The organism is Krasilnikovia sp. MM14-A1259, assembly GCF_047159535.1.
GTDB lineage: Bacteria > Actinomycetota > Actinomycetes > Mycobacteriales > Micromonosporaceae > Actinoplanes.
Genome location: NZ_BAAGAJ010000002.1, coordinates 2292557 through 2348858, shown reverse-complemented (window position 1 = coordinate 2348858; position 56302 = coordinate 2292557). Strand labels below are relative to the sequence as shown.

The 56302-nt window shown below is 71.2% G+C and carries 54 protein-coding genes and 3 rRNA genes (2 of these 57 cut by a window edge); 38 read left to right on the top strand and 19 right to left on the bottom strand.

All coding sequences use genetic code 11. The annotated features are described in order from the left end of the window. Both ACMCNK_RS10230 and ACMCNK_RS10225 read right to left on the bottom strand, forming a co-directional pair. Window positions 1-471, bottom strand: the 5' portion of a protein-coding gene (locus ACMCNK_RS10230) for an amino acid ABC transporter permease (RefSeq protein WP_412736151.1). The gene continues 375 nt to the left of window position 1, outside the view; the window shows 471 of its 846 coding nt (coding positions 1-471); its start codon is at window positions 469-471; its stop codon lies off the left edge, out of view. Next, complete coding sequence (locus ACMCNK_RS10225) at window positions 468-1343, bottom strand: ABC transporter substrate-binding protein (RefSeq protein ID WP_412736150.1); 876 nt, start codon at window positions 1341-1343, stop codon at window positions 468-470. Before ACMCNK_RS10225 ends, ACMCNK_RS10230 begins: the two co-directional genes overlap by 4 nt. A 77-nt stretch (window positions 1344-1420) precedes the next feature. On the opposite strand from ACMCNK_RS10225, the gene ACMCNK_RS10220 reads away from it, so the two are divergent. The 7 genes from ACMCNK_RS10220 (at window position 1421) to ACMCNK_RS10190 (ending at window position 5506) form a co-directional block, all read left to right on the top strand. Beyond that, complete coding sequence (locus tag ACMCNK_RS10220; protein WP_412736149.1) at window positions 1421-1684, top strand: phosphoribosyl-ATP diphosphatase; 264 nt, start codon at window positions 1421-1423, stop codon at window positions 1682-1684. A gap of 46 nt (window positions 1685-1730) precedes the next feature. Beyond that, the gene (gene hisG / locus ACMCNK_RS10215; protein ID WP_412736148.1) at window positions 1731-2576 is read left to right on the top strand and encodes an ATP phosphoribosyltransferase; all 846 of its coding nucleotides are present in this window, start codon (window positions 1731-1733) and stop codon (window positions 2574-2576) included. A 17-nt stretch (window positions 2577-2593) separates the two neighbouring features. Beyond that, complete coding sequence (locus ACMCNK_RS10210) at window positions 2594-3052, top strand: PH domain-containing protein (RefSeq protein ID WP_412736147.1); 459 nt, start codon at window positions 2594-2596, stop codon at window positions 3050-3052. 334 nt (window positions 3053-3386) lie between these two features. Further along, window positions 3387-3986: a translation initiation factor IF-3 gene (gene infC / locus ACMCNK_RS10205; protein WP_412736146.1), complete on the top strand. Its 600-nt coding sequence runs from the start codon at window positions 3387-3389 to the stop codon at window positions 3984-3986. 61 nt (window positions 3987-4047) lie between these two features. Beyond that, entirely contained in the window at window positions 4048-4242 is a 195-nt protein-coding gene (rpmI, locus tag ACMCNK_RS10200; protein WP_412736145.1) for a 50S ribosomal protein L35, read from the top strand. Window positions 4243-4278: 36 nt separating this feature from the next. Next, on the top strand, window positions 4279-4671 hold the full coding sequence (rplT, locus tag ACMCNK_RS10195) for a 50S ribosomal protein L20 (RefSeq protein WP_412736144.1): 393 nt from the start codon (window positions 4279-4281) through the stop codon (window positions 4669-4671). Window positions 4672-4678: 7 nt separating this feature from the next. Further along, on the top strand, window positions 4679-5506 hold the full coding sequence (locus ACMCNK_RS10190) for a TrmH family RNA methyltransferase (protein ID WP_412736143.1): 828 nt from the start codon (window positions 4679-4681) through the stop codon (window positions 5504-5506). A 9-nt stretch (window positions 5507-5515) separates the two neighbouring features. On the opposite strand, the gene ACMCNK_RS10185 is transcribed toward ACMCNK_RS10190, so the two are convergent. Both ACMCNK_RS10185 and ACMCNK_RS10180 read right to left on the bottom strand, forming a co-directional pair. After that, a complete protein-coding gene (locus tag ACMCNK_RS10185) occupies window positions 5516-5827 on the bottom strand; it encodes a transcriptional regulator (protein WP_412736142.1) in 312 nt (103 codons plus the stop codon). Then, a complete protein-coding gene (locus ACMCNK_RS10180) occupies window positions 5824-6303 on the bottom strand; it encodes a hypothetical protein (protein WP_412736141.1) in 480 nt (159 codons plus the stop codon). Before ACMCNK_RS10180 ends, ACMCNK_RS10185 begins: the two co-directional genes overlap by 4 nt. Before the next feature lie 337 nt (window positions 6304-6640). Between ACMCNK_RS10180 and pheS the strand changes: the two genes are divergently transcribed. From pheS to ACMCNK_RS10165, 3 genes are all read left to right on the top strand, one after another. Continuing rightward, the gene (gene pheS, locus ACMCNK_RS10175) at window positions 6641-7702 is read left to right on the top strand and encodes a phenylalanine--tRNA ligase subunit alpha (protein WP_412736140.1); all 1062 of its coding nucleotides are present in this window, start codon (window positions 6641-6643) and stop codon (window positions 7700-7702) included. 4 nt (window positions 7703-7706) lie between these two features. Beyond that, window positions 7707-10184, top strand: a complete 2478-nt coding sequence (gene pheT, locus ACMCNK_RS10170) for a phenylalanine--tRNA ligase subunit beta (RefSeq protein ID WP_412736139.1) — start codon at window positions 7707-7709, stop codon at window positions 10182-10184. Window positions 10185-10271: 87 nt separating this feature from the next. Beyond that, entirely contained in the window at window positions 10272-10709 is a 438-nt protein-coding gene (locus ACMCNK_RS10165) for an SRPBCC family protein (RefSeq protein ID WP_412736138.1), read from the top strand. Here the strand turns inward: ACMCNK_RS10165 and ACMCNK_RS10160 are convergent. Further along, on the bottom strand, window positions 10687-11070 hold the full coding sequence (locus tag ACMCNK_RS10160; protein ID WP_412736137.1) for a hypothetical protein: 384 nt from the start codon (window positions 11068-11070) through the stop codon (window positions 10687-10689). The two genes, ACMCNK_RS10165 and ACMCNK_RS10160, sit on opposite strands and share 23 nt — an antisense overlap. 114 nt (window positions 11071-11184) lie before the next feature. Between ACMCNK_RS10160 and ACMCNK_RS10155 the strand changes: the two genes are divergently transcribed. Beyond that, complete coding sequence (locus tag ACMCNK_RS10155; protein WP_412736136.1) at window positions 11185-11952, top strand: phosphotransferase family protein; 768 nt, start codon at window positions 11185-11187, stop codon at window positions 11950-11952. A 61-nt stretch (window positions 11953-12013) separates the two neighbouring features. On the opposite strand, the gene ACMCNK_RS10150 is transcribed toward ACMCNK_RS10155, so the two are convergent. Beyond that, a complete protein-coding gene (locus ACMCNK_RS10150; RefSeq protein WP_412736135.1) occupies window positions 12014-12316 on the bottom strand; it encodes a putative quinol monooxygenase in 303 nt (100 codons plus the stop codon). A 663-nt stretch (window positions 12317-12979) separates the two neighbouring features. Between ACMCNK_RS10150 and ACMCNK_RS10145 the strand changes: the two genes are divergently transcribed. Both ACMCNK_RS10145 and ACMCNK_RS10140 read left to right on the top strand, forming a co-directional pair. After that, entirely contained in the window at window positions 12980-13471 is a 492-nt protein-coding gene (locus ACMCNK_RS10145; RefSeq protein WP_412736134.1) for a hypothetical protein, read from the top strand. A 16-nt stretch (window positions 13472-13487) separates the two neighbouring features. After that, window positions 13488-14288 carry a phosphotransferase gene (locus tag ACMCNK_RS10140; RefSeq protein WP_412736133.1) on the top strand — a complete coding sequence of 267 codons (801 nt, stop codon included), beginning with the start codon at window positions 13488-13490 and terminating at the stop codon, window positions 14286-14288. 17 nt (window positions 14289-14305) lie between these two features. On the opposite strand, the gene ACMCNK_RS10135 is transcribed toward ACMCNK_RS10140, so the two are convergent. The 6 genes from ACMCNK_RS10135 to ACMCNK_RS10110 all read right to left on the bottom strand — a co-directional run bounded on the left by ACMCNK_RS10135 (window position 14306) and on the right by ACMCNK_RS10110 (window position 21448). Beyond that, the gene (locus tag ACMCNK_RS10135; protein WP_412736132.1) at window positions 14306-14980 is read right to left on the bottom strand and encodes a vancomycin high temperature exclusion protein; all 675 of its coding nucleotides are present in this window, start codon (window positions 14978-14980) and stop codon (window positions 14306-14308) included. 96 nt (window positions 14981-15076) lie between these two features. Next, on the bottom strand, window positions 15077-15739 hold the full coding sequence (locus ACMCNK_RS10130) for a response regulator transcription factor (protein ID WP_412736131.1): 663 nt from the start codon (window positions 15737-15739) through the stop codon (window positions 15077-15079). Window position 15740: 1 nt separating this feature from the next. Beyond that, the gene (locus tag ACMCNK_RS10125) at window positions 15741-16985 is read right to left on the bottom strand and encodes a sensor histidine kinase (protein WP_412736130.1); all 1245 of its coding nucleotides are present in this window, start codon (window positions 16983-16985) and stop codon (window positions 15741-15743) included. Then, complete coding sequence (locus ACMCNK_RS10120) at window positions 16982-18313, bottom strand: FtsX-like permease family protein (RefSeq protein ID WP_412736129.1); 1332 nt, start codon at window positions 18311-18313, stop codon at window positions 16982-16984. Before ACMCNK_RS10120 ends, ACMCNK_RS10125 begins: the two co-directional genes overlap by 4 nt. After that, window positions 18310-19095 carry an ABC transporter ATP-binding protein gene (locus ACMCNK_RS10115; protein ID WP_412736128.1) on the bottom strand — a complete coding sequence of 262 codons (786 nt, stop codon included), beginning with the start codon at window positions 19093-19095 and terminating at the stop codon, window positions 18310-18312. The genes ACMCNK_RS10120 and ACMCNK_RS10115 overlap by 4 nt, the downstream gene beginning before the upstream one ends. A gap of 109 nt (window positions 19096-19204) precedes the next feature. Then, window positions 19205-21448, bottom strand: a complete 2244-nt coding sequence (locus ACMCNK_RS10110) for a glycoside hydrolase family 3 N-terminal domain-containing protein (protein ID WP_412736127.1) — start codon at window positions 21446-21448, stop codon at window positions 19205-19207. A gap of 213 nt (window positions 21449-21661) precedes the next feature. Between ACMCNK_RS10110 and argC the strand changes: the two genes are divergently transcribed. The 8 genes from argC to argH are packed head-to-tail and all read left to right on the top strand — an operon-like array spanning window position 21662 to window position 29927. Beyond that, window positions 21662-22663 carry an N-acetyl-gamma-glutamyl-phosphate reductase gene (argC, locus tag ACMCNK_RS10105; protein ID WP_412736126.1) on the top strand — a complete coding sequence of 334 codons (1002 nt, stop codon included), beginning with the start codon at window positions 21662-21664 and terminating at the stop codon, window positions 22661-22663. A gap of 22 nt (window positions 22664-22685) precedes the next feature. Then, on the top strand, window positions 22686-23858 hold the full coding sequence (gene argJ, locus ACMCNK_RS10100; protein ID WP_412736125.1) for a bifunctional glutamate N-acetyltransferase/amino-acid acetyltransferase ArgJ: 1173 nt from the start codon (window positions 22686-22688) through the stop codon (window positions 23856-23858). Beyond that, window positions 23855-24721 carry an acetylglutamate kinase gene (gene argB / locus ACMCNK_RS10095; RefSeq protein ID WP_412736124.1) on the top strand — a complete coding sequence of 289 codons (867 nt, stop codon included), beginning with the start codon at window positions 23855-23857 and terminating at the stop codon, window positions 24719-24721. The genes argJ and argB overlap by 4 nt, the downstream gene beginning before the upstream one ends. Beyond that, a complete protein-coding gene (locus ACMCNK_RS10090) occupies window positions 24718-25884 on the top strand; it encodes an acetylornithine transaminase (protein ID WP_412736123.1) in 1167 nt (388 codons plus the stop codon). Before argB ends, ACMCNK_RS10090 begins: the two co-directional genes overlap by 4 nt. Continuing rightward, window positions 25881-26804 carry an ornithine carbamoyltransferase gene (gene argF / locus ACMCNK_RS10085; RefSeq protein WP_412736122.1) on the top strand — a complete coding sequence of 308 codons (924 nt, stop codon included), beginning with the start codon at window positions 25881-25883 and terminating at the stop codon, window positions 26802-26804. The genes ACMCNK_RS10090 and argF overlap by 4 nt, the downstream gene beginning before the upstream one ends. Continuing rightward, complete coding sequence (locus ACMCNK_RS10080; RefSeq protein ID WP_412736121.1) at window positions 26801-27301, top strand: arginine repressor; 501 nt, start codon at window positions 26801-26803, stop codon at window positions 27299-27301. The genes argF and ACMCNK_RS10080 overlap by 4 nt, the downstream gene beginning before the upstream one ends. Continuing rightward, entirely contained in the window at window positions 27298-28500 is a 1203-nt protein-coding gene (locus ACMCNK_RS10075) for an argininosuccinate synthase (RefSeq protein WP_412736120.1), read from the top strand. Before ACMCNK_RS10080 ends, ACMCNK_RS10075 begins: the two co-directional genes overlap by 4 nt. Next, window positions 28497-29927, top strand: coding sequence for an argininosuccinate lyase (argH, locus tag ACMCNK_RS10070; RefSeq protein ID WP_412740807.1), 1431 nt, complete (start codon window positions 28497-28499; stop codon window positions 29925-29927). Before ACMCNK_RS10075 ends, argH begins: the two co-directional genes overlap by 4 nt. A 57-nt stretch (window positions 29928-29984) precedes the next feature. Here the strand turns inward: argH and ACMCNK_RS10065 are convergent, their stop codons facing one another. Continuing rightward, window positions 29985-30914 (bottom strand): sulfite exporter TauE/SafE family protein, encoded by a 930-nt coding sequence (locus tag ACMCNK_RS10065; RefSeq protein ID WP_412736119.1) that lies wholly within the window; start codon window positions 30912-30914, stop codon window positions 29985-29987. A 188-nt stretch (window positions 30915-31102) separates the two neighbouring features. On the opposite strand from ACMCNK_RS10065, the gene ACMCNK_RS10060 reads away from it, so the two are divergent. Then, complete coding sequence (locus ACMCNK_RS10060) at window positions 31103-32776, top strand: alkaline phosphatase D family protein (RefSeq protein ID WP_412736118.1); 1674 nt, start codon at window positions 31103-31105, stop codon at window positions 32774-32776. Window positions 32777-32811: 35 nt separating this feature from the next. Here the strand turns inward: ACMCNK_RS10060 and ACMCNK_RS10055 are convergent, their stop codons facing one another. Further along, on the bottom strand, window positions 32812-33426 hold the full coding sequence (locus ACMCNK_RS10055; RefSeq protein ID WP_412736117.1) for a DNA-3-methyladenine glycosylase: 615 nt from the start codon (window positions 33424-33426) through the stop codon (window positions 32812-32814). 128 nt (window positions 33427-33554) lie between these two features. Between ACMCNK_RS10055 and ACMCNK_RS10050 the strand changes: the two genes are divergently transcribed. From ACMCNK_RS10050 to ACMCNK_RS10040, 3 genes are all read left to right on the top strand, one after another. Continuing rightward, window positions 33555-34637, top strand: coding sequence for a methyl-accepting chemotaxis protein (locus ACMCNK_RS10050; RefSeq protein ID WP_412736116.1), 1083 nt, complete (start codon window positions 33555-33557; stop codon window positions 34635-34637). Between the two features lie 103 nt (window positions 34638-34740). Next, window positions 34741-35679, top strand: a complete 939-nt coding sequence (locus ACMCNK_RS10045) for an acyl-ACP desaturase (RefSeq protein ID WP_412736115.1) — start codon at window positions 34741-34743, stop codon at window positions 35677-35679. A 163-nt stretch (window positions 35680-35842) separates the two neighbouring features. Next, window positions 35843-36649 carry a CAP domain-containing protein gene (locus ACMCNK_RS10040; protein WP_412740806.1) on the top strand — a complete coding sequence of 269 codons (807 nt, stop codon included), beginning with the start codon at window positions 35843-35845 and terminating at the stop codon, window positions 36647-36649. A 109-nt stretch (window positions 36650-36758) separates the two neighbouring features. On the opposite strand, the gene ACMCNK_RS10035 is transcribed toward ACMCNK_RS10040, so the two are convergent. Then, window positions 36759-37358, bottom strand: a complete 600-nt coding sequence (locus ACMCNK_RS10035; protein WP_412736114.1) for a nucleotidyltransferase domain-containing protein — start codon at window positions 37356-37358, stop codon at window positions 36759-36761. After that, window positions 37345-38508, bottom strand: coding sequence for a type III PLP-dependent enzyme (locus tag ACMCNK_RS10030; protein WP_412736113.1), 1164 nt, complete (start codon window positions 38506-38508; stop codon window positions 37345-37347). The genes ACMCNK_RS10035 and ACMCNK_RS10030 overlap by 14 nt, the downstream gene beginning before the upstream one ends. 141 nt (window positions 38509-38649) lie before the next feature. Here ACMCNK_RS10030 and ACMCNK_RS10025 point away from each other — a divergent pair, with 141 nt between their 5' ends. Both ACMCNK_RS10025 and ACMCNK_RS10020 read left to right on the top strand, forming a co-directional pair. After that, window positions 38650-39168 (top strand): type II toxin-antitoxin system PemK/MazF family toxin, encoded by a 519-nt coding sequence (locus ACMCNK_RS10025; RefSeq protein WP_412736112.1) that lies wholly within the window; start codon window positions 38650-38652, stop codon window positions 39166-39168. A gap of 43 nt (window positions 39169-39211) precedes the next feature. After that, window positions 39212-39790 (top strand): hypothetical protein, encoded by a 579-nt coding sequence (locus ACMCNK_RS10020; protein WP_412736111.1) that lies wholly within the window; start codon window positions 39212-39214, stop codon window positions 39788-39790. A 59-nt stretch (window positions 39791-39849) separates the two neighbouring features. Here the strand turns inward: ACMCNK_RS10020 and ACMCNK_RS10015 are convergent, their stop codons facing one another. Next, window positions 39850-40623, bottom strand: coding sequence for a polyphosphate kinase 2 family protein (locus ACMCNK_RS10015; protein WP_412736110.1), 774 nt, complete (start codon window positions 40621-40623; stop codon window positions 39850-39852). An 84-nt stretch (window positions 40624-40707) separates the two neighbouring features. On the opposite strand from ACMCNK_RS10015, the gene tyrS reads away from it, so the two are divergent. From tyrS to rrf, 4 genes are all read left to right on the top strand, one after another. After that, window positions 40708-41991, top strand: coding sequence for a tyrosine--tRNA ligase (gene tyrS / locus ACMCNK_RS10010; RefSeq protein WP_412736109.1), 1284 nt, complete (start codon window positions 40708-40710; stop codon window positions 41989-41991). A 765-nt stretch (window positions 41992-42756) separates the two neighbouring features. Further along, window positions 42757-44275: ribosomal RNA gene (locus ACMCNK_RS10005) — 16S ribosomal RNA — on the top strand. Between the two features lie 444 nt (window positions 44276-44719). Continuing rightward, window positions 44720-47828: ribosomal RNA gene (locus ACMCNK_RS10000) — 23S ribosomal RNA — on the top strand. Between the two features lie 131 nt (window positions 47829-47959). Continuing rightward, a 5S ribosomal RNA gene (gene rrf / locus ACMCNK_RS09995) occupies window positions 47960-48076 on the top strand. The 16S, 23S and 5S rRNA genes sit together here, the layout of an rRNA operon. Before the next feature lie 166 nt (window positions 48077-48242). Here rrf and ACMCNK_RS09990 read toward each other — a convergent pair. Further along, window positions 48243-50150 (bottom strand): hypothetical protein, encoded by a 1908-nt coding sequence (locus ACMCNK_RS09990; protein ID WP_412736108.1) that lies wholly within the window; start codon window positions 50148-50150, stop codon window positions 48243-48245. On the opposite strand from ACMCNK_RS09990, the gene ACMCNK_RS09985 reads away from it, so the two are divergent. Further along, window positions 50085-50915 (top strand): tetratricopeptide repeat protein, encoded by an 831-nt coding sequence (locus ACMCNK_RS09985; protein WP_412736107.1) that lies wholly within the window; start codon window positions 50085-50087, stop codon window positions 50913-50915. The genes ACMCNK_RS09990 and ACMCNK_RS09985 overlap by 66 nt on opposite strands. Further along, on the top strand, window positions 50912-51922 hold the full coding sequence (locus ACMCNK_RS09980; RefSeq protein WP_412736106.1) for an HAD-IIA family hydrolase: 1011 nt from the start codon (window positions 50912-50914) through the stop codon (window positions 51920-51922). Before ACMCNK_RS09985 ends, ACMCNK_RS09980 begins: the two co-directional genes overlap by 4 nt. 86 nt (window positions 51923-52008) lie before the next feature. Here the strand turns inward: ACMCNK_RS09980 and ACMCNK_RS09975 are convergent, their stop codons facing one another. Next, window positions 52009-52344 (bottom strand): alkyl sulfatase C-terminal domain-containing protein, encoded by a 336-nt coding sequence (locus ACMCNK_RS09975; protein ID WP_412736105.1) that lies wholly within the window; start codon window positions 52342-52344, stop codon window positions 52009-52011. 111 nt (window positions 52345-52455) lie between these two features. On the opposite strand from ACMCNK_RS09975, the gene ACMCNK_RS09970 reads away from it, so the two are divergent. From ACMCNK_RS09970 to recN, 5 genes are all read left to right on the top strand, one after another. Further along, entirely contained in the window at window positions 52456-53487 is a 1032-nt protein-coding gene (locus tag ACMCNK_RS09970; RefSeq protein WP_412736104.1) for a histone H1-like repetitive region-containing protein, read from the top strand. Window positions 53488-53684: 197 nt separating this feature from the next. Next, window positions 53685-53927 (top strand): hypothetical protein, encoded by a 243-nt coding sequence (locus ACMCNK_RS09965; RefSeq protein WP_412740805.1) that lies wholly within the window; start codon window positions 53685-53687, stop codon window positions 53925-53927. Window positions 53928-53965: 38 nt separating this feature from the next. After that, the gene (locus ACMCNK_RS09960) at window positions 53966-54814 is read left to right on the top strand and encodes a TlyA family RNA methyltransferase (RefSeq protein WP_412736103.1); all 849 of its coding nucleotides are present in this window, start codon (window positions 53966-53968) and stop codon (window positions 54812-54814) included. 13 nt (window positions 54815-54827) lie between these two features. Continuing rightward, a complete protein-coding gene (locus tag ACMCNK_RS09955) occupies window positions 54828-55715 on the top strand; it encodes an NAD kinase (RefSeq protein WP_412736102.1) in 888 nt (295 codons plus the stop codon). Window positions 55716-55768: 53 nt separating this feature from the next. After that, a protein-coding gene (gene recN / locus ACMCNK_RS09950) for a DNA repair protein RecN (RefSeq protein ID WP_412736101.1) crosses the window boundary here: on the top strand, window positions 55769-56302 show its 5' end (the start). The gene runs 1224 nt beyond the window's last position; the window shows 534 of its 1758 coding nt (coding positions 1-534); it begins with the start codon at window positions 55769-55771; the stop codon falls past the right edge of the window.

The window sequence follows — 56302 nt, the reverse complement described above, 5'->3', positions numbered from 1 at the left end:
GACGACCAGTGCCGCCCCGCCCAGCACCAGCACACTCGGGGTGCCCTGCAGCCGCAACCCGGGCACCCCGAACGTGAACAGGTACAGCACGATGATCAGCGGCAGCCCGCGGAACGCGTACGTGTAGCCGGTGGCCACGGCCCGGACCGGGAAGAAGACCGGCCCGCGCAGCGTGCGCAGCACCGCGACGAGCAGGCCCAGTGCCAGCGACGCGGCCGCGCAGAACACCAGCAGCCGCACGTTGAGCCACAGTCCGGCGAGGATGGCGGGCAACGCCTCGCGGGCCACCTGCGGGTCGAAGAAGGACTGTTTGACCCGTTCCCAGCCGGGCGCCCCGGTCACCGCGACCACGAGCACGGTGCCCACGATCGCGGTGGAGGCCGCGGCCAGCAGTACGGACCGGACGGTCTGCCGCCGCCGGTACGCGATCCGGCCGCGCTGGATCTCGCTGGGCTCGTGGATCGCGGTCACGACAACTCGGGAGCCCCACCCGTACCCGTCAGCCAGGTCTTCTCCAGCACCGCGAGGGTGCCGTCCTGGCGGAGCTGGTCGACCGCCGTACTGACGCAACCGGTCAGCGGCGAGCCCTTGTCGAGCACGATGCCGAACTGTTCCGGCACGCCGACCTGCGGCAGCTGCCCGACGATGACGCCGTTCTCCAACTCCGCGGAGGTCATGTAGAACGCGGTCGGCAGGTCCACCACGAGGCCGTCGATCTGCCCGTTCTGCAGCGCCTTCTTGGCGTCGTCGTTGCTGTTGTAGACCTGGGGCTGGACCGTTGGCTTGATCACCTCGGTGATGGCCTGGTAGCTGGTGGTCCCGACCTGCGCGCCGAGCTTGGCGTCGTGCAGCTCGGCGATGGTCTTCGCCCCGGCGATCTTCGACGACTTCAGTGCGATGACGGTCTGGCGGACCAGATAGTACGGCGACGAGAAGTCGACGGCCTGACGGCGCTGGTCGGTGATGGAGAACTGGTTGATGTCGAGGTCGAAGTCCTTGGGCCCGGGCGCGATCGCATTGTTGAACGTCACCCGGGTCCAGGTGACGCTGTCCCGCGGGTAGCCGAGCCGCTCGGCGACCTGGTAGGCCACCGCGGATTCGAAGCCCTTGCCGTTGTCCGGCTGGTTGTCCGCGAACCACGGCGCGTACGCCGGGTCGTCGGTGGCGACGGTGAGTTTGCCCAGGGTGCGGGTGGCCAGCCCGCCGGGCGGGCAGGGGGTGCCGGAGGCCGAGGCGGAGCCGCCCTGGGCGGGGGTGGTGTCGTCCGCGGGAGCGCATGCCGCGAGCGCGGCCAGGAGCAGAACCGCGCCGCCGAGCGCGGTGCGCGAGTGTCGGCTGGGCATGCGCGCAGCCTAGGCCACGTCTCACCCACTGGGGCCGTCCGACGCGATCCGGTGATGAGCTGCCACAATCGGCACCCGTGAAGACGTTCGAAGAGCTGTTCGCCGAGCTGCAGGCCAAGGCGGAGCAGCGGGACCCGGGTTCGTCCACGGTCGCGGCGCTGGAACGCGGCGTGCACTTCATCGGCAAGAAGGTCGTCGAGGAGGCGGCCGAGTCCTGGATGGCCGCGGAGCACGAGGGCCCGCAGCGGGCCGCGGAGGAGATCTCCCAGCTGCTCTACCAGGCCCAGGTGCTGATGATCGCGACCGGTCTGACGCTCGAGGACGTCTACCGACATCTGTGACGTGCCGCCCCGAGAGGAGTACCCACCCCGCCCGAAGGAGCACGTCATGCTGCGCATCGCCATCCCGAACAAAGGCACCCTGTCCGCCCCGGCCTCGCAGATGCTGCGCGACGCCGGCTACCGCCAGCGCACCGACCCGAAGGATCTCGTCTGCCGGGACGAGGCCAACCAGGTCGAGTTCTTCTACCTGCGGCCTCGTGACATCGCCACGTACGTCGGCTCCGGCGACCTGGACCTCGGCATCACCGGCCGGGACCTGCTGGTCGACTCCGGGGTGCCCGCCGTCGAACTGCTCGACCTGGGCTTCGGCGGGGCCACGTTCCGGTGGGCCGCCCCGGCGGGGTCGCTGGTCTCGGCCGACGACATCGCCGGGCGCCGCATCGCCACCGCGTACCCGGGGGTGGTGGAGCAGCACCTGGCCGAGCACAACCTGAAGGCGGACGTGGTTCGTCTCGACGGCGCGGTGGAGAACGCGGTCCGCCTCGGCGTCGCCGACGTCATCGCGGACGTCGTGGAGACCGGGGCCACGCTGCGCCAGGCCGGCCTCGTCACGATCGGGGAGCCGATCCTGCGGTCCTCGGCGATCCTCATCGGGCGCCACAGCACGGGGGCGCCCGGCGGGGTCGCCCAGCTGATGCGCCGCCTGCAGGGCGTGCTGGTCGCCCGTACGTACGTGATGCTGGCGTACGACGTGCGCGCCGACCTGCTGGAGCAGGCGACCGGGCTGACCCCGGGCATCGAGTCGCCGACGGTCTCCCCGCTGCACCGGGAGGGCTGGGTGGCGGTGCAGGCCATGGTGCTGCGCAAGGAGGTCCACCGGGTGATGGACGAGCTGTACGAGCTGGGCGCCCGGGCCATCCTGGTCACCGACATCCACAACTGCCGGCTGTGAGTGGCACAGTGGTGGGCGTGACGCAGTCCTCCGTACCCGTGGTCTACCGGCCCCGGCGCATCCGCTGGGTCGCGGGCGCCGCCGCGGTGGCCGTGGTGGTCCTGTTCACCGTGCTCAGCTTCGGCCTGCATGGGGCGACCGGGGACGGTTTCGGCCGGTTCGAGCGCGGCGACCAGAGCGCCATGGTCGGCCTGGGGGTGCTCATCGCGCTGGGCATCCTGGCGTTCACCCGGCCCCGGGTGAGCGCGGATGCGGCCGGGGTGAAGGTCCGCAACGTCATCGGCGGCTACGACCTGCCGTGGTCGGTGGTGCGGGCGGTCCGCTTCGACCGCAACTCGCCGTGGGCGACGCTGGAGCTGCACGACGACGAGACGGTCTCGGTGCACGCGCTGCAGGCGGCCGACCGGGAGTACGCGGTGGAGGGGGTGCGGACGCTGCGGGCCCTGCACGAGGCCTCGGCGGACGCGGCGTCCTGAGGGCTGGTAGACTTCGCCAGTCGACCACGCGGAGCCTCTTTTGGGGCTGCGCGCGAAAGAGGAGCCCGCTGGTTCCCACCCGAGTCACCATCACCGGTGTCCGGGTCCGGTCACCCACGTCGGGAGTCATCCCGGCGTCGGGGCGCGTCCTCCTGGGCGCCGATGACCGGTCGAGCGGGCCCCGGCATGTCCGGGGCCTTCTGCTTTCCCGTCGCCTCCGTAGCCGGGGGGTGTGCGAGGCCGACCGACATTGGCGGTGCCCGTTCCGCGAGATCCGCGGCCGGGCAGGCGAGATACATCGTTCTAAGGAGGCCTCATCAGCGTCGAACCACGCGTGAACGAACAGATCCGGGCCCGCGAGGTCCGTCTGGTCGGTCCGGAGGGTGAGCAGGTGGGCATCGTCCCGCTCGAGCGCGCCCTCCAACTGGCCGCGGATGTCGACCTGGACCTGGTCGAGGTTGCGCCCATGGCGCGCCCGCCGGTGTGCAAGCTCATGGACTTCGGCAAGTTCAAGTACGAGAGCGCACTGAAGGCGCGCGAAGCGCGGCGCAACCAGCAGCAGACCGTCATCAAGGAGATGAAGCTCCGGCCGAAGATCGACCCGCACGACTACGAGACCAAGAAGGGTCACGTGGTGCGGTTCCTCAAGGCGGGCGACAAGGTCAAGGTGACGATCATGTTCCGCGGTCGCGAGCAGAGCCGCCCGGAGCTGGGCTTCCGGCTCCTGCGCCGGCTCAGCGAGGAGATCGCGGACCTGGGTTTCGTGGAGGCCAGTCCGAAGCAGGACGGCCGCAACATGATCATGGTCCTGGCCCCGCACCGGGCCACCAAGGCTGCTGCTGCCGCCGCGAGTGGGAAGACCCCCCGTGAGCAGCGCGACGGCGAGGGTGCCGAGGCACCGCCGGCCGCAGCCGCCGACACCACCGCAGAGTGACGCTCCGCCCGGCCCCTTGCCGGGCGGAGCAGAGCAAGATCGAGAAAGAGGCGTTCGACAAGTGCCGAAGATGAAGAGCCACACCGGCATGGGCAAGCGGGTGAAGGTCACCGGCCGCGGCAAGCTCGTCACCGAGCAGGCCGGCAAGCGGCACCTGCTGGAGGGCAAGTCCTCCAAGGTGACCCGCCGGATGACCGGCACCGTCGTGGTGGCGAAGGCCGACACGAAGCGAGTCAAGAAGCTGCTGGGCCGCTGACGCGCGCCACACCCGTTCCCCGATAGGAGTACCGATATGGCACGCGTCAAGCGCGCAGTGAACGCCCAGAAGAAGCGCCGTACGCTGCTGGAAACCGCCAGCGGCTACCGCGGGCAGCGCTCGCGGCTGTACCGCAAGGCCAAGGAGCAGGTGCTGCACTCGATGCAGTACGCGTACCGCGACCGCCGGGACCGCAAGGGCGACTTCCGCCAGCTGTGGATCACCCGGATCAACGCGGGCGCCCGTGCCAACGGCATGACGTACAACCGGCTGATCCAGGGGCTGAAGCTGGCCGGCGTCGAGGTGGACCGCAAGATCCTGGCCGACATGGCCGTCAACGACGCCGCCTCGTTCGCGGCGATCGTCGAGATCGCGCGGGCCGCGGTGGCGGCCGAGGGCACCGGCGGCGCCGCCGCTCAGGCTGCCTGATCCACCCGTGCGTAAGGCGCCCCCCGTTCCCGGCGACAGCCGTGACGAGGGGCGCCTTTTCACGCCCCGTACCCCCCGCATCGTGGCTGCCCGGCGCCTGCAGCGGCGCCGGGACCGCGAGCAGACCGGCCGTTTCCTCGCCGAAGGCCCGCAGGCCGTGCGGGAGGCGATGGCCGCGGGCGCGGTCATCGAACTGTTCGGCACCGAGGCCGCTCTCGACCGGTACGCGGCGCTGGCCGCCGACGCCGAGGCGGTCTCCGCGGTCACCGGCGAGGCCCTGGAAGCGCTCGCCGAGACCGTCCAGCCGCAGGGCCTGGTCGCCGTCTGCCACCAGGTCGACATCGGGCTGGGCGAGGCGCTCGCCAAGCGGCCCCGTCTGATCGCCGTGGCAGCGGACATCCGCGACCCCGGCAATGCCGGGACGGTCCTGCGTACGGCCGACGCTGCGGGCGCGGGCACGGTGGTGTTCGCGGGCGACGCGGTGGACCCGTACAACGGCAAATGTGTACGCGCCTCCGCGGGCAGTCTGTTCCACGTCGACGTGGTCCGCGAGCGTGCGCCCGGCGCGGTCCTCGACGCACTGCGTGCCGCCGGGGTGCAGGTGCTCGCCGCGACCGGTCATGGCGCCGACGACCTGGACGACCTGCTCGACGCGGGGGAGTTGGCCCGGCCGACCGCCTGGCTGTTCGGCTCCGAGGCGCACGGCCTGCCCGCCGAACTGCTCGACGCCGCGGACCGCCGGGTGCGGGTGCCGATCCACGGGGCTGCGGAAAGCCTCAACCTGGCAGCTGCCGCCGCGGTCTGCCTGTACGCCTCCGCCCGCGCCCTGCGGTGAACCCGGTGCTCATTCGCTGACCGGACTGGGGGCCGGGATGTTCGCGGTGGCCACGATGGCCTGCAGCGCGGCGACGTGACCTTCGAACGCGGTACGGCCGTCGCCGGTCAGCCGGGCCCGTACGCGGCGCCGGTCCGTGCGGTCGACGGCGACGTAACCGGCCTGCTCCAGCGTCGACACCTGTTTGGACAGCGCGGAGTCGGACAGTCCGAGCTGGTCGCGCAGGTAGCTGAAGTCGGCCCAGTCCGCGGCGGCGAGCAGGGAGACGATGGACAGGCGGGTGCTGGGATGGATCAGCTCGTCGAAGCGCGGCGTGGTCATGAGGCGGCTCCGGACCGTACGGCCCGGCGGCGTGCGGTCGCCGACAGCAGCGGCCCGCCGAGCACGAGCATGACCGCGGCCAGCACGGCGGCCCACGTGGCCGGGTGACGTGCGCCGTCGGCGTTCAGGGCGAGCGCGGCGACGATGGTGATCCCGACCAGAGCGACCAGGCTGCCCAGCACCCAGGCCGCGAGGTGCGGGCCGGCGACGTCGGCGCGCACGCTCATCTGGTGACTGCGCCGCCGGCCGTTGATCACCCGGGGCGCGATCGACGAGTGCGCGGCCCCGATCAAGACCGTGGCCAGCGTGGTGGCCAGCGGATTGTTGAGGTCGGCGATGACGCCGAGCGTGATCCACGCGACGGCCAGCGCCACCCAGTACCAGAGCGGGACGTCGATCTCGTCGATGACCCTGCGGCGGTTGCGCTCGACGGTGTCGAGGGCGGCCCGCGCCTGCTCGGGTGTCAGTTCGTTCATGACGCCTCACTTTCCCGTTGGGAAACTCAGTGTCGACTTTCCTGGCGGGAAAGTCAACCGTCGAGCGACCGGGGCTCGCGGAACGCCGTGGCGACCGGGAACGCCCCGGCGGTATGCTGGCGCCCGTGACGACCACCAGGATGTTTAGCCGGCCCGCTGGTCGCGGGCTGCGCACGTAAACTCCTGTGCGAACTTCCCTGACCGGCGGGCTGCGGCTCAGCCGCGCCTCCGTACACTGATCCACCTGAGTCGCCCCACTCGCGGCCTCGCTGCGCTCGGTGCACTCGGTCCCGACGAGCCCGCATGGCTCATCCGGTGTGAGGGAGTTCGCCCGATCATGTCCTACCGCAACGATCCGTACGATCCGAAGCAGGCCGCCCTGCTCGACCCCGAGGCGCTCGACGCCGCGGTCGCCGAGGCCGAGAAGGCCTTCGGCGGCGCGTCCGACTTGGACGCCCTCGGCGCGCTGAAGCCGGCCCACCTGGGCGACCGTTCGCCGGTGTCGCTGGCGCGGCGCGAGATCGGCTCGCTGCCCCCGGCCGCCAAGTCCGACGCGGGCAAGCGTGTCAACGTGGCCCGGCAGTCCATTCAGGCCGCCTTCGACGCCCGCCACGCCGAGCTGGAGCGCGAACGCGCCGCGCGCATGCTGGTCGAGGAACGCGTCGACGTCACCCTGCCGTGGGACCGCCGCCCGCGCGGCGCCCGGCATCCGTTGACCACGCTGATGGAGCACATGGCGGACCTGTTCGTCGGCATGGGCTACGAGGTCGCCGAGGGGCCCGAGCTGGAGCTGGAGTGGGCGAACTTCGACGCCCTCAACATCGGCCCGGACAACCCGGTGCGCGGCGCGATGGACACGTTCTACCTGGACCTGCCGGGTCTGGTGATGCGTACGCACACGTCGCCCGCGCAGGTGCGCAGCATGCTGACCCGCAAGCCGCCGATCTACATCGTCTGTCCGGGGCGGGCGTACCGGACCGATGAGCTGGACGCGACGCACAGCCCGGTGTTCCACCAGATCGAGGGGCTGGTGATCGACGAGGGCATCACGATGGCCCACCTGCGGGGCACGCTGGACCACTTCGCCCGGGCGATGTTCGGGCCGGACGCGCGGACCCGCTGGCGGCCGCACTACTTCCCGTTCACCGAGCCGTCCGCCGAGTTCGACGTGTGGTTCGCCCAGCACCGTGACGGGCCGCGCTGGGTCGAGTGGGGCGGCTGCGGCATGGTCAACCCGCGGGTGCTCACCGCCTGCGGCATCGACCCGCAGCGGTACTCGGGCTTCGCGTTCGGCATGGGCGTGGAGCGGACCCTGATGTTCCGCAACGGGGTCAGCGACATGCGCGAGATGGTCGAGGGCGACGTCCGGTTCGCCCGCCAGTACGGGATGGAGGTCTGACGCGATGAAGGTGTCGCTGTCCTGGCTGCGCGAGTACGTCGACCTGCCGGCGTCGCTGAGTGCGGCCGAGCTGGAACAGGCCCTGATCGGTCTCGGCATCGAGGTCGAGTCCGTCGTCGACCAGGCCGCCACGATCAAGGGCGACCTGGTCGTCGGCCGGGTGCTGGAGGTCGAGGAGCTGACCGGCTTCAAGAAGCCGATCCGCTTCAACCTCGTCGACGTCGGCAACCCGCAGCCGCAGGAGATCATCTGCGGGGCGCGTAACTACGCCGTCGGTGACCTCGTCGTGGTGATCCTGCCCGGCGGCGAGCTGCCCGGCGGGTTCACGATCGGCGCCCGCAAGACGTACGGGCGTACCTCCGCGGGCATGATCTGCTCCCAGGCCGAGCTGGGGTTGGGCGCCGACCACTCCGGCATCATCGTGCTGCCGCCGGGTGCCGCCGAGCCGGGGACCGACGCGCGTCCGCTGGTCGGCCTCGACGACGTGCTGGTCGACGTGGAGATCACCCCGGACCGCGGGTACGAGATGAGCATCCGCGGCCTGGCCCGCGAGCTGTCGCACGCGTTCGACTGCACGTGGCGGGATCCGGGCGCATTGCCGTTCGCGGCGGGGACCGCGGAGCCGCCGTACCCGGTGACGGTCGAGGACACCGCCGGGTGTGACCGGTTCGCCGCCCGGGTGGTGCGCGGCATCGACCCGGACGCGAAGTCGCCGGAGTGGATGCAGCGCCGACTGGTCGCCGCGGGCATCCGGACGATCTCGCTGCCGGTCGACATCACCAACTACCTGATGCTGGAGACCGGCCAGCCGATGCATGTGTTCGACCTGGACCGGTTGCGCGGCGGCCTGGTGGTGCGCCGGGCCCAGCACGGCGAGAAGCTGACCACCCTGGACGGTGTGGCGCGCGTACTGGACGCCGAGGACATGGTGATCCTCGACGATACCGGCCCGGTGTCGCTGGCCGCGGTCATGGGCGGCGAGACCAGCGAGTGGCAGCCCGGCACGGTCAACGTGCTGCTGGAGGCCGCCCACTGGGATCCCGTCATGGTCGGGCGTACCGCCCGGCGGCACCGGCTGTTCAGCGAGGCCGCCAAGCGGTGGGAGCGCGGTGTCGACCCGCGGATGCCGCTGGTCGCCCTGGAACGGGCGGTCGCGATCCTCACCGAGCACGCCGGCGGCACCGTCGACGAACGCGTCCTCGACCTCGACCACGTGCAGCCGCCTGCCGCGGTGCGGCTGGACCCGGCGCTGCCGTCGCGCCGCATCGGCGTGCCGTACCCGGTGGAGCGGGTCGTGGAACTGCTCACCCGGGTCGGCTGCACCGTCACCGGGTCCGACCCGCTGGTGGTCACGCCGCCGTCGTGGCGTCCGGACCTGCTGGCCCCGGCCGACCTGGTCGAGGAGGTGGCCCGCCTCGGCGGGTACGACGCGATCCCGAGCATCCTGCCGCTCGCCCCGGGCGGGCGCGGACTCACCGGGGCGCAGAGCCGCCGCCGTTCCGTGGGCCGTGCCCTGGCCGAGGCCGGGTGCGTGGAGGTGCTGTCGTACCCGTTCGTGTCGCCGTCGGTGCACGACGCGTTCGGGCTGGCGGCCGACGACCCGCGGCGCAGCGCCGCCCGGCTGACCAACCCGCTGTCGGAGGAGGAGCCGCAGTTGCGTACGTCGCTGCTGCCCACCCTGCTCGGCGCGTTGAAGCGCAACGTCGGCCGCGGCCACCGCGACCTCGCCCTGTACGAGGTCGGCACGGTGTTCCGGCCGCACCTGTCCGCGGTCGCGCCGCCGGAGATGAGCGTCGAGCACCGCCCGTCCGACGCCGACTGGGCGGCCGCCAACGACATCGTCCCCGAGCAGCCGTGGCACCTGGCCGCGGTGTTCGCGGGCGCGATCGAGCCCGCCGGCTGGTGGGGCCCCGGCCGCCCGGCCGGGTGGGCGGACGCGGTGGAGACCGCCCGGATCGCGGTGTCCGCGGCCGGGCTGCCCGACGGCCGGGTCCGCGTCGAGGCGGCCGAGTACGCCCCGTGGCATCCGGGCCGCTGCGCGGCCGTCCTGGTCGACGACGTGATCGTCGGGTACGCGGGTGAGCTGCACCCGGCCGTGGTGTCGGCGCTGGAACTGCCCCGGCGTACGTGCGCGGTGGAACTCGACCTGGACGCGCTGCCCGCGGCGCCGGTCGTGCAGGCGGTCCGGCTGACCACGTTCCCGCCCGCCCTGATCGACGTGGCGCTGATCGTCGACGCGAGCGTGCCGGCCGCGCAGGTGCGCGACGCCCTGGTCGGCGGGGCGGGCGACCTGCTCGAAACCGTGCACCTGTTCGACGTGTACACCGACGAGCAGCTGGGGGAGGGCAAGCGCAGCCTCGCGTACAAGCTGACCTTCCGGGCCCCGGACCGTACGTTGACGGTCGAGGAGGCCGTGGCGGCGCGGGACGCTGCCGTGGCCGCCGCGGCGGAGAGGTTCGGGGCGGTCCTGCGCGGGGCGTGACCGGCTGAGGCCGTCGCCGGGCGGGCGAGCATGATCCCGATCGTGTTCGCCCACCCGGGCCCGCCGGGCGCGGCTTAGCATCGGCTCATGGGTGTCGACGTGGTGACCGAGATCGTGATCGAGCGCCCGTCCGCCGAGGTCGCCGAGTACGCCGGGGACCCCTCCCACGCCACCGAGTGGTACGCGAACATCGACTCGATCGAATGGCGTACGGCTCCGCCGGTCCAGGTCGGCTCGACGATGGATTTCGTCGCGCGATTCCTCGGCCGCCGGCTCGCGTACACCTACGAGGTCATCGACCTCGTGCCGGGGCAACGGCTGGTGATGCGGACGGCGCAAGGTCCGTTTCCGATGGAGACCAGTTACACGTGGCAGCCGATCGACGCCGGCCGGACCCGGATGACCTTGCGTAACCGAGGCGAGCCGGCCGGCTTCGGCAAGATCACCGCACCGGTGATGGCGGCGGCCATGCGCCGCGCGAACCACAAGGATCTCGTCCGGCTCAAGCAGATCCTGGAGCGCTAGCCGGATCGCGGAGCAGGCGACGGGCGTGCGGGAGTTCCTCGGGCACGAGCCGGACGCAACCGCTCTCCACGCACCGCCACCGGCTGACCGCGCCGTCCGGGCCGGTGAACTGGCCGGCCGCGAGGGCGGCGTCGATACGTTCGCGCACCTCGTCCATCCGGTCCGGGGCGGTCGCGAACAGGATGCGCAGGTGCAGCTCGTCGCCGTCGCGGGTGGTCGCGGTGTGGTGCGCGGCGAGGGGACACGGCGGCCGGTGCGCCCAGTGGCCGCACAGCGCGGTGGTGATCGCGCCCCCGGGTGCCCGATCGTCGGCGTCCGATTCCAGCACGAGGACCGCCCGGTGGGCGTACGCCAGTCGCATGCTGTCGAGTATGGCGGGAATCGAGCAGGCGAACCGGATCGACCGGTGGACCCGAAGGCGGACGGATTTCCCGACCGCCGAATGATCCCGCGGATCGGCTTCTAGCATGGCGCCGTGCAGGGGTTTGTGAAACGTCGCGGGCTGCCGGAACCGGGGACCATCCCCGACGTGCTCGACATGTTCCGCGCCGAGGTGCGCTTCTACCGCGACATCGCCCCCGTCGTGGGCGTCCGGGTACCCGCCTGCCTGCACGCGGAGGTCACCCCGGACGGCACGACGCTGATCCTCGAAGATCTCTCCTCGTGGCGTCCGGGGGCCGACCCGATGGCACACGCCCAGATGCTGTCGCGGCTGCACGAGCGTTGGGCCGGCCAGGCCGCTGGCCGATGGCCGTGGCTACGTCCGGTCGGCGCGGCGGCCGATCTCGTCGGTGAGCTGTACGACGCGACGTGGCCGGCGCTGAGCATCCGCGCTGACCTGCCCGCCGGGCTGTGCACTCTCGGTGCGCGACTCGTCGGCAGGGTGCCGAGCGCCGAACAGGACGTCGCGTCGGCGGGCCCGCTGACCCTCGTGCACGGCGATGCGTCGGCACACAACGTGCGCACCAGCCCCGACGGCGAGCTCGCGCTGGTCGACTGGGAAGACGTCTCGGCGGCGCCGGGTGTCGTGGACGTCGCGTGGCTGCTGCTGTCGTCGGTCGACCCGTCTCAGTGGGCGGCCGTCACCGCCGCATACGGGCCGGTCACAAACTTGAGTGCGGTTCTGCCCGCGGCCCTGGTCCAGGGACTGCTCAGCCTCTCGGACACCGCCGACGGGTCGCCCGAAGCCGCCGAGTGGATCGGCCGGCTCACCGCGGCTGAGCAGTTGTTGACTGCGGTCTAGGGATCGCGCCGATGCCGCCATCGCAAGCCGGCGACTCAGGCAAGGCACGGCCGGCCCTGGCTCACGGCAACCCCACACCTCCCGCGACGGTCAGCGCGCGGGTGCGGAACTTTCCGGTCAGCATCGGCATCGCCGTGGCGATCGCGGCCCGGGTCTCCGGCAGCTGCAAGGACGCGTCGTGATCCGCCCTGCTGCGCCACACCTCCGTAACGAACACCGTGTCGGGCTCGGTGTCCGACACCCCCACCAGGTACAGCTCACATCCGGCGACGAGGAGCCCGTCAACGCCGCCGAGCAGGATGGCGACGACCTCGTCGCGTCGACCGGGCTGGGTGCTGATCTCGTTGAGGTAGCCGTACGTCATGTTTCTCCCGTCAATCGTTGTTCTGATGGCTGCAGGGCATGGGTGGGTCAGCGGTCGCGCCAGGCCGGTGGAGAGACTGTGCGGTACTACATGTCATGTCGGCATTCTCGGACCGGCCGCGTCCCGGGAGGAAGCCGACGTGCTTGCAATCCGCCGACCCTGTGCGACAGGAAGCCGACGACGTTCGACGGGTAGGTCAGCGGTGTTTGGGCGAGCATGTGGGCATTACGCGGTATGGCGCGACTCCCCTCTCGACGGTCGAACTGGCGAAAGCGGGTTGTCGGAGGCACTTCGCTGCCGCTGCATGAGCGAGGCCCGAATCCCAATAGGGGACCGGGCCTCGGCTTGTTGATTCGTTGGATCTACAGATCGAACTCGCCGTCCTTGACGGCGTCGGGCCAATCCTGTGCGAGGTCGACACGGTCATTGAGCCGTGCGACTACGGCGACGGTCTGACCTGGTGGCGCGTGTTCGGGAAATGCGCGAAGGGCACACCGGATCATCACGGCGGCTGGTAAGGCCGCGAACTCTACATACGCGGACCTGCGTTCACGCAAGAAGTTTGATCATTGCGCTGAAAGGCGCGCAGATGGCAAGACTCTACGCACCGTCCGTTCGGGGTGCGTAGCCTCCCATAACCCCTCGGAGCAGGAGGTACAGAGAATGACCATCACCGCGGACAAGCCGGTCGCGACCGTCGCGGACCCCCGAGACCTCGTCTCGGCCGAGGTGTTCGACGAGATCGCCCGTTACTTCGCCGCCAAGCAGGAGGTCACCCAGACCTACGCCGAACGAGCGACTGAACAGTTCCTGATCTTCCTCAAGGCATACGCCGACGCGCATGACAACCCCGGCTACGGCATGACGCTGCCGTCCGGCGAGTCCTACCGGGTCGTCCCGACCCGCCCGGTCGACGCCGTGTGGCACACCGCCCTCCAGATCAGCGAGCCCTACACCGCCGCGTGCCAGGAGATCGCGGGTCACTACGTACACCACCGCCCGATCCTGACCGAGGCCATGCAGGACGGCACCGCCATGACCTACACCCTGTCGGCACTGCACGCGACCGGCTACCCGGTCGACGTGGAATTCTGGAGCGGCGAGGCCGAGTCCTGCTGCCCACCGAACCCGCCGCAGCCCGGCATCACCGCCTGACCGATAAGGATCTCCCTTGCGCCGTGATTGGAACGCGTTGCCGGAGGCAGTCACCACCGAGATCGCCGAACGAATCGGCGGGCCCTTCGAGGTGACCCCGGCCGTGACCGGCGACCACGCGGAGATCGCCTCCGCCGTCACCGGGCCGAACGGAACGGTGTTCATCAAGGCGGCCTCGGCCGAGACGAACGTTCTGACACTGCGCTACGAACTGGCCGTCACGAAGGCCGTCGGCCGTTACCCGGCCGCGGTCCTGTGGGATTTCCAGTCCGATGGATGGTTGGTGGTGGGGACCGAATATCTCGACGGTCCCCACGCCGATCTGTCCCCCGGCAGTCCGGATCTCGATCTGCTCGCTGCGACATTGACCGAACTTCAGGAGACTTCGGCGGCGGGCCGACCGTGGTTCACCCCGGAAGCCCGGCTCGGGTTCGGGCACCCGGCGATGAACGGCGGGACGCTCGTTCACTCTGACCTCAACCCGGCCAACCTCATCGTCACCTCGAAGGGTCTGCGGATCGTCGATTGGGCATGGGCGACCCAGGCCGCTTCGTGGGTCGAACTCGCCCTGCTTGTTCAGTGGCTGATCGGCAGTGGCCACGATCCCGGGCAGGCTGAAGACTGGCTCGCGAGATTCCCCGAGTGGACGGCAACTGATCCCGAGATCTTGGACGAATTCGCATCGCGGAACGCCGCGAAGTGGTCGACCAAGTCCCGGCAGAGCCCTCAAGCGTGGGTACACGACCTTGCGGCCTGGACCGGCAATTGGGCGGCCCACCGGCGCCTTCGTTCCGACCGGCTGAGCGGCGGGAGGTAGGTCTCCGCCCCCGCGGTTCAGCGCAGGGCGGCTTCGACGCCGGTCTCGTGGGGCCCGAGGAACACCGGGTCACGCCCGGACGCGACGTCGAACATCGCCTTGACGACCGCGCCGCGTTCGCGGATCGAGCTGTGCAGCCACGGCTGCTTGTAGATGCGTACGGTGTCGTCGCCGACGCCGCTGGCGTCCACCCCGAGATGCCGGCACAGGGTGACCGCCCGCTCCAGGTGGTACGACTGGGTCACCACGATCGCCTGGCGCACCCCGAAGATCTGCCGCGCCCGGGCGCACGAGTCGTACGTGTCGAACCCGGCGTGGTCGAGCACGATCTGCTGCGACGGCACCCCGTGGCCGACCAGCCATTCGAACATCGCGCCGGGCTCGTTGTACTCCCACCGGCCGTGGTCGCCGGAGACGAGGATCGCGCCGACCTTGCCGTCGGCGTACAGCCGGCGGGCGATCTCCAGGCGCGCGGCGAGGAACGGCGACGGCACCCCGCCGGGGTCGACCTGCGCGCCGAGCACCAGGGCCACGGGCGCCGCCGGTACGGCGTCCTGCGCGTACACGTGCCCGTCGGCCTCGGAATGCACCCACCAGGCGCCCGCGACCATCGTCAGCACCGCCGCGGCCACGGCCAGCGCCCCGGCCTTGACGAGGCGCCGCAGCGTGCGCCGCAGGGTGATCTTCCGCATGCGGCCCACCATGCCAGCCCAGGTCAAGGCGCTGCAATCGACCTCGGCCGAGCGCCGGGCACCCGATATGCGTACACTGCCCTGTTTTGGCCGAGGTCAGGTGGCAAATCCTGGCGGGGCGTTGAGGTAGCGCAGCACCGCCAGGACCCGCCGATGGTCGGTGCGGGCCTGCGGCAGGTCGAGCTTGGTGAAGATCGCCGTGACATGCTTCTCGACGCTGCGTTCCACGAGGTGCAGGCCCTCGGCGATGGCCACATTGGACCGTCCCTCGGCGAGCAGCGCCAGGATCTCCCGTTCGCGGGCGGACAGCCGGGCCAGCCCCGCGTCGACGGCCGGGGCCGCCAGCAACTGCCGGACGACCTCGGGGTCGAGGGCGGTGCCGCCATCCGCCACCCGGTACAGCGCCCCCACGAACTCGTCCGTGCTGACGATCCGGTCCTTGAGCAGGTAGCCGACGCGTTCGCCGTGTTCGGCGAGCAGCCGCCGGGCGTAGCCGGTCTCCACCCACTGGGAGAAGACCAGGACCGCGGTGTGCGGATGCGCCGACCGGATCGCCAGCGCGGCCCGTACGCCTTCGTCGGTGTGCGTGGGTGGCATGCGTACGTCGACGATCGCCGCGTCGGGCCCGTGCTGGGCCACGGCCTCGAGCAGGTCGTCGGGGTTGTCCACGGCGGCGACGACGTCGATGCCGTGTTCGCCGAGCAGCAGCCTGATGCCGTCGCGCAGCAGGGGATTGTCCTCGGCGATGACCGTACGCATGTCAGCCCTCCCCGGGCAGAGTCATGGTGACGACCGTGGGCCCGCCGGCCGGACTGTCCACGGTGAACGTGCCGTCCAGGGCGGTGGCCCGGCGGGCCAGCCCGGCCAGGCCGGTGCCCAGCCCGTCCGGGCGCGCCCCGCCGCGGCCGTCGTCGGTGACGGCCAACCGTATCCGGCCGTCCGCGGCCTGGACCTCGACCCGGACGCGGGTGGCGGACGCGTGCCGGGCGATGTTCGTGAGCAGTTCCGCGACCGCGAAGTACACCGCGGACGCGGTGTTGTCCGAGGGCCGCAGGCCGGTCGGCACCGCCAGTTCCACGGGGACCGCGCTGCGTCCGGCCAGGGTCTGCAACGCCACCGGCAGGCCGTCGTCCAGGGCGGGCGGGTGCAGGCCGCGGACGATGTCGCGCAGCTCTGCCAGGGCTTCGGTGACGGTGCCCCGCGCGTCGTCGACCAGCGTGCGGACCTGCGGGTCGTCGGTGCGGTGGGCGATGCGCCCGAGCGTCATGCCGAGCGCCACCAGCCGGGCCTGGGTGCCGTCGTGCAGGTCCCGCTCCACCCGGCGCAGCGTGGCGGCGGCGTCGGCGCGCAGCTCGGCCCGGCTCGACTCCAGCGCGGCGATCCGGGCGCTGCCCCCCGTCGGTTCCAGCAGCGCCCGGACCAGCAGCCGGTCCGCCGCGACGACCAGCCGCAGCACCCACGGCATGACCAGCAGGAGCGCGGCGCCCTGCCACGCCCACGTCCAGGTGCCCGCCCAGTCGGTGGGGTCCATGCCCCAGCCGTCGGGGACGATGAACCACCACAGCGGGTAGGTCAGGCCGACCGGTCCGAGGACGAGCGCGATCGCTGCCGCGTAGGCACCGGCGACGCGTACCGGGAACGTGGTGAAGCTGTAGAGCAGGGCGCGCCAGGCGGTGCCGTCGCCGAGCAGCGCGACCACGCGGCGCAGTACGCCGCGGGCGTCCAGCGGCGCCGGGCGCGGCCAGTCCCAGCCGAGCAGGCCGCGCGCGGGCACCCGGAAGTACGCCGGGAGGTGCCGGGCCACGGCCAGCACCGCGATCAGTACCGGCAGCCCGACGGTCAGGATGCTCAGCGCGGTGGCGGCGACGCCCACCAGCGCCAGCACGAACGCCGGCGCGCCCACCACGACCCCGGTCAGCACGTACGCGACGTCGCGCCACGTACGCCGGGTGAACAGCGCGGTCAGCACGGAGATGACGGCCGGCCCGCCCGCTCGCGGGGTCACCGGACCGCGTCGACGGGTGGGTGCCGCAGCACGGCGAGCGCGGGCGGCACGGTGCCGGCCAGCACCAGCGCGGTCAGGGCCAGCACCCCGGCGGCCCATTGCCCGGCGGGCAGCCACGGCAGCCAGGTGCCCAGCGCGGTGTGCAGCAGGGGCAGCAGTGCCGTCGCCGCGACGGCCGCGGCGACCAGGAGCGCCGTACCGGTCACGAGCAGAGCCTCGCAGACCACCACCCGCAGCACCCGCACCCGGGTGCCGCCGGTGAGCCGCAGCACGGCCAGATCGCGGCGCCGCGACAGCGTCGTCGCGACCAGCGTGGCCAATGCCGCAACCGCCGCGAAGGCCGTGTAGACGCCGGTGCCCGAGTACTCCATCCAGCGTTCCGCGGCCGGTTCGGGCACGCCGGTCACGTGCGCGGCGGTGCTCGCCCTTGCGACGGTGACCGTGGCGAACGCGACCGCCAGGGTGAGCGGCACCAGCGCCCCGGAGTAGGTGCGGGCGCGGGCCGCAAGGTTGTCCGCGGCGAGGCGGCCCACATCGCCGAACAACCGGCCGGCGGGCGCCGCGGTCCGCAGCAGGGCGGGGCCGAGCAGACCCGCGCCCACACACATGGCGAGCATGACGAACAGCCCCGCGGTGTCCGCGGTCGTCGCGTCGAGGCCGGAGATCACCACGGCCAGCGCCACGCCGCCCGCCACCAGTGCCGCACCCAGGACGGTACGGACGACGCCGACGCGCCGCCGCGGGGTCGCGGTCTCGGCCAACGCCACCGAGGGCCGGACCCGCGCCGGGCGGATCGCCGCGACCAGCGCGCCGAGCAGCGAGGTGCCGACGGTGACGGCCAGCGCCGCTGCAGGGGCGGCGGGGTGCGGCGTGAACGGTACGGGCACCGCGACGATGCCGTGCCCGGCCAGCCCGTCCACCCAGGCGTGCCCGCCCAGCATCCCCAGCGGTACGCCCACGGCCGTGGCGGGCAGCGCCACCACGCCCGACTGCACGGCGATCGCCCGGCGTACCTGACCCGGTGTCGCCCCGATCGCGCGGGCCAGGGCGGTGTCCCGGGCCTGGCGGGCGATCGCGGCGCCCATGGTGACGCCGACGATGATGACCGACAGGTACACGGAGATCGTGACGAACAGCGCCGCGACGTCGGTCAGTCCGCTGTCGGCCATCGTCTGCCGGTCCGGTCCGTGCCGCGGCGCGTTGTCCAGGGAGTGCGCGATGCCGAGGGCGCCCGTGACGATTGCCGCGGCCAGGCACTGGGTGGCGGCGGGGCCGACGAACGACCACGGGTGCCGGCGCAGCGCCTGCCGGACCAGTCCGGTGATCATGCGCCCACCGCCGTGGCGACGGTGGAGGCCGGAGCTGCCGAGGCGCCCGGCGTCGGCGCTGACGGTCCGGAGGCGGCGCGCAGCCGGGCGGCGATCTCGCCCGTCGGCGGCGTCGGCCGGTCGGACGCCACCTGACCGGCGTGCAGCAGCACGAGCCGGTCGCTCCACGCGGCCGCGGCGGGGTCGTGCGTCACCATCACGACGGTCACCCCCGCGGTGTCCACCGCGGCCCGCAGCAGCGACAGGATCTGCCCGCCCGTGCTCGGGTCGAGCGCGCCGGTCGGCTCGTCGGCGAAGATCACTGCGGGGCGCGTGACCAGCGCCCGTGCGATCGCGACGCGCTGCTGCTGACCTCCGGACAGTTCGCCGACGCCGCGTCGTTCGTACCCGGCCAGGCCGACGTCGGCGAGCACGTCGGCGACCGCCCGCCGCCGCGTGCCGCCGAGCCGGCCGGGCAGTGCCACGTTCTGGCGTACGGTCAGCTCCGACAGCAGGTTGTAGGACTGGAACACGAAGCCGACGCGGTCGCGGCGCAGCCGGGTCAGCCGCCCCTCGCGGAGCTTGCCGACGTCGTGCCCGGCCAGCCGTACGGTGCCGGCGGTGGGCCGGTCCAGCCCCGCGGCGCAGTGCAGCAGTGTGCTCTTGCCCGAGCCGGTCGCGCCCATGACGGCGACGAACTGCCCGGCGGGCACGGCCAGCGACACGTTGTCCAAGGCCACGACGGTGGTCCGGCGCCGCCCGAACCTGCGGGTGACGTCCTTGAGTTCCACGACATTGTCCATGCGTTCAGCCTGGTCGGCGTGGGCCGGGACGACATCGGGGCAGCCACGGGCAATGCGGGTGCGGTTAACCGCACCTGTGCCGCCGGGGCACGACGTGAGCGCCCGCGGGTCAGGTGATCGAGAACGTCGCGGTGAGCAGGTCCGCGGGGCGGGAACTGCGGCCCACCAGCAGCGCGAAGTCGCCCGGTTCGACGACCCGGCGTCCGTCCGCGGTGACCAGCGTGCAGTCCGCCGCGGCGACCTCCAGCTCGACCGTGACCGATCCGCCCGCCGGCACGGTCACCTGCCGGTACGCCTTCAGCTCCCGCGCCGCCCAGGTCACGCTGGTGACCAGGTCGCTGACGTACGCCTGCACGGTCTCGGTCGCGGGCCGGGTCCCGGTGTTGGTCAGTCGCACGGTGGCCCGAACCGCCTCGCCCACCCGCACCGCGGGCTGCCCGATCGTCAGGTCGGCGTAGTCGACTGTGGAGTAGCTGAGCCCTTCGCCGAAGACGAACAGCGGCTCCTGGGTGAGGTCGGCGTACCGGTTGCCGTGCTGGCCGCGGATCTGGTTGTAGTAGACCGGCTGCTGGCCGACGTGCCGGGCCACGGAGATGGGCAGCCGCCCGGTGGGCTCGATGTGGCCCAGCACCAGCTCGGCCACGGCCCGGCCGCCGCGCATGCCGGGGTTGAACGCCTGGATCACCGCGGCGCAGCGCAGCGCAGACTCGGGCAGCGCGGCCGGCTTGGAATTGATCAGCACGAGCACGGTCGGCGTCCCGGCGTCGGCCAGGGCGTCCAGCAGGGCGATCTGCCCGCCCTGCAGCTCCAGGGTGGCCGTGGAGCAGGCTTCGCCGGTGAGGGCGACCGTGTCGCCGAGGACCACGACCGCGACGTCGGCGGCCTGCGCGGCGGCGACCGCCCCGGCGATCAGGGCCGGATCGGTGGGCGCCGGGCGGGAGATCGGCGGGCGGGGCTGCCCGTCGGGATAGAGCGGCCCTTCCGGATCGGGCACCAGCATCTCGATGTCCGCGCCGCGGGCGTGGGTGATCGTCCAGTCGCCGGGCGCCACCGTCCGGAACCCGTCCAGCACGGTTTCGATCAGCTCGCGGGGGTGGCCGTCGGGCATCCAGTCGACCTGCCCGGAGGCGCCGGCCCAGTCGCCGAGCTGCGACTGGGGGTCGTCGGCGTTCGGGCCGATCACCGCGACCGTACGGGGAGTGTCCGGCGCCAGTGGCAGCAGGCCGTCGTTGCGCAGCAGGACCAGGCCGCGCCGGGCCACCTCCAGGTTGAGGGCCGCGTGTTCCGGTGCGCCGATGACCACGGCCTGCCGGCGGGCGTCCGGGGCCCGCGGGTTCTCGAACAGGCCGAGCTCGAATTTGAGCCGCAGGACCCGGCGTACCGCGGCGTCGATGTCGGTTTCGGCGAGCAGCCCGGCCTCGACCGCGGCCTGGGCGCCGGTGAAGAAGTCGGGGGTGGTCATGATGAGGTCGTTGCCCGCGCGGACCGCCACGGCCGCGGCCTGCGTCTGGTCCGCGCACACCTGCTGTTCCCAGACCATCCGGCCGACGTTGTCCCAGTCCGTGACCAGCGTGCCGGTGAAACCCCACTCCTTTTTGAGTACGTCGTGGAGCAGCCAACGGTTCGCGGTGATCGGCACGCCGTCGATCGACTGGTAGCCGAGCATGAACGTGCGCACCCCCTCGCGGGCGAGGCGTTCGAACGGCGGCAGGAACCACGAGCGCAGTTTGCGGGGGCTCAGGTCGGCTTCGCTGGCGTCCCGGCCGCCCTGGGTCTCCGAGTAGCCGGCGAAGTGTTTGGCGGTGGCGAGGATGGCGGTGGGATCGCTCAGCCCGTCGCCCTGGTAGCCGCGGACCATCGCGGAGCCCAGTTCCCCGATGAGGTACGGGTCCTCGCCGAACGTCTCGTCGGTGCGCCCCCAGCGCAGGTCCCGGGCCACGCACAGGACGGGGGAGAAGGTCCAGTGGATGCCGGTGGCGGACACCTCGATCGCGGTCACCCGGGCGACCCGTTCGGCCAGGCCGGCGTCCCAGGTGCAGGCGAGGGCGAGCTGGGTGGGGAAGATCGTGGCACCGGGCCAGAACGAGTGCCCGTGGATGCAGTCCTCCGCGGTGAGCAGGGGGATGCCCAGCCGGGTCCGGGCGGCCAGGTCGATCGCTTCCAGCATCTTGCGCGGCGAGGCGTGCAGGATCGAGCCCGCGAGCTGGTCCGCGACGATCTCCTTGACGTCGCCGCGCGCGTCGAGCTGGAGCATCTGCCCGACCTTCTCGGGGAGGGTCATGCGGGCCAGCAGGTCCTCGACGCGCTCGTCGACGGTCAGCGAAACATCCCGGTACGGGAGCTCTGCGGTCACGCACGGCCTCCGGTGGTCGACCGCAAGCCCGCACGGTCGGTGGAACATGAACAAATGGGAAGTCTTCCAGCCCGGAACCGGTTACGGCACCCCTGCGCGGTTCCGGAACTCGCGCGCCATTCGGACACCCGGAGGATTCCGGGTTGCCCCCGCCGACCGAGAGTTGATACGGTCCTCTGCATAGAAATGCAGTGACGATCGTCAGGAGGTGCGATGGGAATCCGCGTCGCCGTCGCCGGTGCCAGCGGGTACGCCGGGGGCGAACTGCTCCGCCTGATCGCCGGGCACCCCGAGTTCGACCTCGCCGCCGCCACCGCGCACACCCAGGCCGGGACCCCGGTCACCGCGGTCCACCCCCAGCTCGCCGGGCTCGACCTCGTGCTCGGCGAGACCGACCCGGCCGTCCTGGCCGACGCCGACGTCGTGTTCCTCGCGCTGCCCCACGGCCAGTCCGCCGCGCTCGCCGCGCAACTCCCGGCCGGCGTCAAGGTCGTCGACCTGGGCGCCGACTTCCGGCTGCACGACGCCGACGCCTGGGCCCGCTACTACGGCGGCCCACACGCCGGCACCTGGACATACGGGCTGCCCGAGCTGCCCGGCCAGCGCGCGCGCATCGCCGCCGCCGACCGCGTCGCCAACACCGGCTGCTACGCCGCCACGATCACCCTCGCGCTCGCCCCGCTCATCGCGGCCGGGGCCGCCGCCCCGGACGACGTCGTCGTGGTCGCCTCGTCCGGCACGTCCGGCGCGGGCCGGGCCGCCACGGCGCACCTGCTCGGCAGCGAGGTCATGGGCGACCTGAGCCCGTACAAGGTGGGGGCGCACCAGCATGTGCCGGAGATCAAGCAGGCGACCGGCGCGGTGTCGCTGTCCATGACGCCGGTGCTCGCCCCGATGCCGCGCGGCATCCTCGCCACGGTGACCGCGGTGCCCACCGGCGACGCCGACCCGCGCGAGGTGCTCGCCGCGGCGTACGCGAATGAGCCGTTCGTGCACGTGCTCGCGCCCGGCGCGTGGCCGCACACCGCGGCGACCGCCGGATCCAACTCCTGCCACCTGCAGGCCGGTGTGGACGCCGACTCCGGCCGGATCATCGTGGTCAGCGCGCTCGACAACCTCGGCAAGGGCGCCGCCGGGCAGGCGGTGCAGTGCGCCAACCTGATGTGCGGCCTGCCCGAGACCACCGGCTTGCCGGTGTACGGGGTTGCCCCATGACCGAGACGGACAGGGAGGTCCAGTGAGCGTCACCCACCCCAAAGGCTACCGGGCGGCCGGGATCGCGGCCGGGCTCAAGACCGGCGGCGGCCGCGACGTCGCGCTCGTGGTCAACGACGGCCCGGACGCCATCGTCGCCGGGGTCTTCACCGCGAACCGCGTCAAGGCCGCCCCCGTGCTCTGGAGCCAGCAGGTGCTGCGCGGCGGCATCGTCCGCGCGGTCGTGCTGAACTCCGGTGGCGCGAACGCGTGCACCGGCACCCAGGGATTCCGCGACACCCACGCCACCGCCGAGCACACCGCCGCGGCGCTGCGCGGCGGCGCCAAGCCGCTGCTGATCGGCGCGGGCGACGTCGCGGTCTGCTCGACCGGCCTGATCGGTGAGCTGCTGCCGATGGACAAACTGCTGCCCGGCGTCAGCGCCGCGGTCAAGGCGCTCGCCGCCGACGGCGGCCCGGACGCCGCCGAGGCCATCATGACCACCGACACGGTCGCCAAGACCGCGGTCGTGACCGGCGACGGCTGGTCGGTCGGCGGCATGGCCAAGGGCGCCGGCATGCTGGCACCCGCGCTGGCCACGATGCTCGTGGTGCTGACCACGGACGCGGTGGCGGGAAGCGAGGCGCTGGACGCGGCGCTGCGCGAGGCGACCCGGCTCACGTTCGACCGGATCGACTCCGACGGCTGCATGTCCACCAACGACACCGTGCTACTGCTGGCCAACGGCGCCGCCAACGTCGAGCCGAGCCAGGACGAGCTGACCGCCGCGGTCACCGCGGTCTGCCAGAACCTGGCCCGGCAGCTCATCTCCGACGCCGAGGGTGCCACCAAGCACATCGCCATCGAGGTGCTCGGCGCGGCCAGCGACGCCGACGCGGTCGAGGTCGGCCGGGCCGTGGCCCGCAACAACCTGGTCAAGACCGCGCTGTTCGGCAACGACCCCAACTGGGGGCGGATCCTCGCCGCGGTCGGCACCACCGGCGCGGCGTTCGAGCCGGACCGGGTCGACGTCGCGGTCAACGGGGTCTGGGTGTGCCGTGGCGGAGCCGCCGCCGAGGACCGCGGCAAGGTGGACCTCAAGGGCCGGGACGTGACGATCCAGGTGCACCTGAACGAGGGGGAGATGTCCGCGACCATCCGGACCACGGACCTGTCCCACGCGTACGTGCACGAGAACTCGGCCTACAGCTCATGACTCCGCAGGAGAAGGCCGCGGTTCTCATCGAGACGCTGCCCTGGCTGGAACGCTTCCACGGCGCGACCGTCGTCATCAAGTACGGCGGCAACGCGATGATCGATCCGGAGTTGCAGCGGGCGTTCGCGGCCGACATGGTGTTCCTGCGCTACGCGGGCATCAAGCCGGTCGTGGTGCACGGCGGCGGCCCGCAGATCTCCGCGATGCTGGACCGGCTCGGCATCGCCAGCGAGTTCCGCGGCGGCCTGCGGGTCACCACCCCGGAGGCCATGGACGTGGTCCGCATGGTCCTGACCGGCCAGGTCGGCCGGGAACTGGTCGGGCTGATCAACGAGCACGGCCCGTTCGCGGTCGGGCTGTCCGGCGAGGACGCCCGCCTGTTCACCGCGGTCCGGCGCCCCGCGGTCGTGGACGGGCAGCCGGTCGACGTCGGCCAGGTCGGCGACGTCGCGCAGGTCGACACGTCCGCGGTCGACGACCTGATCGCGGCGGGCCGGATCCCGGTCGTCGCCACGGTCGCCCCGGACGCCGACGGGATGGTGCACAACGTCAACGCGGACACCGCCGCGTCCGCGCTCGCGGTCGCGCTGGGCGCCCGCAAACTGGTGGTGCTCACCGACGTCCCCGGCCTCTACACCGCCTGGCCCGACACCTCCTCGCTCACCTCCGAGATCACCGCGGACGACCTGGCGAAGCTGCTGCCCCGCCTGGAGTCCGGCATGGTCCCGAAGATGGAGGCGTGCCTGCGCGCGGTCCAGGGCGGGGTGCCCGCGGCGCACGTGGTGGACGGCCGGGTCGCCCACTCCACCCTGCTCGAAGTCTTCACCTCGGAAGGATTCGGAACGATGGTGATCCCCTCATGAGCACACTCGTCGACCGCTGGTCGCAGTCCATGATGGACAACTACGGCACCCCGTCGCTGGCCCTGGTCTCGGGCGACGGCGCGGTCGTCACCGACGAGGCCGGGCAGACGTACGTGGACCTGCTCGGCGGCATCGCGGTCAACGCGCTCGGCCACGCCCACCCGGCCGTGGTCGCCGCGGTGTCGGCGCAGATCGCCACGCTCGGTCACGTCTCCAACCTGTATGTCGCCGAGCCCCCGGTGGCCCTCGCCGAGCTGCTGCTGGCGCTGGTCGGGCGGCCCGGGCGGGCGCTGTTCTGCAACTCCGGCGCCGAGGCCAACGAGGCCGCGTTCAAGCTGTCCCGCCTCACCGGCCGCACCCACGTGGTCGCCGCCCACGGCGGCTTCCACGGCCGCACGATGGGGGCGCTGGCGCTGACCGGCCAGCCCGCCAAGGCGGACCCGTTCCGGCCGCTGCCCGGCGAGGTCACCCATGTTCCGTACGGGGACGCCGCCGCGCTCGCCGCCTCGGTCACGGACGCCACCGCCATGGTCATCCTGGAACCCCTCCAGGGCGAGAACGGCGTCGTCGTCCCGCCGCCCGGCTACCTCGCCGCGGCCCGCGAGATCTGCACCACGTACGGGGCGCTGCTCGTGCTCGACGAGGTGCAGACCGGCATCGGCCGTACCGGGCACTGGTTCGCCCACCAGGCCGACGGCGTCGAGCCGGACGTGGTGACGCTCGCCAAGGGCCTCGGCGGCGGCCTGCCCATCGGCGCGTGCCTCGCGTTCGGCGCGGCAGCCGAGCTGTTCGGCCCCGGCTCGCACGGCACCACGTTCGGCGGGAACCCGGTGAGCTGTGCCGCCGCGCTCGCGGTGATCCGCACGATCGCCGGTGAAGGGCTGCTCGACAACGCCAAGCGGGTCGGGGAGCAACTGCGCCGCGGCGTCGAGAGCCTGGGCCACCCGCTGGTCGCCGGGGTGCGCGGGTCGGGCCTGCTACTCGGCGTCGTGCTCACCGCGGACGTCTCCGCCCAGGCCGCCGCCCGGTTGCGTGACGCCGGTTTCCTGGTCAACCCGGTCCAGCCGGACGTGATCCGGCTCGCGCCGCCGCTGATCCTCACCGCCGGCCAGGCCGACGCGTTCGTCGCCGCCCTTCCCGCTGCCCTGGACGGTCTGTCATGACCCGGCACTTCCTGCGGGATGACGACCTGAGCCCCGCCGAGCAGGGCGAGGTCCTGGACCTGGCCGAGGTGATGAAGGCGGACCGGTTCGGCCACCACCCGCTGGCCGGGCCGCGGTCCGTGGCGGTCTTCTTCGACAAGGCGAGCCTGCGGACCCGGCTGTCGTTCGAGATCGGCGTCGCGGAGCTGGGCGGCAACCCGATCATCGTGGACACCCAGGCCACCCACTTCGGCCGCGGCGAGAGCCTGGCCGACGCGGGCCGGGTCGTCTCCCGGTACGCCGCCGCGATCGTCTACCGGACGACCGGCGACGACCGGCTCGCCGAACTCGCCTCGGACGTGCGGGTGCCGGTCATCAACGCGCTGACCGACGGCTACCACCCGTGCCAGCTGCTGGCCGACCTGCTGACGATCCGGGAGCGGTGCGGCGGCACGGCCGGGCGCCGCCTCGCGTACGTGGGGGACGCCGCGAACAACATGGCCCACTCGTACCTGCTCGCCGGCGCCACCGCGGGCATGCATGTGCGGGTCGCGGGGCCTTCCGGGTTCGACCCCGCCCCGGCCGTGGTGTCGCGGGCCGCCGAGATCGCGGCGTGGACCGGCGGCTCGGTGGAGGTGCTGCGCGACCCGTACGAGGCGGCCGACGGCGTGGACGTGCTGGCCACGGACACCTGGACGTCGATGGGGCAGGAGAACGACGGGCGGGACCGGCGTACGCCGTTCTGGCCGTACCAGGTGAACAAGGATCTGCTGGCCGCGGCCGCGAACGACGCGATCGTGCTGCACTGCCTGCCCGCCCACCGCGGCGAGGAGATCACCGACGAGGTGCTCGACGGCCCCAGCAGTGCGGTGTTCGACCAGGCGGAGAACCGGTTGCACGCCCAGAAGGCGCTGCTGACCTGGCTGCTGAGCACCTCATGACCGGGCCGGTGACCCGCGCGGGGCGCCACGCCCGGATCGTCGCGCTGATCCGGGAGCGGTCCGTGCACTCGCAGACCGAGCTGGGGGAGCTGCTCGCCACCGAGGGCATCCAGGTCACCCAGGCGACCCTGTCGCGGGACCTGGAGGAGCTGAACGCGGTCAAGGTCGGCGGCGCGTACCTGATCCCGGAGGACGGCCAGCGCCCGCTGCGCGAAACCCAGCAGGGTCCGGCCCGGCTGCAGCGGCTGCTGCGTGAGCTGCTGACCGGGGTGGACGCCAGCGGCAACATCGCGGTGCTGCGAACCCCGCCCGGGGCGGCGCAGTTCCTCGCCAGCGCGCTGGACCGCTCCGGGCTCTCCGATGTCGTCGGCACGATCGCCGGCGACGACACCATTCTCGTCGTGGCCCGCGACGTGACCGGCGGCAAGGCCCTGGCCGAGAAGCTCGCCGAATGGGCCGGCCACATCCCCGACAACATTGAGAGGAGCACCCCGTGACCGAGCGGGTCGTACTTGCATTTTCCGGGGGTCTGGACACCTCCGTCGCCATCCCGTATCTGGCCGAGCAGACCGGCGGTGAGGTGATCGCGGTCGCCCTGGACGTCGGCCAGGGCGGCGAGGACATGGACGTGATCCGGCAGCGTGCCCTGGACTGCGGCGCCGCCGAGAGCGTGGTGGTGGACGCGCGGGAGGAGTTCGCCGCGGACTTCTGCCTGCCCGCGCTGCGCGCCAACGCGCTCTACATGGACCGTTACCCGCTGGTGTCGGCGCTGAGCCGCCCGCTGATCGTGCGGCACCTCGTCGAGGCGGCCCGGCAGCACGGCGGCACGATCGTGTCGCACGGCTGCACCGGCAAGGGCAACGACCAGGTCCGTTTCGAGGTCGGCATCGGCGCGCTCGCGCCTGAGCTGAAGGTCGTCGCGCCCGCCCGGGACTTCGCGTGGACCCGGGACAAGGCGATCGCGCTGGCCGAGGAGAAGGGCCTGCCGATCGACGTGACGCACAAGTCGCCGTACTCGATCGACCAGAACCTGTGGGGCCGCGCCGTCGAGACCGGCTTCCTGGAGGACATCTGGAACTCCCCGATCGAGGAGCTGTACTCGTACACGAAGAACCCGGCGGAGCCGCGCGACGCCGACGAGGTCGTGATCACGTTCGACAAGGGCAACCCGGTGGCGATCGACGGCGAGACCGTCACCCCGCTGCAGGCGATCACCGAGCTGAACCGGCGGGCCGGCGCGCAGGGGGTCGGCCGGCTCGACATGGTCGAGGACCGGCTGGTGGGTATCAAGAGCCGCGAGGTGTACGAGGCCCCCGGCGCGATCGCGCTCATCGCCGCACATCAGGAGCTGGAGAACGTCACGGTCGAACGCGACCTGGCCCGGTTCAAGCGCGGCGTCGACCAGCGCTGGGCGGAGCTGGTCTACGACGGCCTGTGGTTCTCCCCGCTGAAGGACGCGCTGGACAAGTTCATCGACGAGGCGCAGCAGCACGTCACCGGCGAGGTCCGGCTCACGCTGCACGGCGGCCGCGCCGTGGTGACCGGCCGCCGTTCCGAGGCGAGCCTGTACGACTTCGGCATGGCCACCTACGACACCGGCGACACGTTCGACCAGTCCCTGGCCAAGGGGTTCGTGCAGCTGTGGGGCCTGCCGTCGCGGATGGCGTCGGCTCGTGACAAGCGGCTGGCAGACTGAGCGCCGTGACCGAACGTACTTCGCTGTGGGGCGGCCGGTTCGCCGGCGGCCCCGCCGAGGCGCTCGCCCGGCTGTCGGTGAGCGTCCAATTCGACTGGCGCCTCGCGCCGTACGATATCGCGGCGTCGCGCGCGCACGCCCGGGTGCTGGCCACCGCGGGCCTGCTGGACCCGCAGGAACTGGGCCGGATGCTGGCCGCGCTGGACGACCTGGAGGCGGCGTGCGCCTCCGGTGAGTTCCGGCCGACCGTGGACGACGAGGACGTGCACACCGCGCTGGAACGGGGCCTGCTGGAACGCCTCGGCGCGCTCGGCGGCAAGCTGCGCGCCGGCCGCTCCCGCAACGACCAGGTCGCCACGGACCTGCGGATGTACCTGCGCGACCACGCGCGCGGGGTGGCCGGGCGACTGGTGGAGCTGGCCGACGCCCTGGTCGAGCAGGCCGAACGCCACGTGGACACGCCCGCCCCGGGCATGACCCACGTGCAGCACGCCCAGCCGGTCAGTTTCGGGCACTGGCTGCTGGCTCACGTGCAGCCACTCCTGCGTGACCTGGACCGGCTGCGCGACTGGGATGCGCGGGCCGCGATCAGCCCGCTCGGCTCGGGCGCGCTGGCCGGGTCGTCGCTGCCGCTGGACCCGGCCGCGGTCGCCCACGAGCTGGGCTTCACGGCTCCCGCACCGAACTCGATGGACGCGGTCGCGGACCGCGACTTCGTGGCCGAGTTCCTGTTCGTCACCGCGCTGGTCGGGGTGCACCTGTCCCGACTCGGCGAGGAGGTGGTGCTCTGGACCTCCACCGAGTTCGGATGGGTGGAACTGGACGACGCGTTCGCCACCGGGTCGTCGATCATGCCGCAGAAGAAGAACGCGGACATCGCGGAGCTGGCCCGGGGCAAGTCGGGCCGGCTGGTCGGCGGGCTGGTCGCGGTGCTGACCATGCTCAAGGGCCTGCCGCTGACCTACGACCGGGACATGCAGGAGGACAAGGAGCCGGCGTTCGACGCGGTCGACACGCTGCAACTGCTGCTGCCCGCGCTGGCCGGGATGATCTCCACGATGACCGTACGGGTGGACCGCCTGGTTGCCGCCGCGCCGGTCGGGTTCTCCCTGGCCACCGAGGTCGCCGACTGGCTGGTGCGTCGCGGGGTGCCGTTCCGGGACGCGCACGAGGTCACCGGCCGCCTGGTCGCGTTGTGCGCGGCCCGCGAGTGCGAGCTGGAGGACGTCTCGGACGACGACCTGAAGACGGTCAGCGAACACCTGGACCCGTCCGTACGGGAGGTGCTGTCGGTGCGCTCCGCGCTGGCGGCCCGGACCACGCCCGGCTCGACCGGGCCGGGTCCGGTCGCCGAGCAGCTGGCCACGGTGCAGAACCGCCTGGATTCGTGGCGCGAGTGGGCGATCGAGACGGTCGTTCCCCGCTGAACCGGATCTGACGAATGGGCGCCGAGCCTGAGCTCGGCGCCCATTTCGCGGGGTAGGTCAGTCCCGGGCCAGCTCGACCGGTGCCGGGCGGCTGACCGGGATGACCCGGGCGGGGCCGGGCCGCCGCGCCCCGGCGGCACCGCGCAGGCGGGTCACGGCGGCGGTGACGACCGCGGCGAGCACCGCGGCGCCGGTGATCACGCCGACCGCGGCGGTAGGCACGTCCAGCAGTTTGAGCGCGCTGGCGAGCAGGACGATCACCAGTGCCGTCCGGATCAGGCCGCCCGGGGCCCGCGACGAGATGCGGGCGCCGATCAGCACGCCGGGGATGGAGCCCAGCACGATCGCGCCGGTGATGTCGAGATGCAGGTCACCGAAGAAGGCGTGCCCGAGCGCGGCGGACATGACCAGCGGGATGGCCTGCACGAGGTCGGTGCCGACGAGGTCGTTGGCGCGCAGCTTCGGGTAGATGGCCAGCAGCACGACGATGATCAGGGAGCCGGAGCCGACCGAGGTCAGGCCGACGACGAGGCCGCCGAGCACGCCCAGCGCCAGCGTCGGCAGCGGGCGTACGCGGATGGGCTCCGGGGCCGCGTCGGCCGGGCGGCGGCGGCCGGCCCACGCTTTGAGCAGCAGTCCGGCGGCGGCGAGCAGCAGGGCAACGCCGAGCGCGACCTTGATGGTGTGCTGCATCGCGGCGTCGTCGCCGATCAGGCGCAGCAGCAGCACGCCGAGGAACGCGCTGGGCACGCTGCCGGCGCACAGCCAGCCGACGAGCCGCCAGTTGACCGTGCCGCGGCGGGCGTGCACGGCACCGCCGAACGGCTTCATCACGGCGCTGGCGGCGAGGTCGCTGGAGACGGCCGCGATCGGGGGCACCCCGAACAGCAGCACGAGGATCGGGGTCATCAAGGCGCCGCCGCCCATGCCGGTGAGGCCGACGACGATGCCGACGCCGAGACCGGCGAGCGCCATGGTGAGATCCATGGCCGAAGTCTCCCCGGGAAAACCTGCTTTGTCTACTAACTCGGTCGACTTTGACGAAATACCCGCCGGCCGTGTCGCCGTCGCCAGGTTGCCGGAAGAGAACGCTTCCTTGCCCGGCGGGCCAAGAGCTGTTAAATGTTCATGATCATCGACACATTCGGCCTGGTGCCCGTGTTACAGAACATGTCATGACTGTTATCCCCGGCGCGGACGGCACGGTCGACCGCCGTACCCTCCTGCGCGTTGCCGGCCTCTCCGCGGGCGCGGGCGTCGTCGCGGCCGCCACCCGGCCCGCCGCCGCTTCCGCCGCCTCCGCCTCCGTCTTCCAGCACGGCATCGCCTCCGGCGACCCGCTGCCCGGCGGCATCCTGCTCTGGACCCGCGTCACCCCCACCCCCGAATCGGTTCCCGGCTCCGGCGCGGGACCGGCCGTCACCCTGGACTGGCAGGTCGCGGCAGACCCGTCGTTCGCCGCCGTGGTCGCCTCCGGACAGGTCAGCACCGGTCCCGACCGCGACCACACCGTGAAGGTGGACGTCGCCGGGCTGGCCCCGGCCACCACGTACTGGTACCGCTTCGGGTTCAACGGTGCCTGGTCGGGCACCGGCCGCACGATGACCGCGCCGGCCGCCGACGCGGCCATCGACCGGCTGCGCATGGGCGTGGTCTCGTGCGCCAACTGGGAGGGCGGTTACTTCGCCGCGTACCGGCACCTGGCCGAGCGCGGCGACCTCAACCTGGTCGTGCACCTGGGCGACTACATCTACGAGTACGGCACGGGCCAGTTCGACGCGGGCGGCACCGTGGTGCGCCGCACCGAGCCCACGCACGAGATCCTCACGCTCGCGGATTACCGGATCCGGCACGCGCAGTACAAGACCGACCCGGACCTGCAGGCCCTGCACGCCTCCATCCCGTGGATCCTCACGTGGGACGACCACGAGGTCGCCAACGACATGTGGAGCGGCGGCGCGGAGAACCACACCCCGTCCACCGAGGGCGACTTCGGGGCGCGGGTGGCCGCGGCCCACCGGGCGTACGGCGAGTGGATGCCGGTCCGGCTCGCCGCCGACGGGCACATCTACCGCCGTTTGCGCTACGGCAACCTGTTCGAGCTGTCCATGCTGGACCTGCGGACGTACCGGTCGAAGCAGTCCAACGGCACCGACGTGGACGACCCGAACCGCACCATCGCGGGCCATGACCAGTTGGAGTGGCTCATCGACGGCCTGAACTCGTCCACTGCCCGGTGGAAGATCGTCGGCAACCCGGTGATGATCGCCCGCGTTGACCTGGCGACGCTGCCCGCCTGGCTGCTCGGCCCGATCGCCAAGCTGCTCGGCATCCCGGAGAACGGCATCGTCCTCAACGCCGACCAGTGGGACGGCTACAACGCCGACCGCGAGCGGCTGGTCGACTCGCTGCGCGCGCACCAGACCCGCAACGTCGTCTTCCTCACCGGCGACATCCACACCTCCTGGGCCAGCGAACTGACCACGAAGGACACCGGCGTCAACAACCCCGCCGCCGCGGAGTTCGTGGTGCCGTCGGTGACCAGCGACAACCTCAACGACTTCCTGCACACCAGCCCGGGTGGCCCGCTCAGCCTGCTGGCGGCCGACCTGATCCGCGGCACCAACCCGCACGTGAAGTGGAACGAGCTCGACGGCCACGGGTACGGCGTGTTCGAGGTGACCGCGGACCGGTGCCGGATGGACTGGTACCACCTGGCGGACCGCACCAAGCGGGACAGCGCCACCAAGTGGGTCGCGGGCTGGTCCGTCGGCACGGGCTCGTCGAAGATCCGCAAGGAGTCGGCGCCGTCCGCGTCGGCAAAGCGCCGCAGGTCCCCGTCCGCATGACTGGTTCCGGGTGGGCCCTGCCCGCCCGGAACACCTCAGGTCCGCCGGCGTGTCCGGGGCACGTGCCGGCGGTACACGCTGACCGTCGGATCGTCCCGGATCCAGAACCGCCACGGCACCTCGTGCGCGGAGGTGACCCCGACCCGCGGCCCGGCCTCGATCAGGCCGGCCGGTACGGGCGCCGCGGGCGGGGCCATCGTCATCGGCCCGGTCCCGTCCACCACCGACGTGCCGTACGCGGAGGCGTCGAGCGCCAGCACCTGAACGAGCTTGGCAGGTCCCGCGGCCAGGTCGTGATCCGACCGGGCCGCGGGTCGGCGGGTACGCGCGAGCGCCAGCCCGTCGACGACCTGACCGGCCCGCAGCAGCACCGCCGACGCCTGCCCCTCGGGCCCGCAGACCACGTTGACGCAGGAGTGCATGCCGTAGATGCGGTAGAGATACAGCCGCCCGGGCGGGCCGAACATCGCCGCGTTGCGGGCGGTGCGCCCCCGGTGCGCGTGGCTGGCCGGGTCCTCACCGAGCCCGCTGTACGCCTCCACCTCGGTGAGCCGGACCGTCACGCCGTGGGCGGTGACGAGCCATCCCAGCAGGTCGCGGGCGGTCTGTGCGATCGCCTCGGCCGGGGCGTCGAGCCAGGGGTAGGTCACGACCAAGACAAGCACACCTGCGGTGTCCTGCCTCGGGGCGACCCGTGCCACACCGGCCGACGGACCTCAGGTCCGCCCCGGCGCCGCCGACAGGGTACGGGAAACAGTCGGATGATTCGGAGTGGCGCATGCGCAAGTGGTGGAGAGCCGGCGGCCGCACGGGGGCGCATCCGCTCGCCCGGTTCGGGGACTCGCTGTTCGAGGCGTTCGACAACGCGCCCGCCGCGCTGGTGATCGTGGATCACTCGGGCGAGATGCGCTACCGGAACAAGGCGTCCGCGCAGGCACTGGAGCGACTCGCGCAGCGGCAGGGTCCGGAGGCGCTGAAGGGGCTTCAGAAGATCCTCAGAGAGACCCTCGGGGAGGCCGACTCGTTCCCGTACGTCCGTCACGCCGAACCCGGTGAACCCGTGCAGGGCACCGCGATCTACGACCGGTTCTCCGGCGGCTACCTGCTGACGTACATCGACACCACGGAGCAGTCCCGGACCCAGGCGCTCGCCCGGGAGCTGGCCCACGAACTGTCCGCGGCCAGCACCTCGCTGACCGAGGCCGGGCAGGAACTCGTCGGCAACGCGCGGCGCAGCTCCGAGCAGGCCGAGGGGGTCTCGCTGGGCTCCGCCGAGCTGACCGAGAGCATCAAGGAGATCTCCCGCGGCGTCGACAGCGCCTCCACCAGCACCACCGCGGCCGTCCAGGCGGCGCGGGACGCCACCCGCCGGATGGAGCAGCTGAGGGAGTCCAGCCAGCGGATCGGCAGCGTCACCAAGCTGATCACCGAGATCGCCGAGCAGACCAAGCTGCTCGCCCTGAACGCCACGATCGAGTCCGCGCGGGCGGGCGAGATGGGCAAGGGGTTCGCGGTCGTCGCCGGCGAGGTCAAGGACCTGGCCGCGCGTACCGCGGAGGCCACCGGGCAGATCTCCGAGATCATCGAGGGCATCCAGACGGAGAGCACCGAGGCGGCCGAGGGCATCGCCGGGATCGTCGAGCTCATCGACGCGGTGGCCGAGCAGCAGGGCATGATCGCCGGGGCGGTCGAGGAGCAGAGCGCGACCAGCTCCGAGATGACCGGCGGCATGCAGGCGGTCGCCGACGCGGTCCAGTCCTCCGCGGAGGCCGCCGAGACCGTCCTGGCCGCCGCGGCCGGCCTGAAGGACCAGGCGGCGCGGCTCATCACGCTCACCGCGGCCGCGGCCGCGGACCAGTGACCCGGCCGGTCGGTCTCCGGATCGTCGGAACGCCGAACCTACGGTAGCGTAACCTACGGTGGCGTAGCCGACGGCACCGGAGAACGAGCAGCCTGGAGGACGTGTGACGACCGAGCCCCTTTCCGATCTCGCCCTGCTGACCGAGCTGGAATCGGTGGTGGAGAGCAACCTCAACCGGCACCTGGCCACGGCCAAGGAGTGGTTCCCGCACGAGTACGTGCCGTGGAGCCAGGGCACGGACTTCGACGGGGTGCTCGGCGGCCAGGCGTGGGAGCCGGGCCAGTCGAAGCTGCCCGACGTGGCCCGTACGTCGCTGATCGTGAACCTGCTGACCGAGGACAACCTGCCCAGCTACCACCACGAGATCGCCACGGAGTTCGGCCGCGACGGCGCCTGGGGTACCTGGGTGCACCGGTGGACCGCGGAGGAGGGCCGCCACGGTATCGCCATCCGCGACTACCTGCTGGCGACCCGCGCCGTCGACCCGGTGGCCCTCGAACGCGCCCGCATGACACACATGAGCGAGGGCTACACCAACGCCTTCTCCGGCGTGCTCCCGTCGATCAGCTACGTGTCGTTCCAGGAGCTGGCGACCCGGGTGGCGCACCGCAACACCGGCCGGATCAGCGGCGACCCCATCTGCGACCAGCTGCTCGCCCGCGTCGCCCAGGACGAGAACCTGCACATGTTGTTCTACCGCAACCTGCTCACCGCGGCGTTCGAGCTGGCTCCCGACGCGGCGATGCAGGCGGTCCTCGAGGTGGTCAAGGCCTTCCAGATGCCCGGGCACGGCATCGACAACTTCCGCCGCAAGTCCGTCCAGATCGCCAAGGCCGGCATCTACGACCTGCGCATCCATCACGACGAGGTGCTCCAGCCGGTCCTGCGCCAGCTCCGCATCTTCGAGCGCACCGGGCTGTCCGGCGACGGCGAGGCGGCCCGGGAGGAGCTGGCGGAGTTCCTGGCCGATCTGGACCGGGCGGCGAACCGGTTCACGGAGATGCGCGACAAGGCCCGCGCACGCCAGGAGTCCGTCGCCTAGGTCACGCGACCTTATCTCTCACTGAGTCGATCCTTAAGCGCTCCTAAGGTGACCGTGCCGCGCCTTGTGCGACCGGCATAGTCGGTGCGCCCCGTGCCCCACGGGTGCACGGCCGCCCCCCACGCGGTCGCCGATGGATCGAGGAGCGACCCCGCCCGTGTCGATGTCCGAAACCCTGAAACTCCGGTACACCATCGCGGCCGGAGCCACGGCCGTCGTGATCGGCGCCTCCTTCACCGCGCTCGGCCTGCACCGGCACGCGTCCGACGCCACGTCGGCCCGCGTCGCCGACAGCTACGTCGGCACGGCCGTCGCCGACAACACCGGTACGGCACCGGCACAGCCACCGGCCACCACCAAGGCCGCGCCGCTCTCGGCACCGGCCGGTCCCACCTCGACGGCCCCGTCCGCGAGCGCCGGCACGAGCCCGTCCGCGACGCCGACGGCCCAGCCCCGGCCGTCGGCGAGCACCGCGGTCGCCGCCAATCCCAAGGTGAAGCGGACCGCCGCGGAGCTGAAGGCCGCCACGGTCCCGGCGCCGCAGACCAGCGACGAGGTCCTCGACCAGGTGCTCGCGCACATCAACGCGGCCCGCGCCGACCAGGGCCTGCCCGCGTACACACTGGACACCAGCCTGTCGAAGGCGTCCGCGCTGCACAACCAGCGCATGATCAACGGGTGCGGGATGAAGCACCAGTGCAGCGGCGAGAGCAGCATCGGCCCGCGGTTCAGCGCCCAGGGCGTCTCCTGGTCCTCGGCCGGGGAGAACATCGGCTTCGGCTCGTCCGGCGCGAGCAACGCCGAGATCGTCAAGGCCGCCAACGGGCTGACCGACAGCATGCTGGCCGAGGTGCCGCCGGAGGACGGGCACCGCCGGAACCTGCTCAGCAAGGACTTCCGCCGTATCGGCCTCAGCGTCGTGCGCGACGGCAAGGGCCTCACCTGGGTGACCCAGGACTTCGTCGGATGAGCCGCCCGTACGGTCCGGCCCGCCCGGTGGGCCCCAAGCGCCCGCCACGGCCGAGCCGGCCGACCCGCCGCACCCGCCCGAACGGGCCGAAGCGCCCACGCGCCTGAGCTCAGCAGCGCGCCAGCCACGCGTGGCCGGGATGCACCACCGCCAGCGCGTCCCGCAGCCATCCGCGCTGCGCGGAGGTCATCAGCGGCAGCGCCCGGGCCAGATCACGCTCGTCCTTGGCCCGGGCCGCCTTCGCCTTGAACAGCAGCACCACCTCCGGCGCCAGGTACGGGATCCCGTCCCCGGTGTGCCGGATGATCTCGGCGTACGGCCGCCGGACCCGGGCCTCGTCGCGCCGGCAGATCCACACGTCGCCGTCGTGCGGCTCCCGGAACACGTCGAGTCGCCACACCCCGGCCGCCCGCTCGTACGCCCAGGTCTGGTGCGATTCGCCGGCCAGCGTCTGCGCACTCATCGGCGCGAGCCGGCCCTCGCCCTGCGGCACCCAGAACTCGCAGCCGGGCAGCAGCGGCGGCACCGACGCGAAATGCTGCGCCGGAACCGCGATCTCCAGATCCTCGTGGTCGCGGGGCACGCCACCGGTGAACAGGTCGATCGCCCAGCCCGCCGCCACGTACCACGGCGCGGTCAGCCCGGCCAGCCGCTGCGCGATCTCCCGCGGGTGCCACGCCGCCCATGCCTCGATGTCAGGCTGCTGCATCCCCCGAGCCTACGAACTGCATCCCCGGCACGTCGAAACCGTTGAACCGCGACGCGTACGCCGTCGTGTACGCCCCGGCCACATGGATGTACACCCGGTCGCCCACGGCCAGGTCCGCCGACATGGGTACGCCGTACCGCAGCGTGTCCTGGCTGTCGCAGCTCGGCCCGGTGAGGTGGAACAGCTCGCGGCGCGACGAGTCGCGCGAGTCGCGCACCGGGTAGCTCAGCGCGGTCCCCGTCTCCAGCGACTCCATGAACCCGTTGAACGCACCCACGTCCAGGTGCGCCCAGAGCGCCCCGCCGCGCCGGGCCACCCCGATCACGGTCGCCACCATCACGCCGGCCTCCGCGACCAGCGCCCGGCCCGGTTCCACGACCAGCTCGACCGGGTACGGCACGTACCGCTCGACCGCGGTGCGGATGTGCTTGGCGTACGTCCGCAGGTCCGGCACGTCGGAGTCGTAACGGGCCGGGAAGCCGCCGCCCGCATTGAGCATCGTGAGCCGGATCCCGTCGCCGCTCAGCGCGGTCATCACCGCGCCGCAGCGCTCGATCGCGAGGGCCCAGGCACCCGGGTCGGTCATCTGCGAACCGACATGGAACGTGATCCCGTACGGCTCCAGCCCGCGCGCCCGGGCCGCGCGCAGCAGGCGGGCCACCTCACCCGCGTCCACCCCGAACTTGCCCTCGCTGGGCACCGCGCTGTCCGCGGCGGCGGTGGCCAACCTCACGTACACCGCTGCGCCGGGCGCCATCGCAGCGATCTTGTCCAGTTCCGCGTCGGAGTCCGCCGCGAACCGCCACACCCCGGCCGCCCACGCCTGCCGTACCTGCGTGGCCACCTTGACCGGGTTGCTGAACAGCACCTGCGCCGCCGGGACGCCGACCGCCTGCAATTCCCGCAGCTCCGCCACGGACGCGATCTCGAACGATCCGCCCATGTCCCGCAGCAGGCTCAGGATCGGCCGGGCCGGGTTGCACTTCATGGCGTAGTGGACGCGGGCCTCGGGCAGAGCGTCGCGCATCGCGCGGTACGCCCGGCCGACCCCGTCGAGGTCGACCCTCAGGAACGGGGTCCCGGGTTCCCCGGCCGGCTCGGACAGGGACAGGGACGCGGAGGCGTTCTCCGGTGGACAGTCACAAAGCACGCGGGAACCCTCCGGGCCGTGTGGTGCGCCGCCCGGTGCAGGATGGTTGCCCGCCGGTTGCACGCCGAAGATTATCGGTCATCGATGGCTGTCGGCCGCGTGACTGCGCCCGGCCTGTACCCGACTCGTTAAAGTGCGGCGGTGGTCAACCTGCTCAAGGACATCGTCGACGCGCTGCGCCGCGCCACCCGCCGAGGCGCCGCCACCCCGCGCACCGGCCCCACCCCGCCCACACCACGCACCGGTCCCACCGCACGCACCGGCCCGGCCCGATCGGTGCCCACCGCCGATCACCGCCGGCGGCTGGAGTACGCACCCGACCTGGACGGCGCCGCCGATCCCGGCGAGATCGTCTGGACCTGGGTGCCGTACGAGGACGACCCTCGCCAGGGCAAGGACCGGCCCGTCCTGGTGGTCGGGCGCTCCGGCCGTACGCTGCTGGGCCTGATGCTGTCCAGCCAGAGCGAGCGGGACGGCCAACGCGGCTGGCTCGCGCTCGGCCCGGGCGACTGGGACCGCACGGCCCGGCCCAGCTGGGTCCGCCTCGACCGGGTCCTGGAGGTCGCCGAGGACGGCATCCGCCGCGAGGGGGCCATCCTCGACCGCGGCCGCTACGACCGGGTGGCCGAGCGCCTGCGCAGCGAGTACGGCTGGTCCTGACCCGGTCCGCCGCCCCCGCGTGCCGGGCCGATAGCGTGAGGGCATGGCAGCGGGGGCGATGGTCGGATTCGGCACCAAACAGGCCTGGCTCGCGGTGCGCGACACCGACCCGCACGCGGTGCTGACCGCCCTCGGGCTGCGCGACCTCGGCGCGGTGCCCTGGCGGGAGGGCATCGACCTGGCCTACCTCACCGACGACCGGGTCGCCCTCACCCCGCCGCTGCCCGGCGCCGGCGGGTCCTGGGTGCTCGCGGCCGGCCGGTGGCTGCTGCGCCCCGCCACGGTGGTCGACCTGCCCGGCCTGTCCGCGCAGCTCGGCACCGAGGTCCAGTTCTTCGCCACGCACCGCGTCACCGAACTGCACCGCTGGCAGCGCGCGGTCGCCGGTGAGCTGGTGCGCGCGTTCGGTTATGTGGGGCAGACCGGCGAGGTGACCTCCTGGTACGGCGACCCCGACGCCGCCGAGCAGGCAGCGGGACTGCCCGCGGCGCTGGAGGAGGAGACGACCGTGCTCGTCGCGGAGCGCGACGTGCTCGCGGTCGCGTCCGCGTGGAGCGTGGATCCCACCCGGCTCGACGGCCGTCCCGCACCGGGCCCGCTGCATGTCGGCGCCACACCCTGAGCGTGCCCGGCCCCTGGACCGGCGCCACGCCCTGAGCTGCCGCCGGGCCGGGGTGCCGGTCAGGTTGCCACCACGCCCGGCGGGCCGAGGTCGTAGCCGCGCTTCGTCAGCTCCTGCTCGACCGCCTCGCAGACGGCCTCGGCGACCGCGAGCCGCGCCCAGTGCTTGTCGTCGCCCGCGATGACCCGCCACGGCGCCCACGTCGGATCGCACCGCTCCAGCATCTCCTCGACCGCCGCCTCGTACCGGGGCCGCTGGTCGCGGTTGCGCCAGTCCTCGTCGGTGAGCTTCCAGGTGCGCAGCGGGTCGGCCGCACGATCCTGGAACCTCCGCAACTGCTCCTCGGGGGACACGTGCATCCAGAACTTGACCATGATCATGCCCTCGGCGGTCAGCGTCCGCTCGAACTCGACGATCTCCCCGTACGCCCTCGTCCACTGCTCCTTGCTGGCGAACCCCTCGACCCGTTCCACCAGCACCCGCCCGTACCAGGACCGGTCGAACACCGCCATGCCGCCCCAGCCCGGCAGCCGCGGCCAGAACCGCCACAGGAAGTGATGCCGTTTCTCGTCGTACGTGGGCGCCGCGAACTGCGAGACCCGTACGTGCCGCGGGTCCAGCGGCGAGACCAGCCGCTTGATCGCCCCGCCCTTGCCCGAGGCGTCCCAGCCCTCGAAGACCACGCACAGCGGCGGCCCGATGCGCTTCTCGCCGATCTGGCCGCCGAGCAACAGCCGCAACCGCAGCAGGCGCTGCTGCGCCGCCTCCAGCCGGGCGATCGCCTTCTTCTTCGACAGCGCGACCGGCGGCGTCGCGGATCCGAGACGGCTCATGGCTCCACCCTGGCATCGAGGCCCACCGCAGGCATATAGAAACCCGGTGTCCGTGCCTCGAGCGCATGCGGGAGAATCGGCCCCGTGACCGACCGTGCCGAAGCCGCGAACGTGCAGCCCATCGTCGACGACCTGCGCTGGCGGGGGCTGATCCAGGACTCCACCGACCCGGAGGAGCTGCGCCGCCTTCTCGACGGCGCCCCGATGACGTTCTACGTGGGCTTCGACCCGACCGCCGCCTCCCTGCACGTCGGCCATCTCATGCAGGTGCTCACCGCACGCCGCCTCCAGCTCGCCGGACACCGCCCCCTGCTGCTGGTCGGCGGCGCCACCGGCCAGATCGGCGACCCGCGCGAGTCCAGCGAGCGCACTCTCAACCCGCCCGAGGTCGTGGCCGCCTGGCAGGACCGCATCCGCGCCCAGGTGTCCCCGTTCGTCACCTACACCGGAGCCAACGCGGCGACCCTGGTGAACAACCTGGACTGGACCGGGCCGACCTCCGTCATCGAGTTCCTGCGCGACGTCGGCAAGCACTTCCCGGTCAACAAGATGCTGGCCCGCGACGTGGTGCGCAACCGTCTCGAGACCGGCATCAGCTTCACCGAGTTCAGCTATCAGCTGCTGCAGGCCAACGACTTCCACCAGCTGCACGTGCGCCACGGCTGCATGCTCCAGTTCGGCGGCTCCGACCAGTGGGGCAACATCACCGCCGGCGTGGACTTCGTCCGCCGCCGCGGCGCCGGGCCGGTGCACGCGTTCACCACGCCGCTCGTGCTGAAGGCCGACGGCACCAAGTTCGGCAAGTCCGAGGGCGGCGCCACCTGGCTCGACCCCACGATGACCTCGCCGTACGCGTTCTACCAGTTCTGGGTCAACGCCGACGACCGCGACGTGAACAACTACCTGCGCTACTTCAGCTTCCGCCCCCGCGAGGAACTGGAGGAGCTGGAGAAGGCCACCGCCGAGCGCCCCCAGGCGCGACTCGCGCAGCGCGCGCTCGCCGAGGAGATGACCGCGCTGGTGCACGGTGCGGAGGAGGCCCGGCAGGCGATCACGGCCAGTCAGGCACTGTTCGGCCGGGCCTCGCTCGACGAGCTGTCCGCGGAGACGCTGCGGGCCGCCCTGGCCGAGGCCGGGCTCCTTCAGGTACGCGGGGAGCTGCCCCAGATCGCTGCCCTGCTCAAGGAATCCGGCCTGGTGAGCAGCGCCAACGAGGCACGCCGGACGATCGCCGAGGGCGGGGCGTACGTCAACAACGAGCGGGTCACCGACGGTGACGCCGTTCCGTCGGCTGCGACCCTGCTGCACGGCCGTTTCCTCGTGTTGCGCCGGGGCAAGCGGACGTTCGCCGGCGTCGAGTTGGTGTGACGTAGGTCTACGCCGGGCAGTTTGACGCTGCCCGGCCGCGACACGTAACGTTCTCCTTCGCCCGCGAGTCCAGGGGCGCCGGGATTCCGGCGACTCGGTCTTCGGGTCAGCAGCGTCGGTCGTGCGGGCGTCAGCCTTCGCAAGGCCGGGCTCGGGCGGTTCAGGTCGGTGATTTTCAGCGACCACAGACCGGCCGAGCGAGTTCTTCCCCTCGGCAGTGACCGGGCGACAGCCACGGTCCTCCTGCCGGATCCACGAAACCGAGCGCGGTCGTTCGACCGTGCTCGGTCGCGTGGAAATCGTGGCTCAGGAATTGATCACGGAGTTGCGGATTTCGGTCGCGAGGCGATGATCTCGCTGCCGAAACCGGGCGGTGCGGGACGGGAAAACCCAACGGGGACCCCGATTTGAACCCGCGAAGCCGACCGGGTAAAGTAGTTCGGGCCGGAAGGGAAACGGGCAACCGTCCTACCGGAACCCACGGAAAAGCAAACGATCTTCGATCGTGTACTTTGCTGCGGGTGCCCAAGCGAAATTGCACCGGATTTGACTGGTGCGAAATAGCGAGGGTAAGTTGAACGAGTGCCCCGAGGTTGGGCCTCCGGTTGGGGGTCTGGTTTTGGTGTGTGGTTGTTCTTTGAGAACTCAACAGGGTGTTTGATAAGCCAGTGCCAATTGTGATTGTTATGTCCCTGGCCAATCTTTGTGGTTGGTGGGGTTCCTTTGGCAACATTTGTTTGTTGCCGGGATGATTTCTTCAAGTTTTTGTTGGAGAGTTTGATCCTGGCTCAGGACGAACGCTGGCGGCGTGCTTAACACATGCAAGTCGAGCGGAAAGGCCCTTTCGGGGGTACTCGAGCGGCGAACGGGTGAGTAACACGTGAGTAACCTGCCCCATGCTTTGGGATAACCCCGGGAAACCGGGGCTAATACCGAATATGACTTCCGGCCGCATGGTTGGGGGTGGAAAGTTTTTCGGCGTGGGATGGGCTCGCGGCCTATCAGCTTGTTGGTGGGGTGATGGCCTACCAAGGCGACGACGGGTAGCCGGCCTGAGAGGGCGACCGGCCACACTGGGACTGAGACACGGCCCAGACTCCTACGGGAGGCAGCAGTGGGGAATATTGCACAATGGGCGGAAGCCTGATGCAGCGACGCCGCGTGAGGGATGACGGCCTTCGGGTTGTAAACCTCTTTCAGCACCGACGAAGCGAGAGTGACGGTAGGTGCAGAAGAAGCGCCGGCCAACTACGTGCCAGCAGCCGCGGTAAGACGTAGGGCGCGAGCGTTGTCCGGATTTATTGGGCGTAAAGAGCTCGTAGGCGGCTTGTCGCGTCGACTGTGAAAACCCGCGGCTCAACTGCGGGCCTGCAGCCGATACGGGCAGGCTAGAGTTCGGTAGGGGAGACTGGAATTCCTGGTGTAGCGGTGAAATGCGCAGATATCAGGAGGAACACCGGTGGCGAAGGCGGGTCTCTGGGCCGATACTGACGCTGAGGAGCGAAAGCGTGGGGAGCGAACAGGATTAGATACCCTGGTAGTCCACGCTGTAAACGTTGGGCGCTAGGTGTGGGGAGCCTCTCCGGTTCTCTGTGCCGCAGCTAACGCATTAAGCGCCCCGCCTGGGGAGTACGGCCGCAAGGCTAAAACTCAAAGGAATTGACGGGGGCCCGCACAAGCGGCGGAGCATGCGGATTAATTCGATGCAACGCGAAGAACCTTACCTGGGTTTGACATCACTCGAAAACTCGCAGAGATGCGGGGTCCTTCGGGGCGGGTGACAGGTGGTGCATGGCTGTCGTCAGCTCGTGTCGTGAGATGTTGGGTTAAGTCCCGCAACGAGCGCAACCCTCGTTCGATGTTGCCAGCGCGTTATGGCGGGGACTCATCGAAGACTGCCGGGGTCAACTCGGAGGAAGGTGGGGATGACGTCAAGTCATCATGCCCCTTATGTCCAGGGCTTCACGCATGCTACAATGGCCGGTACAAAGGGTTGCGATGCCGTGAGGTGGAGCGAATCCCAAAAAGCCGGTCTCAGTTCGGATCGGGGTCTGCAACTCGACCCCGTGAAGTCGGAGTCGCTAGTAATCGCAGATCAGCAACGCTGCGGTGAATACGTTCCCGGGCCTTGTACACACCGCCCGTCACGTCACGAAAGTCGGCAACACCCGAAGCCGGTGGCCTAACCCCTTGTGGGAGGGAGCCGTCGAAGGTGGGGCTGGCGATTGGGACGAAGTCGTAACAAGGTAGCCGTACCGGAAGGTGCGGCTGGATCACCTCCTTTCTAAGGAGCAACTAGACACTGAAAGGTGTCCAGTGGCCCGCGGTCTGCGAATGCCGGACCGGGGTGCTCGATGGCGGAGACACTGGCTAGTCGGGTTCCGGCAACGGCCGGCCCTTCCTAGTACGCATCCCGTTCGCGGGGTGGGGGAACGGGTGGGCGGGTGCGGCTGGATCTGGCGGTGAACACCCTGTTGGGTCCTGAAAGAACAACCAGGCCCGGTACCGCGTGAGACGTGGTTCGGGCACCCCGGCCGGGAGGCTGGTGGGTCGGCCGGGAGGCCGGGGGTTGTTGTTTCAGTGCCAGGCACGACCTGGCCCTCCATACCATTTCAGCGGATCAGCCCTGTGGGGTTGGTGTGTTGGGGGTTTGGTGGGGGGCGTTGTGGGTTGTGGGTTGGTTGTTGGTTGAGAATTGCACAGTGGACGCGAGCATCTTGTTTTCTGTGGTTAAGTTGTCAAGGGCGAACGGTGGATGCCTTGGCACCAGGAGCCGATGAAGGACGTGGGAGGCCGCGATAGGCCTGGGGGAGCTGTCAACCTAGCTGTGATCCCAGGGTGTCCGAATGGGGAAACCTGGCACGAGTCATGTCGTGTCACCATCATCTGAATTCATAGGGTGGTGGGGGGAACGCGGGGAAGTGAAACATCTCAGTACCCGTAGGAAGAGAAAACAACAGTGATTCCGTGAGTAGTGGCGAGCGAAAGCGGATGTAGCCTAAACCGGTGGCGTGTGATACCTGTCAGGGGTTGCGTTGCCGGGGTTGTGGGATTCGTGGGGGAGATCTGACAGTCTCCCGGAGAGTTACAAAGTCGTGGGTTAGTCGAACGACGTGGGAAAGTCGGCCGTAGACGGTGAGAGCCCGGTAGACGAAAATCTTCGACCTCTTTGGCGAGTGTCCCGAGTAGCGGCGGACCCCTGTAATCTGCCGTGAATCTGCCAGGACCACCTGGTAAGGCTGAATACTTCCTGGTGACCGATAGCGGACTAGTACCGTGAGGGAATGGTGAAAAGTACCCCGGGAGGGGAGTGAAATAGTACCTGAAACCGTTCGCCTACAATCCGTCAGAGCCTTTCGGGGTGATGGCGTGCCTTTTGAAGAATGAGCCTGCGAGTTAGTGGCATGTGGCGAGGTTAACCCGGGTGGGGTAGCCGTAGCGAAAGCGAGTCTGAATAGGGCGTTGAGTCGCGTGTCCTAGACCCGAAGCGGGGTGATCTAGCCATGGGCAGGTTGAAGCGTGGGTAAGACTGCGTGGAGGACCGAACCCACCAACGTTGAAAAGTTGGGGGATGACCTGTGGTTAGGGGTGAAAGGCCAATCAAACTCCGTGATAGCTGGTTCTCCCCGAAATGCATTTAGGTGCAGCGTCGCGTGTTTCTTGCCGGAGGTAGAGCACTGGATGGTCTAGGGGGCCTACAAGCTTACCGAAATCAGCCAAACTCCGAATGCCGGTAAGTGAGAGCGCGGCAGTGAGACTGCGGGGGATAAGCTTCGTAGTCGAGAGGGAAACAGCCCAGATCACCAGCTAAGGCCCCTAAGCGTGTGCTAAGTGGAAAAGGATGTGGGGTCGCATAGACAACCAGGAGGTTGGCTTAGAAGCAGCCACCCTTTAAAGAGTGCGTAATAGCTCACTGGTCAAGTGGTTCCGCGCCGACAATGTAGCGGGGCTCAAGCACACCGCCGAAGCTGTGGCACTCACACATGAACTTCGCGGAAGGACTTGATCCTTTCGTGCAGGTGTGTGGGTGGGTAGGGGAGCGTCGTATGGCGGGTGAAGCGCCGGGGTGACCCAGGTGTGGACGCCATACGAGTGAGAATGCAGGCATGAGTAGCGAATGAAGGGTGAGAAACCCTTCCGCCGGATGACCAAGGGTTCCAGGGCCAGGCTAATCCGCCCTGGGTGAGTCGGGGCCTAAGGCGAGGCCGAGAGGCGTAGTCGATGGATAACGGGTTGATATTCCCGTACCCGCGTAGGAGCGCCAGCGATGAACCTCACTGTGCTAACCACCCGATCCTGCTGATCCCTTCGGGGTGAGGTGGGGGAGGCTGGGATCCTGGTGGGTAGTAGTTGAGCGATGGGGTGACGCAGGAAGGTAGCTGATCCCGGCCGGTGGTTGTGCCGGGGTAAGCGTGTAGGCCGTGCCATAGGCAAATCCGTGGCACATGTGGCTGAGACGTGATGCCGAGCCGATTCAGGTGAAGTCAGTGATCCTATGCTGCCGAGAAAAGCCTCTAGCGATGTTCCGAGCGGCCCGTACCCCAAACCGACACAGGTGGTCAGGTAGAGAATACCGAGGCGACGGGCGAACTGTGGTTAAGGAACTCGGCAAATTGCCCCCGTAACTTAGGGAGAAGGGGGGCCGGACGCGTGAAGCCCCTTGCGGGTGGAGCGTGGTATGGCCGCAGAGAGCAGGGGGAAGCGACTGTTTACTAAAAACACAGGTCCATGCCAAGTCGTAAGACGATGTATATGGACTGACGCCTGCCCGGTGCTGGAACGTTAAGGGGACCTGTTAGCTCTTCGGGGCGAAGCGGAGAACTTAAGCGCCAGTAAACGGCGGTGGTAACTATAACCATCCTAAGGTAGCGAAATTCCTTGTCGGGTAAGTTCCGACCTGCACGAATGGCGTAACGACTTCCCCACTGTCTCAACCACAGGCCCGGCGAAATTGCAGTACGAGTAAAGATGCTCGTTACGCGCGGCAGGACGGAAAGACCCCGGGACCTTTACTATAGCTTGACATTGGTATCCGAATGCAATTGTGTAGGATAGGTGGGAGCCGGTGAAGCTCGGACGCCAGTTCGGGTGGAGGCAATCTTGAAATACCACTCTGTTGGATTTGGGTATCTAACTTGCGGCCCTGATCGGGTCGAGGGACAGTGTCTGGTGGGTAGTTTAACTGGGGCGGTTGCCTCCTAAAAGGTAACGGAGGCGCCCAAAGGTTCCCTCAGCCTGGTTGGCAATCAGGTGTTGAGTGTAAGTGCACAAGGGAGCTTGACTGTGAGACTGACAGGTCGAGCAGGGACGAAAGTCGGGACTAGTGATCCGGCACTTGCGTGTGGAAGCGGTGTCGCTCAACGGATAAAAGGTACCCCGGGGATAACAGGCTGATCTTCCCCAAGAGTCCATATCGACGGGATGGTTTGGCACCTCGATGTCGGCTCGTCGCATCCTGGGGCTGTAGCAGGTCCCAAGGGTTGGGCTGTTCGCCCATTAAAGCGGTACGCGAGCTGGGTTTAGAACGTCGTGAGACAGTTCGGTCCCTATCCGCCGTGCGCGTTGGATACTTGAGAAGGGCTGTCCCTAGTACGAGAGGACCGGGACGGACGAACCTCTGGTGTGCCAGTTGTCCCGCCAGGGGCACGGCTGGTTAGCTACGTTCGGAAGGGATAACCGCTGAAAGCATCTAAGCGGGAAGCCTGCTTCGAGATGAGGTATCCCACCACCTTCGAGTGGGTAAGGCCCCCAGCTAGACGACTGGGTTGATAGGCCGGAGATGTAAGCCAGGTAACTGGTTCAGTCGACCGGTACTAATAGGCCGAGGGCTTAACCACAACCATAAATTTGGTGCTCAACGCGTCCACTGTGTGATCTCTCAGCAAACAACCACCCCCCCAACACCACCACCACAACATGGTGGCAAACGGTGCAGGGGAAACAATGGTGTGGTTGGCTGGCACATTGTGCCGGTGGTCATAGCGGAGGGGAAACGCCCGGTCTCATTCCGAACCCGGAAGCTAAGCCCTCCAGCGCCGATGGTACTGCACCCGGGAGGGTGTGGGAGAGTAGGACGCCGCCGGACTCAAACCACAAGTGAGGGCCGTCCCGAACCCGGGACGGCCCTCACTGCATGCCTGGCTTCGTGGCCTGGCCACCGCCCACCGCTCATTTCCAGCCGCTCGCCGAGTAGCCTTTGTGAGCGTTGAAGCAGACCCGCCGAGCCGCGGGAAACGCCGTATCGGAAGGAACTACCCGTGACCACAGGACCGCAGGACGGCGGCGGCCAGCACCGCGACGACGAGGGCCAGGCCGGCCGCGGTCGTGACGGCGGGTTCCGCGGCGACCGCGAGGGCGGTCACCGGGGCGGCGACGGCGGGTTCCGCGGCGGCCGTGACGGCGGCCACCGAGGCGGCGACGGCGGATACCGCGGCGGCCGTGACAGCGGTCACCGGGGCGGCGATGGCGGCTCGCGCGGTGGCGATGGCGGATTCCGCGGCGGCCGCGACCGAGGGTACGGCGCGGGCAACCGCGACGACCGTGAGCGCGGGGGCTTCCGCGACGATCGCGATCGAGCGGGCCGCGGCTCGTACGGTGCCGGAGGTCAGCAGGGCCGCAGCGACCGCGGCGGTTACTCGCGGGACCGGGGCGCAGATCGCGGCTTCGGCGGCGACCGCGGGTTCCGTGGTGACCGCGAGCGTGGGTACGGCGACCGCAGCCAGGGCGATCGTGACCGCGGCGGCTACGGCGGCGGGAGCCGCGGTGGCTATCAGGGCGGACGCGGCAGCCAGGAGCGTGGCGGCGGGTTCCGCGACGGCGGCCCGCAGGGCGGATCCCGTGACGGTGGCTCGCGCGGTGGCTTCCGCGATGACCGGCCCCGTGGCGGCTCGTTCCCAGGCGACCGGGGGCGCGACCACTCCGGTGGCCAGCGTGACTTCCGCGGCGACCGCGATCGGGGCGGCGACCGCGGTGGCTTCCAGGGCGATCGCGGCGGGCAGTCGCGTGACCGCGGTGGCTTCCAGGGCGGTGACCGCGGCGGCTTCCGTGGCGGCGACCGCGGTGGATTCCAGGGCGGGCCGCGCGGCTTCCAGGGCGGCGACCGGGACCGCGGCGGCGACCGTGACGGCGGCCAGTTCCGTGGCGGGCCGGACCGCGGCGGATTCCAGGGCGGCCGTGGTGGCTATCAGGGCCGTACCGACCGGCCGGGCTTCCGCGACGATCGTGACCGTCGGTCTGCCGGCGAGGGCCGTGAAGGGTTCCGGGGAGAGCGCGAATATCGGGACGGGCGTGACCGTACCGGCGACCGTGGGGGACACCCGCGCGACGACCGCGGTGCGGACCGTCCGGGGAACCGCGGCGGGGGCGGCTATCGGGCCGACCGGGACCGCGGCGGCTACTCGGGTGGCCGCGACAGCGGTTTCCGGCAGGACCGGGGAGCCCGCGACGGTGGTTTCCGGGATCGCGGACCGGATCGGGGTGGCCGCGACGGTGGTTTCCGGGATCGCGGACCGGACCGGGGTGGCCGCGACGGTGGTTTCCGGGATCGCGGACCGGACCGGGGCGGTCGCGACGGTGGTTTCCCGGATCGGGGCGGAGACCGGGGTGGTTCCGGAGGCGGCTTCCGTGACCGCGGGCCCGACCGCGGACCTCGCGACTCGGGCTTCTCCGGCGACCGCGGTCCACGCGAGGGCGGGTTCCGCGGCGATCGTGACCGGGGTCCGCGCGAGGGCGGGTTCCGCGGCGATCGTGACCGGGGTCCGCGCGAGGGCGGGTTCCGCGGCGATCGTGACCGGGGTCCGCGCGAGGGCGGGTTCCAGGACCGGGGTTTCCGCGACGACCGGGGCCCGCGCGACGGTGGATTCCGAGACCGGGGTATGTCCGGCGGCGGATTCCGCAGCGACCGTGGTGCCCCCGGCGGCGAACGCCGTGGAAGCGATGACCGCGGGAGCAGCTTCCGCGACGACCACCGCGCCCGCGACGAGCAGCAGCCGGCGTACCAGGTGCCGGAGCTGCCCGAGGACATCGCGGCGAGTGACCTCGACAAGGAGGTTCGTGCCGAACTGCTGAGCCTGTCGCGCGATGTCGCCGACCGCGTGGCCCGGCATCTCGTCGCGGCCGGGCAGATCATCGACGAGGACTCCGGCCTGGCGTTGCAGCACGCCATCGCGGCGCGGCGGCTCGCGTCCCGGATCGCCGCCGTGCGCGAAGCCGTGGGGCTCGCCGCGTACGCCGCGGGGGACTGGGCAACCGCGATCTCCGAGCTGCGTACGTACCATCGCATGTCGGGCCGGCAGACCCACCTGGCCGAGCTGGCGGACTGTGAGCGTGCGCTGGGCCGCCCGGAACGGGCGATCGATCTGTATCGCGGCGCGGACCGCGACGCGCTCGACAAGGCCGGGGCGATCGAGCTGCTCATCGTGGCGGCCGGGGCGCGTGGCGATCTCGGGCAGCACGACGCGGCGGTGGCGATGCTGCAGGTTCGCGAGCTCACCGGTGACGGCGACGCCGACTGGGTGCCGAGGCTGCGATATGCGTACGCGGATGCTCTGCTCGCGGCGGGACGCCGGGACGAGGCACGGGAGTGGTTCGCGCGGGCGGCGTCGGTCGACGAGGACGGTCTGACCGACGCGGCGGAGCGGCTGCTGGAACTCGACGGCGTCGACTTCGCGGACGAGCACGAGGACGACGACGAGGACGCCCAGGACGACGACGAGCGTCCGGAGGCGGACGAGCGCGACGACGAGGGCGAAGGGCCCGGCGGAGACCTTGTCTTCGAGCCGGCGGACGACGACCTGGGCGCGGACGACGTCGACGCTGAAGGCACTGCCTCGGGCAGTGGGGACGACGAACGGAAGTCAGCCGACGACGAGTTCGTCGCGGCGGTCGACGACGAGGACGACGAGGACGGGCGGGCCAAGGCGTGAGTGACCGGCTGGTCGACGGGTACGACCTGGTGGTATTCGACCTCGACGGGGTCATCTATCTCATCGACAAGCCGATTCCGGGTGCCGCCGCGGCGGTCACGACATTGCACGCCGAGGGCACGGCGATCGCGTACGCGACGAACAACGCCTCCCGCCGCGCGGCCGACGTTGCCACGCTGCTGACCGGCATGGGCGTACCCGCGTCACCCGACGAGGTGCTCACCTCGGCCGGCGCGGCCGCGGCGATGCTCGCGGACGACCTGCCCGCCGGCGCAGCCGTCCTGGTGGTCGGTGCGGACGCCCTGTGCGCCGAGGTGCGCGACCAGGGGCTCACGCCGGTCGAGCGGCTGGACGATGCGCCGGTCGCGGTGGTGCAGGGCTACGGGCCCGACGTCGGCTGGCGGCACCTCGCGGAGGCGGCACTGGCGGTGCGCGGCGGTGCGAGGTGGATCGCCACGAACACCGACCGTACGCTGCCGAGCCCGCGCGGCCCGCTGCCGGGGAACGGCTCACTCGTGTCGGTGCTGCGTACTGCGCTGGACCGCGAGCCTGACGTGGTCGTGGGCAAGCCGTCACCGGCGCTGTTCCGGGCGGCGGCGTCGCGTTCCGGATCGGTGCGCCCGCTCGTGGTGGGCGACCGGCTCGACACGGACATCGAGGGCGCGGTCGGCGCGGGGATGGACAGCCTGCTGGTCCTGACCGGGGTGACCGGTCCGGCCGACCTGCTCGCCGCGCCGCCGGCCCGGCGGCCCAGGTACGTCGCGGCGGACGTGGCGGGCCTGTTCGCGCCCGCTGATACCGCGGTTCTTCCGGCGGGCGCCGAGGAGGCCGGTGGGTGGCGGCTGACCGCCGACGGCGGCGGCGTGCGGCTCGACGGTGCCGGGCAGGCCGTGGACGCGCTGCGGCTGCTCTGCGGCCCGGTCTGGGACGGCACCGCGGCCGGCGACGTGCGCGCCGGTTCGGACCAGGCGCGTGAGCTGTTGGCGAGCTGGGGTCTGCCGGGCTGACCGGGCTCTGCAGCAGCTTGGCGGGCTTCGGCAGCTTCCTGGGCTTTGGCGGGCTCGGCAGCCTCCTGGGCTGTAGCATGCCGCCCCTACAGCAGCTTGCGCAGCTTCAACATGTCGAACGGGTTGGCCTTGATGGAGACCTGACGCGACGTGACCGCCCTGGTCACGTCCAGGCGTCCGGCCACGAGCGCGATCAGGTCGTCGCTGCTCGCGACAAGCGTGATCTTGGCGCGCGGGTCGTCCCCGTCGGCGATGTCGACCAGCCGGCCCCCGGTGAGCCGGGCGTGGAAGGCCGCATCGAGATCGGGAACCCGGCACGCCAGGGTCCGGTCCAGGTCGAGTCGACCCTGCGTCGCCGCGTTGGCGTCGAGGCGGGCGGCGAGGTCGAGCAGCGCCTGCCGGCACTCGTCCACGCTGGCCATTCGGGCTCCCTTCGCGCGACACCACCGCGTACCGCACGGTACCGCACAGGGCGTGCTGGGCCGCCCGGTAGCGTGACACCCGTTGGAGGGCCGTGAGCGAGGAGAGCGGACATGCAGGACGCATGGCGGGCGTATCTGGAGCTGGCGCTCGGCTTGACCGAGGAGCCGCGCCGCAAGGCTCAGAAGGTGGCCGGTGACCTGATCAGCAAAGGCGGCCAGACCGCCGCGCAACTGCAGGGCCTCGTCGAGGACATGGTCAGCACCGGAATGCCCAACCGTGAAGCGCTCACCACGATCGTTCGGTACGAGGTCGACCGCGCGCTCGGCCTGGTCGGCCTGGCCACCGCGGAGGAAGTCGCCGAACTGACCGCGCGGGTGCGGGACCTGGAACGGCAACTGCGCGATGCGCGGGCCGGGGGTCCAGCCACCGGAGGCGGCACGGTGGCAGCTTCCGCGGGTAATGCGGCTGAGGGCGGTTCGCCGGCGGCACCCACGCCCGCGAAGAAGGCCGTGGCGAAGAAGGCGGTTGCCAAGAAGGCCGTCACCCCGACGACGGCTGCGAAGAAGGCGGTTGCCAAGAAGGCCGTCGCGCCGACGACGGTTGCCAAGACAACGCCTGCCACGAAGGCCGTCACCCCGACGGCGCCCGCTGAGAAGGCGGTCACGCCGACGACGCCCGCCGCGAAGGCCGTCACCCCGGCTGGGCCAGCGCAAAAGGCCGTGGCGAAGAGGGCTGTGGCGAAGACTGCGGTGGCCAAGAAGGCTGTGGCGAAGAAGGCCGTGGCGAAGACTGCGGTGGCCAAGAAGGCCGTGGCCGAGAAGGCTGCACCGGCCGGACCTCGCGCCGTCGGCGCACCGGCAACGACTACGGGGGCGCGGGTCGCCACGCCGACGGGCACGGGTGAGACGCCCGTCGCGCCGGTCAAGCAGGCTCCGGCCGCCCCCGAATTCCTGCCTGCCTTCGAGCCGGTCACCTCGAACGACCGCGCCGCCACGGTGCCGGCTCCCGCGCAGGCCGTTCAGCAGGCACCCGCAGGCTCGGGGGCGGGCGAGGCGACGCCGCAAGGGAGTACCGGGACTGCGGCCGAACGTCCGACTGACCGGTCAACGCAGCAGGGCGCCGGGACGGAGACGCATCAGTGACGGGTCCGCAAACCCCGGTGCCCGGTCCCCGGCCCGGTCCGGCACCCGGATATCAGCCCGGTTCGCCGTCCGGTCCGGCCCAGCCCGGTCAGCCGTCCGATCCCGCGCGGCCCGGCTCGTCGTCCGGTGCCGGCCAGTCCGGCCTGCCGTTCGGCGGTGCGCAGCCCGGCGCGTCGTCCGGCCAGTCCGGCCTGCCGTTGGGCGCTGCGCGGCCGGGGCCGCCGCCGGGCCGCCCTCTGCCGGGTCACCCCGGTGCGGCGGGGCACGGTGCCGGCGCGGATGGCGTCGGCGGTGGCGAGGACTCCACCGGGCATCCTGCGGTGGATGCGGTGCTGGGCTCGCTCGCCAACGCCGCCCAGCTACCCCCCGCCGACCAGATCGCCGCGTACGAGGCCGCGTATCAGGTGTTGCAGGAGACGCTGGCGAGCATCGACCGCTGAGTCATCGACCCTGAGCCCCCCGTACGCGAGGAATGTGAATGGCCCGCCGCGCCCGTCTCGACGCTGAGCTCGTCCGTCGCAAGCTGGCCCGCTCCCGGGAGCAGGCCGCCGCGCTGGTCGCGGCCGGCCGCGTCCAGGTACGTGGCACCGTGGCCCACAAGGTCGCCGCGATGATCGACCCCGCGGATCCGGTCGTGGTCACCGGCGACGACCCGGCCACCGAGTACGTGTCCCGGGGCGGGCACAAGCTCGCGGGTGCGCTGGAGGCGTTCGCCGGGAGCGGGCTGACCGTGGCCGGGCGACGCTGTCTGGATGCGGGGGCGTCCACCGGGGGCTTCACCGATGTGCTGTTGCGTTCCGGCGCGGCGCACGTGGTGGCGGTCGACGTCGGCTACGGGCAGCTCGCCTGGCCGCTGCGCACCGACGAGCGGGTCACCGTGCTGGAACGCACCAACGTGCGCACGTTGACCCCGGAGACCGTCGGCGGCCCGGTGGCGCTGACCGTGGCCGACCTGTCGTTCATCTCGTTGCGGCTGGTCCTGCCCGCGCTGGCGGCGTGCACCGCCGCGGACGGTGACCTCGCGCTCATGGTCAAGCCACAGTTCGAGGTGGGCAAGGACCGGGTGGGTGCGGGCGGCGTCGTGCGGGATCCGGCGCTGCGGGCGGAGGCCGTGCTGGACGTGGCGGCGAGCGCCGCGGATCTGGGCCTGGGCGTCGCCGGGGTGACCGCGAGCCCGTTGCCCGGGCCCAGCGGGAACGTCGAGTTCTTCCTGTGGTTCCGGCGGGATGCGCCACCCGCTGATGCCGAGCGGGTGCGGACCGTGGTCGCGGCGGGGCCCTCCGGCGGGGTAGCCTCCGGCGGGCCGGTGCCCGAGACGTCCGGTTGAAAGAGGAGATGGCATGACTCGCTCCGCCTTGCTGGTCACCCACACGGGTCGCCGGCAGAGCACCCAGCACGCCCAGGCGGTCGCCCGAGACCTGATCGAGGCGGGTTTCGAGGTGCGGGTCATCGCGGCGGAGGTCGCCGACCTGGAGCTGCCTGCCGGGGTCACCCCGGTCGACGACCCGGCCGCGGCCGAGGGTGTGGAGATCGTCTTCGCGCTGGGCGGGGACGGCACGTTCCTGCGCGCGGCCGAGCTGGCCCGCCCGGCGAAGGCGCCGCTGCTCGGGATCAACCTCGGCAAGGTGGGTTTCCTCGCCGAGGCCGAGATCAGCGACCTCGACCAGACCGTGCGCGACATCATCGCCGGTGCGTACACCGTGGACGAACGGCTCACGCTCGACGTGCGGGCCGAGTACGACGGGCGGCTCATCGCCGACTCGTGGGCGCTCAACGAGGTCAGCGTCGAGAAGGGCCAGCGGGCCCAGATGCTCGAGCTGCTCGTGGACGTCGACGGGCGGCCGCTGTCGCGGTACGGCTGCGACGGGGTGGTGTGTGCCACGCCGACCGGGTCGACCGCGTACGCGTTCTCGGCCGGCGGGCCGGTGGTGTGGCCGGAGGTGGAGGCGCTGCTGCTCGTGCCGATCAGCGCGCACGCGTTGTTCAGCAAGCCGCTGGTGACCGCGCCCACGTCGACACTGATGCTGACGGTGGACCCGTACACGTCGTTCGCGGTGATGTGCTGCGACGGGCGGCGTACGTGGGATCTGCCGCCGGGGGCGACGGTGACGGTGCAGCGCGGTGACCTTCCGGTGCGGTTGGTCCGGCTTGCGCCGCGGCCGTTCACGGACACGCTGGTGGCGAAGTTCGCCCTGCCGGTGGACGGCTGGCGGGGGAATCGACGCTGATCCACGCGGATGCCGGTGGGCAATTGTCGGACGCCACCGATACTGTCTGCCCTGTGCTGGAGGAGTTGCGCATCACCGGGCTCGGCGTCATCGAGGACACGACGCTGCGCCTGACCGCAGGCATGAACGTGATCACCGGTGAGACCGGCGCGGGTAAGACGATGGTGGTGACCGGGCTCGGCCTGCTGTTCGGCGGCCGCGCCGACGCCGGACGGGTCCGGGCCGATCCGGGCCGCGCGGTCGTCGAGGGGCGGCTGCGGCTGACCGGCGCGCTGGCCGACACGGTGCAGGCGCGGGTCACCGACGCCGGTGCCGAGCCGGATGACGACGGCACGGTCCTGCTCAGCCGGACGGTGACCATCGAGGGTCGTTCCCGGGCCCACGTCGGCGGGCGCAGCATGCCCGTGGCGATGCTGGCCGAGGTGGGCGAGCAGGTGGTGGCGGTGCACGGGCAGTCCGACCAGCTGCGCCTGCTGCGCCCGGCCGAGCAGCGGGGGGCGCTGGACCGGTTCGCGGGGCCGGAGCATGAGAAGCTGCTGGCGACGTACCGGGAGGCGTTCGGGCGCTGGCGTGCGGCGGTGGACGAC

Coding starts and splice junctions, on each gene's coding strand:
- ACMCNK_RS10225 (WP_412736150.1), bottom strand. CDS start 1,343: ATGCCCAGCCGACACTCGCGCACCGCGCTCGGCGGCGCGGTTCTGCTC.
- hisG (WP_412736148.1), top strand. CDS start 1,731: ATGCTGCGCATCGCCATCCCGAACAAAGGCACCCTGTCCGCCCCGGCC.
- rplT (WP_412736144.1), top strand. CDS start 4,279: ATGGCACGCGTCAAGCGCGCAGTGAACGCCCAGAAGAAGCGCCGTACG.
- ACMCNK_RS10185 (WP_412736142.1), bottom strand. CDS start 5,827: ATGACCACGCCGCGCTTCGACGAGCTGATCCATCCCAGCACCCGCCTG.
- ACMCNK_RS10180 (WP_412736141.1), bottom strand. CDS start 6,303: ATGAACGAACTGACACCCGAGCAGGCGCGGGCCGCCCTCGACACCGTC.
- pheS (WP_412736140.1), top strand. CDS start 6,641: ATGTCCTACCGCAACGATCCGTACGATCCGAAGCAGGCCGCCCTGCTC.
- pheT (WP_412736139.1), top strand. CDS start 7,707: ATGAAGGTGTCGCTGTCCTGGCTGCGCGAGTACGTCGACCTGCCGGCG.
- ACMCNK_RS10165 (WP_412736138.1), top strand. CDS start 10,272: ATGGGTGTCGACGTGGTGACCGAGATCGTGATCGAGCGCCCGTCCGCC.
- ACMCNK_RS10160 (WP_412736137.1), bottom strand. CDS start 11,070: ATGCGACTGGCGTACGCCCACCGGGCGGTCCTCGTGCTGGAATCGGAC.
- ACMCNK_RS10150 (WP_412736135.1), bottom strand. CDS start 12,316: ATGACGTACGGCTACCTCAACGAGATCAGCACCCAGCCCGGTCGACGC.
- ACMCNK_RS10145 (WP_412736134.1), top strand. CDS start 12,980: ATGACCATCACCGCGGACAAGCCGGTCGCGACCGTCGCGGACCCCCGA.
- ACMCNK_RS10135 (WP_412736132.1), bottom strand. CDS start 14,980: ATGCGGAAGATCACCCTGCGGCGCACGCTGCGGCGCCTCGTCAAGGCC.
- ACMCNK_RS10130 (WP_412736131.1), bottom strand. CDS start 15,739: ATGCGTACGGTCATCGCCGAGGACAATCCCCTGCTGCGCGACGGCATC.
- ACMCNK_RS10120 (WP_412736129.1), bottom strand. CDS start 18,313: ATGATCACCGGACTGGTCCGGCAGGCGCTGCGCCGGCACCCGTGGTCG.
- ACMCNK_RS10115 (WP_412736128.1), bottom strand. CDS start 19,095: ATGGACAATGTCGTGGAACTCAAGGACGTCACCCGCAGGTTCGGGCGG.
- argC (WP_412736126.1), top strand. CDS start 21,662: ATGGGAATCCGCGTCGCCGTCGCCGGTGCCAGCGGGTACGCCGGGGGC.
- argB (WP_412736124.1), top strand. CDS start 23,855: ATGACTCCGCAGGAGAAGGCCGCGGTTCTCATCGAGACGCTGCCCTGG.
- ACMCNK_RS10090 (WP_412736123.1), top strand. CDS start 24,718: ATGAGCACACTCGTCGACCGCTGGTCGCAGTCCATGATGGACAACTAC.
- argF (WP_412736122.1), top strand. CDS start 25,881: ATGACCCGGCACTTCCTGCGGGATGACGACCTGAGCCCCGCCGAGCAG.
- ACMCNK_RS10080 (WP_412736121.1), top strand. CDS start 26,801: ATGACCGGGCCGGTGACCCGCGCGGGGCGCCACGCCCGGATCGTCGCG.
- ACMCNK_RS10065 (WP_412736119.1), bottom strand. CDS start 30,914: ATGGATCTCACCATGGCGCTCGCCGGTCTCGGCGTCGGCATCGTCGTC.
- ACMCNK_RS10060 (WP_412736118.1), top strand. CDS start 31,103: ATGACTGTTATCCCCGGCGCGGACGGCACGGTCGACCGCCGTACCCTC.
- ACMCNK_RS10050 (WP_412736116.1), top strand. CDS start 33,555: ATGCGCAAGTGGTGGAGAGCCGGCGGCCGCACGGGGGCGCATCCGCTC.
- ACMCNK_RS10040 (WP_412740806.1), top strand. CDS start 35,843: ATGTCCGAAACCCTGAAACTCCGGTACACCATCGCGGCCGGAGCCACG.
- ACMCNK_RS10035 (WP_412736114.1), bottom strand. CDS start 37,358: ATGCAGCAGCCTGACATCGAGGCATGGGCGGCGTGGCACCCGCGGGAG.
- ACMCNK_RS10020 (WP_412736111.1), top strand. CDS start 39,212: ATGGCAGCGGGGGCGATGGTCGGATTCGGCACCAAACAGGCCTGGCTC.
- ACMCNK_RS10015 (WP_412736110.1), bottom strand. CDS start 40,623: ATGAGCCGTCTCGGATCCGCGACGCCGCCGGTCGCGCTGTCGAAGAAG.
- ACMCNK_RS09975 (WP_412736105.1), bottom strand. CDS start 52,344: ATGGCCAGCGTGGACGAGTGCCGGCAGGCGCTGCTCGACCTCGCCGCC.
- ACMCNK_RS09970 (WP_412736104.1), top strand. CDS start 52,456: ATGCAGGACGCATGGCGGGCGTATCTGGAGCTGGCGCTCGGCTTGACC.
- ACMCNK_RS09960 (WP_412736103.1), top strand. CDS start 53,966: ATGGCCCGCCGCGCCCGTCTCGACGCTGAGCTCGTCCGTCGCAAGCTG.
- ACMCNK_RS09955 (WP_412736102.1), top strand. CDS start 54,828: ATGACTCGCTCCGCCTTGCTGGTCACCCACACGGGTCGCCGGCAGAGC.